This window comes from Aliicoccus persicus (assembly GCF_900110815.1).
Taxonomy (GTDB): Bacteria; Bacillota; Bacilli; order Staphylococcales; family Salinicoccaceae; genus Aliicoccus; species Aliicoccus persicus.
Genome location: NZ_FOIT01000002.1, coordinates 41,825 through 99,495 on the forward strand (window position 1 = coordinate 41,825; position 57,671 = coordinate 99,495).

Annotated in this window: 51 protein-coding genes and 2 tRNA genes (1 of these 53 cut by a window edge); 27 read left to right on the plus strand and 26 right to left on the minus strand. The window is 40.9% G+C overall.

Annotated elements, in window-relative coordinates; all coding sequences use genetic code 11:
• From BMW30_RS10535 to BMW30_RS10540, 6 genes are all read right to left on the minus strand, one after another.
• On the minus strand, window positions 1-3,506 hold a 3,506-nt coding region (locus BMW30_RS10535; RefSeq protein ID WP_180366202.1), incomplete at its 3' end, for a CAP domain-containing protein.
• A gap of 942 nt (window positions 3,507-4,448) precedes the next feature.
• The gene (locus BMW30_RS03870; RefSeq protein WP_143248984.1) at window positions 4,449-5,270 is read right to left on the minus strand and encodes a hypothetical protein; all 822 of its coding nucleotides are present in this window, start codon (window positions 5,268-5,270) and stop codon (window positions 4,449-4,451) included.
• A gap of 96 nt (window positions 5,271-5,366) precedes the next feature.
• The gene (locus BMW30_RS03875) at window positions 5,367-6,362 is read right to left on the minus strand and encodes an acyl-CoA thioester hydrolase/BAAT C-terminal domain-containing protein (RefSeq protein ID WP_091474120.1); all 996 of its coding nucleotides are present in this window, start codon (window positions 6,360-6,362) and stop codon (window positions 5,367-5,369) included.
• A 236-nt stretch (window positions 6,363-6,598) separates the two neighbouring features.
• On the minus strand, window positions 6,599-7,792 hold the full coding sequence (locus tag BMW30_RS03880; protein ID WP_091474121.1) for an MFS transporter: 1,194 nt from the start codon (window positions 7,790-7,792) through the stop codon (window positions 6,599-6,601).
• Window positions 7,793-7,800: 8 nt separating this feature from the next.
• On the minus strand, window positions 7,801-8,925 hold the full coding sequence (locus BMW30_RS03885; protein ID WP_180366203.1) for an MGDG synthase family glycosyltransferase: 1,125 nt from the start codon (window positions 8,923-8,925) through the stop codon (window positions 7,801-7,803).
• A complete protein-coding gene (locus BMW30_RS10540) occupies window positions 8,882-9,049 on the minus strand; it encodes a hypothetical protein (RefSeq protein ID WP_219314692.1) in 168 nt (55 codons plus the stop codon). Before BMW30_RS10540 ends, BMW30_RS03885 begins: the two co-directional genes overlap by 44 nt.
• A 104-nt stretch (window positions 9,050-9,153) precedes the next feature.
• Between BMW30_RS10540 and BMW30_RS03890 the strand changes: the two genes are divergently transcribed.
• On the plus strand, window positions 9,154-9,399 hold the full coding sequence (locus BMW30_RS03890; protein WP_091474125.1) for a hypothetical protein: 246 nt from the start codon (window positions 9,154-9,156) through the stop codon (window positions 9,397-9,399).
• Window positions 9,400-9,444: 45 nt separating this feature from the next.
• Window positions 9,445-9,726, plus strand: coding sequence for a 4a-hydroxytetrahydrobiopterin dehydratase (locus tag BMW30_RS03895; RefSeq protein ID WP_091474127.1), 282 nt, complete (start codon window positions 9,445-9,447; stop codon window positions 9,724-9,726).
• Window positions 9,727-9,944: 218 nt separating this feature from the next.
• Here BMW30_RS03895 and ssb read toward each other — a convergent pair whose 3' ends face one another.
• The 18 genes from ssb to rpmH form a co-directional block, all read right to left on the minus strand.
• On the minus strand, window positions 9,945-10,475 hold the full coding sequence (gene ssb / locus BMW30_RS03900) for a single-stranded DNA-binding protein (RefSeq protein WP_091474129.1): 531 nt from the start codon (window positions 10,473-10,475) through the stop codon (window positions 9,945-9,947).
• A gap of 21 nt (window positions 10,476-10,496) precedes the next feature.
• A complete protein-coding gene (gene rpsF / locus BMW30_RS03905) occupies window positions 10,497-10,802 on the minus strand; it encodes a 30S ribosomal protein S6 (RefSeq protein WP_281242143.1) in 306 nt (101 codons plus the stop codon).
• 155 nt (window positions 10,803-10,957) lie between these two features.
• Window positions 10,958-12,028, minus strand: coding sequence for a serine hydrolase domain-containing protein (locus BMW30_RS03910; protein WP_091474132.1), 1,071 nt, complete (start codon window positions 12,026-12,028; stop codon window positions 10,958-10,960).
• A 30-nt stretch (window positions 12,029-12,058) separates the two neighbouring features.
• Window positions 12,059-14,077 (minus strand): M13-type metalloendopeptidase, encoded by a 2,019-nt coding sequence (locus BMW30_RS03915; RefSeq protein WP_180366205.1) that lies wholly within the window; start codon window positions 14,075-14,077, stop codon window positions 12,059-12,061.
• A gap of 221 nt (window positions 14,078-14,298) precedes the next feature.
• Complete coding sequence (locus tag BMW30_RS10390) at window positions 14,299-14,709, minus strand: hypothetical protein (RefSeq protein ID WP_143248985.1); 411 nt, start codon at window positions 14,707-14,709, stop codon at window positions 14,299-14,301.
• 298 nt (window positions 14,710-15,007) lie between these two features.
• A complete protein-coding gene (locus tag BMW30_RS03920; RefSeq protein WP_091474136.1) occupies window positions 15,008-15,220 on the minus strand; it encodes a hypothetical protein in 213 nt (70 codons plus the stop codon).
• Between the two features lie 92 nt (window positions 15,221-15,312).
• Window positions 15,313-16,413: a redox-regulated ATPase YchF gene (gene ychF / locus BMW30_RS03925; protein ID WP_091474138.1), complete on the minus strand. Its 1,101-nt coding sequence runs from the start codon at window positions 16,411-16,413 to the stop codon at window positions 15,313-15,315.
• 3 nt (window positions 16,414-16,416) lie between these two features.
• Complete coding sequence (locus BMW30_RS03930; protein ID WP_091474140.1) at window positions 16,417-16,617, minus strand: DUF951 domain-containing protein; 201 nt, start codon at window positions 16,615-16,617, stop codon at window positions 16,417-16,419.
• On the minus strand, window positions 16,617-17,543 hold the full coding sequence (locus tag BMW30_RS03935) for a mechanosensitive ion channel family protein (protein ID WP_091474142.1): 927 nt from the start codon (window positions 17,541-17,543) through the stop codon (window positions 16,617-16,619). The genes BMW30_RS03930 and BMW30_RS03935 overlap by 1 nt, the downstream gene beginning before the upstream one ends.
• A 4-nt stretch (window positions 17,544-17,547) precedes the next feature.
• The gene (locus BMW30_RS03940; protein ID WP_091474144.1) at window positions 17,548-18,351 is read right to left on the minus strand and encodes a ParB/RepB/Spo0J family partition protein; all 804 of its coding nucleotides are present in this window, start codon (window positions 18,349-18,351) and stop codon (window positions 17,548-17,550) included.
• Between the two features lie 431 nt (window positions 18,352-18,782).
• Window positions 18,783-19,151: a nuclear transport factor 2 family protein gene (locus BMW30_RS03945; RefSeq protein ID WP_091474146.1), complete on the minus strand. Its 369-nt coding sequence runs from the start codon at window positions 19,149-19,151 to the stop codon at window positions 18,783-18,785.
• Between the two features lie 113 nt (window positions 19,152-19,264).
• Complete coding sequence (locus BMW30_RS03950) at window positions 19,265-20,077, minus strand: ParB/RepB/Spo0J family partition protein (protein WP_091474148.1); 813 nt, start codon at window positions 20,075-20,077, stop codon at window positions 19,265-19,267.
• A 10-nt stretch (window positions 20,078-20,087) separates the two neighbouring features.
• Complete coding sequence (gene rsmG / locus BMW30_RS03955) at window positions 20,088-20,801, minus strand: 16S rRNA (guanine(527)-N(7))-methyltransferase RsmG (protein WP_091474150.1); 714 nt, start codon at window positions 20,799-20,801, stop codon at window positions 20,088-20,090.
• Window positions 20,798-22,681, minus strand: coding sequence for a tRNA uridine-5-carboxymethylaminomethyl(34) synthesis enzyme MnmG (gene mnmG / locus BMW30_RS03960; protein WP_091474152.1), 1,884 nt, complete (start codon window positions 22,679-22,681; stop codon window positions 20,798-20,800). Before mnmG ends, rsmG begins: the two co-directional genes overlap by 4 nt.
• 14 nt (window positions 22,682-22,695) lie before the next feature.
• Window positions 22,696-24,075, minus strand: coding sequence for a tRNA uridine-5-carboxymethylaminomethyl(34) synthesis GTPase MnmE (gene mnmE / locus BMW30_RS03965; protein WP_091474154.1), 1,380 nt, complete (start codon window positions 24,073-24,075; stop codon window positions 22,696-22,698).
• A 33-nt stretch (window positions 24,076-24,108) separates the two neighbouring features.
• Window positions 24,109-25,059, minus strand: coding sequence for an RNA-binding cell elongation regulator Jag/EloR (jag, locus tag BMW30_RS03970; RefSeq protein WP_091474156.1), 951 nt, complete (start codon window positions 25,057-25,059; stop codon window positions 24,109-24,111).
• Between the two features lie 5 nt (window positions 25,060-25,064).
• On the minus strand, window positions 25,065-25,409 hold the full coding sequence (gene rnpA / locus BMW30_RS03975) for a ribonuclease P protein component (protein ID WP_091474157.1): 345 nt from the start codon (window positions 25,407-25,409) through the stop codon (window positions 25,065-25,067).
• A 113-nt stretch (window positions 25,410-25,522) separates the two neighbouring features.
• On the minus strand, window positions 25,523-25,660 hold the full coding sequence (gene rpmH, locus BMW30_RS03980) for a 50S ribosomal protein L34 (RefSeq protein WP_091474158.1): 138 nt from the start codon (window positions 25,658-25,660) through the stop codon (window positions 25,523-25,525).
• 427 nt (window positions 25,661-26,087) lie between these two features.
• On the opposite strand from rpmH, the gene dnaA reads away from it, so the two are divergent.
• The 6 genes from dnaA to gyrA all read left to right on the plus strand — a co-directional run bounded on the left by dnaA (window position 26,088) and on the right by gyrA (window position 34,857).
• Window positions 26,088-27,434: a chromosomal replication initiator protein DnaA gene (dnaA, locus tag BMW30_RS03985; RefSeq protein ID WP_091474159.1), complete on the plus strand. Its 1,347-nt coding sequence runs from the start codon at window positions 26,088-26,090 to the stop codon at window positions 27,432-27,434.
• Window positions 27,435-27,607: 173 nt separating this feature from the next.
• Window positions 27,608-28,747: a DNA polymerase III subunit beta gene (dnaN, locus tag BMW30_RS03990; RefSeq protein WP_245705625.1), complete on the plus strand. Its 1,140-nt coding sequence runs from the start codon at window positions 27,608-27,610 to the stop codon at window positions 28,745-28,747.
• 196 nt (window positions 28,748-28,943) lie between these two features.
• On the plus strand, window positions 28,944-29,165 hold the full coding sequence (locus BMW30_RS03995; RefSeq protein WP_377910497.1) for an RNA-binding S4 domain-containing protein: 222 nt from the start codon (window positions 28,944-28,946) through the stop codon (window positions 29,163-29,165).
• A complete protein-coding gene (gene recF / locus BMW30_RS04000; protein WP_091474161.1) occupies window positions 29,162-30,259 on the plus strand; it encodes a DNA replication/repair protein RecF in 1,098 nt (365 codons plus the stop codon). Before BMW30_RS03995 ends, recF begins: the two co-directional genes overlap by 4 nt.
• Window positions 30,260-30,264: 5 nt before the next feature.
• Window positions 30,265-32,187, plus strand: a complete 1,923-nt coding sequence (gene gyrB / locus BMW30_RS04005) for a DNA topoisomerase (ATP-hydrolyzing) subunit B (protein WP_091474162.1) — start codon at window positions 30,265-30,267, stop codon at window positions 32,185-32,187.
• Between the two features lie 30 nt (window positions 32,188-32,217).
• A complete protein-coding gene (gyrA, locus tag BMW30_RS04010; RefSeq protein WP_091474613.1) occupies window positions 32,218-34,857 on the plus strand; it encodes a DNA gyrase subunit A in 2,640 nt (879 codons plus the stop codon).
• Between the two features lie 511 nt (window positions 34,858-35,368).
• Here gyrA and BMW30_RS04015 read toward each other — a convergent pair.
• Both BMW30_RS04015 and nrdD read right to left on the minus strand, forming a co-directional pair.
• Window positions 35,369-35,956 (minus strand): 4Fe-4S cluster-binding domain-containing protein, encoded by a 588-nt coding sequence (locus BMW30_RS04015; protein WP_245705626.1) that lies wholly within the window; start codon window positions 35,954-35,956, stop codon window positions 35,369-35,371.
• A 58-nt stretch (window positions 35,957-36,014) separates the two neighbouring features.
• Window positions 36,015-37,967 (minus strand): anaerobic ribonucleoside-triphosphate reductase, encoded by a 1,953-nt coding sequence (nrdD, locus tag BMW30_RS04020; RefSeq protein WP_091474164.1) that lies wholly within the window; start codon window positions 37,965-37,967, stop codon window positions 36,015-36,017.
• A gap of 171 nt (window positions 37,968-38,138) precedes the next feature.
• Here nrdD and hutP point away from each other — a divergent pair, with 171 nt between their 5' ends.
• The 19 genes from hutP to BMW30_RS04115 form a co-directional block, all read left to right on the plus strand.
• The gene (gene hutP, locus BMW30_RS04025; protein ID WP_281242137.1) at window positions 38,139-38,615 is read left to right on the plus strand and encodes a histidine utilization transcription antiterminator HutP; all 477 of its coding nucleotides are present in this window, start codon (window positions 38,139-38,141) and stop codon (window positions 38,613-38,615) included.
• 169 nt (window positions 38,616-38,784) lie between these two features.
• Entirely contained in the window at window positions 38,785-40,272 is a 1,488-nt protein-coding gene (hutH, locus tag BMW30_RS04030) for a histidine ammonia-lyase (protein WP_091474166.1), read from the plus strand.
• Between the two features lie 30 nt (window positions 40,273-40,302).
• Window positions 40,303-41,961 carry a urocanate hydratase gene (hutU, locus tag BMW30_RS04035; RefSeq protein ID WP_091474167.1) on the plus strand — a complete coding sequence of 553 codons (1,659 nt, stop codon included), beginning with the start codon at window positions 40,303-40,305 and terminating at the stop codon, window positions 41,959-41,961.
• Window positions 41,961-43,193: an imidazolonepropionase gene (gene hutI / locus BMW30_RS04040; protein WP_091474168.1), complete on the plus strand. Its 1,233-nt coding sequence runs from the start codon at window positions 41,961-41,963 to the stop codon at window positions 43,191-43,193. The genes hutU and hutI overlap by 1 nt, the downstream gene beginning before the upstream one ends.
• A 305-nt stretch (window positions 43,194-43,498) precedes the next feature.
• A complete protein-coding gene (gene serS, locus BMW30_RS04045; RefSeq protein ID WP_091474169.1) occupies window positions 43,499-44,776 on the plus strand; it encodes a serine--tRNA ligase in 1,278 nt (425 codons plus the stop codon).
• Between the two features lie 63 nt (window positions 44,777-44,839).
• Complete coding sequence (locus BMW30_RS04050; protein ID WP_091474170.1) at window positions 44,840-45,763, plus strand: DUF2232 domain-containing protein; 924 nt, start codon at window positions 44,840-44,842, stop codon at window positions 45,761-45,763.
• Between the two features lie 4 nt (window positions 45,764-45,767).
• The gene (locus BMW30_RS04055; protein ID WP_091474171.1) at window positions 45,768-47,744 is read left to right on the plus strand and encodes a DHH family phosphoesterase; all 1,977 of its coding nucleotides are present in this window, start codon (window positions 45,768-45,770) and stop codon (window positions 47,742-47,744) included.
• Window positions 47,741-48,187 (plus strand): 50S ribosomal protein L9, encoded by a 447-nt coding sequence (gene rplI, locus BMW30_RS04060; RefSeq protein ID WP_091474172.1) that lies wholly within the window; start codon window positions 47,741-47,743, stop codon window positions 48,185-48,187. The genes BMW30_RS04055 and rplI overlap by 4 nt, the downstream gene beginning before the upstream one ends.
• Window positions 48,188-48,200: 13 nt before the next feature.
• A complete protein-coding gene (gene dnaB, locus BMW30_RS04065) occupies window positions 48,201-49,568 on the plus strand; it encodes a replicative DNA helicase (RefSeq protein WP_091474173.1) in 1,368 nt (455 codons plus the stop codon).
• Window positions 49,569-49,678: 110 nt separating this feature from the next.
• Window positions 49,679-50,962, plus strand: coding sequence for an adenylosuccinate synthase (locus BMW30_RS04070; protein WP_091474174.1), 1,284 nt, complete (start codon window positions 49,679-49,681; stop codon window positions 50,960-50,962).
• Window positions 50,963-51,090: 128 nt separating this feature from the next.
• Window positions 51,091-51,162: transfer RNA gene (locus tag BMW30_RS04075), tRNA-Glu, on the plus strand.
• A gap of 30 nt (window positions 51,163-51,192) precedes the next feature.
• Window positions 51,193-51,265 (plus strand) — tRNA-Asp (locus BMW30_RS04080).
• A 166-nt stretch (window positions 51,266-51,431) separates the two neighbouring features.
• Window positions 51,432-52,130, plus strand: a complete 699-nt coding sequence (gene yycF, locus BMW30_RS04085) for a response regulator YycF (RefSeq protein ID WP_091474175.1) — start codon at window positions 51,432-51,434, stop codon at window positions 52,128-52,130.
• A 17-nt stretch (window positions 52,131-52,147) separates the two neighbouring features.
• The gene (gene walK, locus BMW30_RS04090; RefSeq protein WP_091474176.1) at window positions 52,148-53,992 is read left to right on the plus strand and encodes a cell wall metabolism sensor histidine kinase WalK; all 1,845 of its coding nucleotides are present in this window, start codon (window positions 52,148-52,150) and stop codon (window positions 53,990-53,992) included.
• Complete coding sequence (locus BMW30_RS04095) at window positions 53,985-55,301, plus strand: YycH family regulatory protein (protein WP_180366206.1); 1,317 nt, start codon at window positions 53,985-53,987, stop codon at window positions 55,299-55,301. Before walK ends, BMW30_RS04095 begins: the two co-directional genes overlap by 8 nt.
• The gene (gene yycI, locus BMW30_RS04100; RefSeq protein WP_091474178.1) at window positions 55,301-56,074 is read left to right on the plus strand and encodes a two-component system regulatory protein YycI; all 774 of its coding nucleotides are present in this window, start codon (window positions 55,301-55,303) and stop codon (window positions 56,072-56,074) included. Before BMW30_RS04095 ends, yycI begins: the two co-directional genes overlap by 1 nt.
• A gap of 5 nt (window positions 56,075-56,079) precedes the next feature.
• Window positions 56,080-56,868 carry an MBL fold metallo-hydrolase gene (locus BMW30_RS04105; protein WP_377910507.1) on the plus strand — a complete coding sequence of 263 codons (789 nt, stop codon included), beginning with the start codon at window positions 56,080-56,082 and terminating at the stop codon, window positions 56,866-56,868.
• A gap of 121 nt (window positions 56,869-56,989) precedes the next feature.
• Entirely contained in the window at window positions 56,990-57,667 is a 678-nt protein-coding gene (locus tag BMW30_RS04110; protein WP_091474179.1) for a response regulator transcription factor, read from the plus strand.
• On the plus strand, window positions 57,660-57,671 hold the beginning of the coding sequence (locus BMW30_RS04115; protein ID WP_180366207.1) for a sensor histidine kinase. The gene runs 1,350 nt beyond the window's last position; only the first 12 of its 1,362 coding nucleotides appear in the window; it begins with the start codon at window positions 57,660-57,662; the stop codon falls past the right edge of the window. Before BMW30_RS04110 ends, BMW30_RS04115 begins: the two co-directional genes overlap by 8 nt.

Consider the following 57,671-nt stretch of genomic DNA (forward strand, 5'->3'; position numbering starts at 1 on the left):
ACTGTTTCTTTAGCAGCGTCTTTTTCATCTTGAAGTGGATCCGGCGTTTGATCTTCATTCACAGATTGTGCTTCGGATACAACTGAGTTAATGCCCTCAGCTGAGTCTGCATTGTCAATCTGGTTGTTGAAATCCGTTACTTGTTCTTCATCTAGATACTCAAGTCCTGCGACTGTTTCTTTTGCCGCATCTTTCTCATCTTGTAATGGATCTGGTGCTTGTTCGTCGTTTACAGATTGCGCTTCTGACACAACTGAGTTAATGCCTTCAGCCGAGTCCGCGTTGTCAATCTGGTTGTTGAATTCTGTGACTTGTTCCTCATCCAGATATTCAAGCGCTCCTACTGTTTCTTTTGCTGCATCTTTCTCGTCTTGTAATGGATCTGGCGTTTGATCTTCGTTTACAGATTGTGCTTCTGAAACTGTAGAATTGATTACTTCTTCAGTTTCTGCATTTTCAATCATAGTGGTAAACTCAGTCACCTGTTCTTCTTCTAGATACTCAAGTCCAATTACGGTTTCTTCTGCTGCATCTTTCTCATCCTGTAGTGGATCCGGTGCCTGGTCTTCGTTCACAGAACGCGCATCTGAGACAACCGTATTGATTGCATCTTCAGTTTCTGCACTGTCAATTTGATTATTAAATTCTGAGACTTGTTCTTCATTTAAGTACTCTAATTTTGCGACTTGCTCACGCGCACTCTCTCTTATAGAAGCGAACTGATCAATTTCTTCACCTAGAATCAGTAATCGAGACATTGAATCGATTGTTACTTCTAACACTTGACCATCTTCTGAATCAACCACTTCAAACGGAATCGGATTCGCGTTGTCTACGTTTACGATATCTGTCACTTCAAATTCATCGAAGCGAATCGTGAATGTATACGTATCTTCTACATCGGTCGCATCAAATGGATTCACTGGTTCTTCATCGACTGTAGGTACTAATTCAATCGTCTGATATTCTCTATTCTCATATTGGTTAAATGTTAAGTCCAGATACTGGTATCTTAGCGTTATATCGGCATACTCAAAGCTGCTATCATTTTCACTGTTCAATGTTTCAGCTTCTGATACAACCGTATTGATTGCATCCGCTGTCTCTGCTGATTCTATTTGTTCATTGAACTGTGATTTTTCTTCATCCGATAAAAATTCCAACGCATTCACTGTTTCAGTCGCCACTGTTTTTTCATCGGCTAATGGATCTGGTGTTTGCTCTTCATTTGCAGCTTCCGCTTCTGATACAACTGCGTTAATCGCATCTACTGATTCTGCATCGTCGATTTGTGTATTGAACGCAGATACTTGTTCTTCATTTAAGTGTTCAAGTGCACCAACTGTTTCTTTTGCTGCATTTTTATCGTCTGCTAATGGGTCTGGTGTTTGTTCTTCATTAAGAGAACGTGCATCTGAGACAACTGCGTTGATCGCATCTTCTGTCTCTGCCTCGTCAATTTGGGTATTGAACTCTGCGACTTGTTCTTCATTTAAGTTTACGAGTTCTGCCACTTGAGAACGGGCACTTTCTCTTATCGAAGCGAACTGATCGATTTCATCACCAAGAAGTAGTAGACGTGACATTGAGTTGATCGTCACTTCTAATACTTGGCCGTCATCTGAATCAACGACTTCAAACGGAATCGGGTTCGCATTATCTACATTTAGAATATCCGTTACAGGGAACTCATCAAAACGAATATTGAATGTGTACGTGTCATCAACATCTGACGCATCAAATGGATTCACCGCTTCTTCATCCACTGTTGGTACGAGTTCAATCGTTTGATATTCTCTGTCATCGTATTGGTTAAATGTTAAATCAAGGAATTGATATCTAAGATTAATATCTGCGTACTCAAAGCTACTGTCATTTTCACTGTTTGCAGCTTGTGCTTCTGATACAATCGAATTGATTGCCTCTTCTGATTCAGCTGTCTCGATTTGAGTTAGAAATTCTTGTGTTTGTTCATCCGATAAAAATTCCAAACCATTTACTGTTTCAACTGCTGCCGTTTTAACATCAGCTAAAGGATCCGGTGCCGCGCTGTCATCCGCAGCTTGTGCTTCGGATACAATCGTATTGATTGCCTCTTCCGATTCAGCGGATTCTATCTGAGATATGAACTGTTGTCTCTGTTCATCCGAAAGGTTTTCCAACCCATTCACTGTTTCCGTTGCTGCTGTTATCGCATCTGCGAGCGGATTCTCAGTTGCAGTCTGAACTAAGAAAATATAATCTTCATTGTCTAAATCCGGTGTTCTAATTTGAATAACCTGGTTACCTGCATCATCCGTTGTCGTTTCGAACGTTATATCATGACCCAAGCGCTCATGATACACTCTGTCTACTTCAAATCCATCAAACGGTAAAGAGAAGTTTAACGTGTCACTAACATCTGACGCATTGAAAATATCTACCGGTTCACCGTTTAATGATGTGAACAACTGAATCCCTTGAACATTCTCTTGATCCTGGAATTCTAACGTTCTCTCTACGTGACTATAGTTGATCACCGCATCCGCACGTGTGAAGTCTTGACCATCTTCTGGTGTATCTTCTCCGTTGTCTTCAGTGTCTTCGCCATCTTCTGGTGTGTCGTCACCGTTGTCTTCAATGTCTTCTCCATCTTCCGGTGTGTCGTCACCGTTGTCATCTGTTTCTTCGCCGTCTTCCGGTACGTCTTCACCGTTGTCATCTGTTTCTTCGCCGTCTTCTGGCGTGTCTTCACCGTTGTCATCTGTTTCTTCGCCGTCTTCTGGCACGTCTTCACCGTTGTCCGGTGCGTCCTCATCTTCTACCGGATCAGTGTGGAAAAGTTGCACACCAAAATAGATGTCATTTTCTTCATCATGATAAAAAGCGACACCGAAACTATTGTAAAAATCTGATGTAATAGAGTTACTTAATCCATTATCATCCGTTAACAAATCATAAATTTCTTCCTGAACCGCATCCGGATCATTGGAATCCGAACTAAACATTGCGATGCTTACCGAAAAGTTTTCTGGGTTTTTATCTCCAGGTTCAGTTAAGAAATACGAGTACTGCTGACCAATTGAACCTGTGCCAGGTCTGTCATGATCAAAATATTGGTTTTCTGCCATATCAGCTGCCTTAATTTGTGCAAGCTTGATAAGCTCTTCATCTAGCTGAAGTGGTTCAAGACCACGTTCCTCACGAACAGAGTTAATCGTATTTAGGTGATTTTCCATATATGTTTGTTCTTCACCTAGGTTCGATATATAACTAGATGCTGTGTCTTCCCGAACATCCTCATCTCCTGTAAAGAATGGGTTGTCTGTTAGATCGACACTTTCCTCATCAACACCTTCTTCAAATTCCCAAGGGACAGTAATCTCTATTTCCTGCCCACCCATCGTTTGATAGATGATGCTGTTTTGGTCTTGAGCAGACGCATCCGTGTATACAGATACTCCAATAGCACAAGCTACGAGCACACCTGCAATTTTTCTAAAACCGAATATGCGTTTGTTTTCCATTGAAAAACACCTCATTTGATATATTCACGTAAAGGCGGACTTGGCTGTATGTATATTAAATTGGTCTATTCTTAAATGTGACTATATTATAAATGAATTTATATGATAAACCAATAGATACCCTTTAATGGAAGGAGTTGGAAGTAAGATAGTATAAGGATTTTAGGTGGTTTGGAGGGGTGAAAATGGTGGCTTGGTTTGGGTGGATGGAGTGGGACTCCCGAGGTGAAAAAGGCATGCTGAGTCCCACTAAGAGGGGCACAGTGGGATTCCTGAGGTCAGAATCGGGTCACGAGGAACACTATTGACCATTACTGTTCTTCCCAAGGTGAAATCAGGGTCACGAGGAACACTTAGGTCCTCGAGCTGTGCGACAGCTTAAGATTTTAACTTCTGCCGCACATTTTTGCTCTCTAGCTGTGCGACAGCTCAGGATTTTAACTTCTCCCGCACACTTTTGCCCTCTAGCTGTGCGGCAGCTCAAGATTTTAACTTCTCCCACACACTTTTGCCCTCGAGCTGTGCGACAGCTCAAGATTTTAACTTCTGCCGCACATTTTTGCCCTCTAGCTGTGCGACAGCATAAGATTTTAACTTCTACCGCACATTTTTGATCTCTAGCTGTGCGACAGCTTAAGATTTTAACTTCTCCCGCACACTTTTGCCCTCTAGCTGTGCGGCAGCTCAGGATTTTAACTTCTGCCGCACACTTTTGCCCTCTAGCTGTGCGGCAGCTCAGGATTTTAACTTCTGCCGCACATTTTTGCCCTCTAGCTGTGCGGCAGCTCAAGATTTCTCAATCTCCCGCACACTTCCGCTCTTCAACTGTGCGAGAGTTCCAGATTCACAGCCCATCCCGCACACTTTTGAAAAAATCCAAACAAAAACCCACACAGGGGGCTCTCATCATACCGTGCTTCCCGTGTGGGTTTCTTATAATTTTTAATATAGTGGTTCTGGTAGTGTTTCTAACTCTTCATCTTTGTATAATACTGAGACGATCGGTGCTTCTAATGCCACTTCTTCACCTTCTGCATTTCTATGCACACTGATTACTTCTGCGTAAACCGCGTAATCATTATCACGTGTACCATCGAAGATCATGTAAGCAGTCTGACCTTCTTCTGGCATGAACTGATCATACTGTAATGTTGGTGGTCCGTAGCTATTCGTTAAGTCATTCACAGGAACACCTGCATAGATGTATACATTCTCAACAGTATTTTCTGCAGCACTTTCAACATCCACCGCTTCGTTACCTTCGAAGTATGCTGAACCGCCTGAGTATTCAACTGCTAAGTTGCCGTACACTGCAAGCTCTGTTCCGTTCGAATCAAAAAGAAGTTCATGTGTACCATACATTTCTTCAACATCTTCCTGCGTTGATCCTTCAGGAATTGAGTTGTACTGATACGCTTCAGGTCCGCCGAAAAATACATCGATGAATTCTGAAGATAAAACATCGATTTCATTGCCATCGACTGCTTCTTCTGTTTCAATTTCTTCTGTTTCACTATCTGAAGATTCTTCATCTGTCGATTCTTCTGAATCACTTTCTTCACTGTCTGAATCCGAATCCGATTCTGCATCTGAATCTGAGTCAGCGTCTGAATCTGCATCGCTATCTTCTTCGCTGTCTGCATCTTCATCTGTTGATTCTTCATCCGTTGTTTCAGTGTCTTCGCTTTCTTCTGTCTCATCATCAGTTTCTTCATCGTCGCCGCCAGCACAAGCAACTAAGACAACACTGATAGTTATCATCATAAGTAATAGTAAAAATTTTCTCACTGCACACACCTCTTTTTATGAAATATATAACTCCATTATAACGGGTAATCGCTTGATTACCAATGATAATATCTAGCCTTCTTCTAAGAATTCCATCAAAATAGTAAAACTTTGCTCTTTTGCTTGTGCATTACTTTCTTCTGTACCACCGACATGTATGTCATTGAAGTGTTCTGTACGGAAAAACGCATGGCCTGCTTCTTCCATGACGTGTACTTCTGCACTATCTAAACTTAACCCCAGTTCTCGTGCAAAAACATCACTCGGATAGTTCGGATCTTCACCACCAGCAAAGATCAGCGCTCGACCTGTAAAATTCGAAGTCGGTATGCGTGCGCGTTCTGGGTTCTCTGTATTTTCCAGTGCGGATTCAAACACATGACGGAAGTTCGATGGTGCAAGCACACCTTCATACAACAACGCGCGTCCTAAACTCATCAAGTTCGAATCTCTCAAATCGATATACGTGATCATCTCATCGTTATATGTCCACGGCGATACGCTTTCAAACGACATTGTCAGTCCACCGAATACATGTGTGAGTGGATCATACAGTACCAGCTCATTGATGTTATCGTGGAAGTTGGTCAAGATGAGCGCAAGTTCTGCACCTTTCTCATGTCCGATTACTGTCAGTTCAGTTTCTTCAAGTTCAGCAACCGATAAAAAATCTTGAAAGAATTCGATTGGGACCATTTCTAGCTTATCGGGTTGATTATCATCGCCAAAGTAAAAGAGCGAATACACTTCAATGCCATTCTCTGCAAGCTCACTCGCAAACTCGAAATTTAAACTGCCATCGCTACCGCTAAGCATGACGACTGGGTTAACACCTGTCGCAGGTTCGTCTGGAATGATGTGTATACCATTTGCACGATCCTCAGAAATTCGTTCTACAGAAAAAGGGCCGTCAGCATCTGCATATTGTGAAAATCTCTGGTGATTAATTGCTGCTTGATCTTCTAAACCATGTTCAAATGTATTATAAATTCTAAGTCCGAAAATGGTGCCCACAACAATGATTGCAACAGCCATTAACGATATCATTATTCCGACGAATACTCTCATGTCAAAAACTCCATTTAATCGTTTGATTTATTATATCAGATTTTATTGTAACAATTATTACATAACTATTTCAGTTGACGAATGTATTTTCGTTCTATTATATATAAAATTCATATGCTAAAAAACTAAAGGAGTGGAAAAATGAAAAATGATACTGTAAAAAAGTTACATACTTTACTGAACGCAGCATTAAAAAAATAAGAACAACAACTAAAAAGAAGCAATTTAGGATTGCCCTAAACCGCTTCTTTTTTAATATGCTTTTGTCGATTCATTAAAAAGTATATGAGATAGAAACATGCGAGACTGAAGAATATCGCACCTGCCACATAAAATGTCGTTGATATTTGTCCTGTTAGATCGACGAGCAATCCACCGATTAACGGTCCAACCATCGTACCCACACCTTGAGCGAAGTTGAAAAATCCCCACGTTTCACCTTTAAGATCTGGATGAATATTGTTGGCAATAAACTTGTTCCAGCTCGGCAACAGAATACCGTAAACTAGACCAAGGCTGATTGCAATGATCATAATTACAACAAAGCTTTCTGCACCAACAATGGACAGAATGGCTGCACCGAAAATCGTAAAGCCGATGACGATGATTAACTTCGTCACGAAAAATTGAAATGTATCTAAAATCTTACCAATACTCACGATCGCAATGCTACAAACAGCACCTGCAACCCCGAGGATAATTGTATAGTGATTGAGTTCAAGCGATGCCTCTCGCACGATGAAACTCGGCAGTACGGGTATCAACATACCGATGGCAAGTGCTTGCAATAATACCCCCGGCATCACCGGTACGTGGCTTTTTATCACCCGAAGCATATTGGCTAACTGCTCTTTAACGCCGATTTCTTTACGATTGACGACATGAACTTTCGTAAATATTAGTACGATTAAGTTCACGAGAAAAAACAATGGAAACAACACAATGAAACGGCGCGGTTCTATCGTCAGTAAGAAATTCATGACGACCATGCCGGATAGTAATCCACTCAACCAGACAAAGTATACAATCCCCATCTGTTTACCACGCACTTCTTCACGGATTGAAGCTAACGTGATGATCCATATTGGACATGCAGCGATTCCTAAAATAATGGCTGCAATAATATATAGGATGTTATTATCCTGAATGGTCACAAGCGAAAATCCGATCAGACCCAGCATGAAGCTCACGAGCAACACTTTCTTTTCACCGAAGCGTTTCATTACACCACCGATGAAAATATTCGATGCCGCATCCGTCACGAAATGCAGCGTGACTGCAAGCGATGCGATTGTCAGTGTCATCTGAGTACTAATTGCTGGCAAGCCGGGCAAGAAACTCAAGATAAACATCCCACGTGCAAACTCAGTTAAAGCCAGCATAATTAGCAACTGAATAAATGAATTTTCTTTATAGGCGATTGATGACATAGTGCCTCCTACGATTTTATACGCATGACCGAACTTTCAATTTCCAAAGTATTCACAACATGTTTGACGATTGTCTCTGTTGCGTTTGGTTTCTGATATTCTTTTAATTTACGCACCATGCGTTTTCTAAAGAAGAGATTGCTAATCAATGAGTCGATAATCATCAGCAGTTCTTCTTTGTTATGTGCGATTCGAGCTAAGTCTTTGCTTTCAAAGAGTAGAGCATTCTCTTTCTCTTGTCCAGGCGCAGGGTTATATAATACCATAGGAATGTTACGTGTCAAAGCTTCTGTAATCGTAATTCCACCAGGCTTCGTCACGAGTACATCTGAAACAGCCATCCACTGGCTCATCTCACTCGTGTAACCAATGACACATACATTGGATTGTTTAGAAAATGCAATCTCTAGTTTAGATTTGAGCAATACGTTATTCCCACATATAATAACGACTTGCGTCTCGTCCTTTTTTATTAGGCTTGAGATAATGCTCTCAAAGCCTTTCATCACGCCGAAAGCACCCGTTGCAATCATCACCGTATTCTTGCGCGGATCTAATTGATAACGCGATAAAAATTCGGCACGATTCACGTTTTTACTAAATTTTTTCTCGACTGGAATACCTGTAACGTCAATCTTTTCCGCATCCATACCATGCAGAAGTAATTCATTCTTTAGGATTTCAGAACCGACATAATAGTAGTCCGAGTCTTTTATCCACCAATTTTTATGGAAACGGTAATCCGTCACCACAGTATGAATCCTTATATCTTTGTTAATAAATCGTTTAATTTTGCGCAACACAGGTGTTGGAAACGTCGATAAAATCATATCCGGCTGGTGTTTATCGATTAAATAGAGTAGGCGTTTTAAGCCATACTTATTATAAAAACAACGTTCAACTTTTTCTGGATGATTGTAATAAAACATACGATATGCTGTACGGAAATAAGTGAAACTGTTGATATACCATGCTTGAGCAATTTTTGTTAGCTTTGGATGTGCCTCTAAAAATAAGTCATGTACCAGTATATCTGCATCGTAATGAGATAACGCATCGACTAAGTTCTCCGTCACTTTTAAATGGCCATTACCAAATGATCCAGTGATAATAAGTATTTTCTTCTTGTTCATCACCATGCTCCTTCGTGTTAAATACTGTGCTGACTGGTAATTTTGAAATTACATTTTCATCATATACCGATTTGATGAAATATTCTTTAAAATTAACGAACATTTTACAATCTTTAAGTGACATTATTGTCACTTCCATTGTGTCCAATTATTTACAAAGCCTGACGTCTATTGTTGTGTGAAGGCTTTCATGATACGCTTTTATTAACATATCTGAGGAGTTCTAAGATGAAGAAACGAATCAAGCTATTTACAATTATTACAGTACTCACCCTATTAACAGGTGCAGTTTTTGGTGTATTATTTGGTTTTGCATTAAATATAATATATGGAGACATGGCACGCGCATTTACTCACGGAATGATCGCTGGCATCGTTTCTGCAATCGCCATTGCAGTATATGCGTATGTTTCGGGTATAGTGAAGAAGATGCTCTACAAGTATATGGGAATTAAAGATTTGCATGATTTGTAGAGAATTTTAGTTTTGACAATCCAATTTCAGTTAGGAGGCTCTTTTATGTCAGTGATGGAACAAGTAAAGAAACTTGAGGATAAAGACTGGGTACTGAAGAATGATGACCTAATTGTTAAGAAGTTTACATTTGAAAACCATTTGGATGGTGCAAACTTTGCTAAAAAGGTGAGCGTGTATGCTGAGGCTGTCATTCATCACCCAGAAATTCGCATCGGTTATAAAGAAGTAACCGTCGGATGGCGCACGTATTCAGAAGATGGACTAACAGAGAAAGATGTTGCTGGTGCAAAAGCGACCGATCGTTTGTTTAAAGTGATGTTTTAATTTTATGGGAGTCTAAATTCAAAAAGCACATTTGCTTTCCTGGGGCGTTGCGCGAGCCTGTAGTCTCGCTGCATACGCTATTCCCCTAGGAGTCAAATGTGCTTTTTTCTGAACTTTGTAAATAAAAAACACCACCGCGTTCACACATACGCGGTGGTGTTGCACATATAATTTCACACATTGCTTACACATTTACTGATTGATACTGAGTTTTAAAATTAAAATGGTAGATCATCATCTGAAATATCTACTGGACCATTGTCAGCATCTGAGAACGGATTCTCTTCTTTCTGACGGTTGTTCGAATTCGCATATGATGAATTGTAATTGTTGCGCTCCGGTTGACGTGAACCAGTTTGTTGGCCACCACCGTAAGCATTCGCGTAACCATCAGCGATACTAGAATTCGTATCTTGACGGTTGTTGCTGTTTTTCGGCTCTAGGAATTGAACGCTATCGCACACGACTTCAGTAACATATACTTTTTGGCCTTCTTTGTTTTCATAGCTACGTGATTGTAATCTTCCATCCACACCCACTAAGCTACCTTTACTCAAATATTGGCTTACATTTTCAGCTTGTTTTCTGAACACAACACAGTTAATGAAATCTGCGCCACGCTCACCTTGCTGATTTGTAAAAGGACGGTTAACTGCTAAGTTAAACGTACCTACAGGTATATTACTTTGACTGACTCTTAGTTCAGGATCTCGTGTTAAACGGCCAACGAGTACGACACGGTTTAGCATGTAATCAACTCCTGTTGTTCATTATTTTTTTGCTTCAGCTTGCTCATCACGAACGATGATATGACGAATGATGTCATCGTTGATCTTAGCAAGACGATCGAATTCACTAGTAGCAGTTTCATCAGCATTAACTTTGATGATTTGGTAGAATCCATCTGTGAAATCATTGATTTCATAAGCAAGACGACGTTTACCCCACTCTTTAGATTCGACGATTTCTCCGCCGTTATCAGATAAGATCGTATCAAAACGTTCAACTAACGCTTTTTTCGCATCTTCCTCGATATCAGGACGGATCACATATAAAATTTCATATGCACGCATAATCTACACCTCCTTATGGTCTTTGCGGCTAACTGATGACAGCTAGCAAGGAATAATTTTCATTACTCACAATCAAACATTATATCAGTTCTTACACGTATTCGCAATATTTAATACCGTTTTATTCTGTTATAAATTTTACAATATTCGCTAGGTTTTTATCGTCTGCGCCGATCGTTCATGTTATCAATATCTAGCAGGTCATGCATGATATCCACACCGATTAATACTGGTAGAGAAGGCGTTCTTGCTGGTGGTGTATTGACGAGTACGACGACACCCACTTCTTCCTCTTTGTTGAATGCGAGGTAACTACCATAATCCGATGTCTGACCCGAGTGATAATAAATCTCGTTCTCTTCATCTATGCGCCAATGATAACCGATGCCATCGAGGCGGATTTCTAGATCACGAATACGCTGCGGATTTCGATCGAGTGATTCGAGCATCATATGAGAGCGTTCTACACCGTCCAGCTCACTGTCAATGTTGACCTGCATATAATTCATCATATCTTCAACGTCTGAAATAATTGATCCAACTGGAATATAGGCATCGTCCTCATTCCACTCCCAATCTTCTTCAATTACCAATATTTCTGTTTCAGAGTAGACGATTGAGTTGTCCATAGCGAATTCATCGAATAGCTCTTCAATCATTACATCGTATGATTCATCTTCAACTTCTTCTAAAACGAGCCCAAGCACTGCCGCACCGAAGTTTGAATACTGATACGCATCTCTCCGCGACACAAATTCCTCGGCCTGACGCAAGACTTCAGTTTTAGAGATACCTGCGAATGGATTATTTCTATCGTTGCTCTCTTCACTGTAGTAAATGCTCGCATAGCCAGACGTGTGCGTCAGCAATTCTTCCACCGTTGGAAAGTTTCGGTTACGCTCAAAATCAAGTATGTCGTCAATCGTGTCGTCGAGTGATAGTTTATCATCTTCGATTGCACGTGCTGTTAAAATACCATTAAACGTCTTAGTAATCGAACCAATTTCATACTGATAAACTTCATCGTTCTCCTCGGTACCGTCTTCTGTGTAGACATAATATGAACGATCAGAGCCATCGATCACACTGATTGTAATGACCGCATCGTCATATCGTGAGAGCGTCATTTCGACATATCGATTTTCATAATCATCGACATCAGCTGAAATATCCGTCGTCAAAACCAATGCCAAAATCATGCTCAGTATTACGCTGATTCTAATTTTCATATGGGAACATGCCCCCAATTTTTTATCAGTCTACCAAATTTCTACACGTTCTTCTTCAGGTATAAACATCGGTGAATCCTCATCTATATCATAGACTTCATAAAATTCATCCATGTTCGGTAACTGAACATTAACGCGTAATGGGCTTGGCGAATGTACAGCTGAAAGCGCATTGTACGCTGCGAACTCATCTGTCACTTTCTCACGCCATACGCGTGCCCATGATTCGAAAAACTCTTCATAATCCGCATCTTCATTTTGCTTCAATGCATCAAATGCCACACGTAAACCGGCTTGGTCTGCTATATTTTCGTTTAAAGTCATCGTCGGGTTCACTGTCACAACACCGTAAGACTCACCTTCAAATAGTTCAACCATATCTTCTGAATGTGCAGCGAATGCTTCATAATCTTCATCTGTCCACCAATTCGATAAACTACCGTATTGATCAAACTGAGCCCCACGCGTGTCAAATGCGTGTGAAATTTCATGTCCAATAACAGCACCTATACCGCCGTACTGCGCACTCACCGGCATTTCATCCGAGTAAAATGGCGGTTGAAGAATCGCTGCTGGGAAGAAGATGCCGTTCGTATCGTCGCTATAAAATGCGTTGACCATATCTGCTGTGATCGTATCCCAAGCGTCTTTACGGTCAACTGGCGTACCCAGTTTAGAAAACATATCTGCCGTGTACTCCTCATTGAACTGGACAATAAACTCAATTAAGTTATGGTCCGGATTTACAGTGACAAAATCGTAGTAATCCGGCATGGAATCTGGGTAACCAATATAGAGTTCCATCGCCTCAAGCTTAGTTATCGCTTGTTCAATCGTTTCATCAGATAGCCATGAATTGTTGTTGAGGCGGTCTATATACACATCGATAATATTTTCAGCGATTTCCGTTACTTGATCACGATCTTCTTCAGAGAAATAAGTTTCCCCGTAATACTTTCCAATCGCACCGCCAAAGATATTTCGTGTAAATGTAAATGCATACCAACCATCGATGTACTGCGTCGATTCAACACCATACATCGCATCTTCAAACATCACTTCAAGTTCAATATGCTCTTGTGTTAAATATACTGCACTCGAAATCGCAAGTTCAACGAGCATCTTCGCTTTCAGCTGCTCTAAGTTGTCATCGTTGAACATCTCGTCGAAGTTCTCGAAATACTCAGGTGTCGTGACGATAATCTCATCAATTTCCTGCCCATCCGATAGAGTGGTGAACGCTTGATCGAAATCGATAATCTCTGACATTTCTGTCCATTCCTCATAGTCATAAGGATTGTACATCCCGATAGTGTCACTCATCTCTTCGGCCGACTTCATGTACGGTGCCATAATCTCATCCATCTCGATTGCGAGATCAACAAGCTCAGCCGCTTCAGCTTCTTCGAAACCGTAACGCTCAAGTAATTCCGTACGCGTGTCTCGGAAAACTTCTAACATCACGTCCCCTTCATCCGTGCCGTATAGATTTTTATCCGGTAAAAAAAAATAGAACGTATCAAGGTAAACCGTGTATTCCGTCGAGTCGAGCATGTCTTCGTAGACGCTGAATCTAAATGGTGTATGGTAACCCTCGATATACCAGTCCGGGAGCACCTCGTTTAAATCCTCAACCGATTGTAAGTTTTGAATATTTTCAAAGTAAGGTAGAATCGGGTCGTTGTTTTGCTCATTGCGTCTGTTCCAATCATTTGCGATGTTGAACAGTCCGATGAATTGCTCCATCTCAGGCGATTCAACAGGAATCTGACCATTGACCATGTCCACAACGTCGTAGTACAACATCGTGTTGATGTTCGTACCGAGTTCATACACATCATCGATAATCGGCGTGTATGATGGAATCGTCGTTGAGTCCAACCACTCGTGGTTCACGTAATGGTAATAGTCGTCAGCTGGGTTGGGTTCGTCAGTTGATTGGTTTTGTGCTTGAATATTTTCTTGGTTCATTATAGAAATCGTCGTCACTGCTAGCGCTGCCGTGGTTGCTTTGGCGAGCATCATAATATGCCTCTTCCTATTCGTCATAAGTGTGATTGCCTCCAAAATTGATAGTTCCATTATAGTTAATGAGACGAGATGTGTCTTTCATTAGGATTATGCACCCTTGTAAAAATATGCATAAAAAAGGTGCCCCATTGTGTGATGGGCACGTTGTGTGTTGATGATTATGTGGTGGATCTGTGGTGGATCGGGTTGTTTTATGGTGGATCGGGTTGTTTTATGGTGGATCGGGTTGGTTGGCAGAGCTAGGTGTGCGGCAGATGTGCTAAGTCGTGGCTGACGCACAGTTCGAGTCGCAAAGTGTGCGGCGGCTCCGGAAATCTTGAGCTGACGCACAGTTCGAGGGCCAAAGTGTGCGGCAACTCTGGAAAATCAGGGCTGACGCACAGTTCAAAAGCCAAAGTGTGCGGCAACTCCAAAAATCTTGAGCTGACGCACAGTTCAAGGGCAAAAGTGTGCGGCAACTCTGGAAAATCGTGGCTGACGCACAGTTCAAAAGCCAAAGTGTGCGGCAACTCCAAAAATCTTGAGCTGACGCACAGTTCAAGGGCAAAAGTGTGCGGCAACTCTGGAAAATCGTGGCTGACGCACAGTTCAAAGGCCAAAGTGTGCGGCAACTCTGGAAAATCGTGGCTGACGCACAGTTCGAGTTCCAAAGTGTGTGGCAACTCCAAAAATCTTGAGCTGACACACAGTTCAAGGGCAAAAGTGTGCGGCAACTCTGGAAAATCGTGGCTGACGCACAGCTAGAGCTCCAAAGTGTGCGGCGGCTCACTTAAAGTGTTCCACAGCACCATGATTTGACCTCGTGAGGAACACTAGATACCACCATAGTCTTGGTAGAGGGTTCATTGTGCCAATAAGCGCTGCTCACGGACTCGCAGATTGATTTGCGTTCCAATGAAACTTGCTCACGGACTCGCAGATTGATTTTCACGACAATCAACCAACCAATTATCCTTCTGGATACTTCTTTTTGTTGATAAAGAACATGATCAAACCATAAAATGCTCCAAAAATGACGATTGGCAACCATGTTTCTAGGCTAACTAGTGCTTCTAACAATGGAACGTCTCTCATTCCGACTGAAAAGACGATGCGGACGATGAAAAATAGTATCATAAATGTAATCATCGATGTAATCGTCAGTCTTAAAGCTGTACTCATCTATTTTCTCCTCTGTCTTTCAAAGTTTACTTCCAAAAATTTTATAAAGTTTACTTTCAAAATATCTTTAAATAAATCTAAAAACAAATAATCTACACATTAAACCTAAAATGAACGACGTCTCCATCTTTCATCAAGTACTCTTTACCTTCTAAACGCACTTTACCTGCTTCTCGCGCTTTTACCATATTCCCAGCATTCATCAGGTCTTCATATGCAACTGTCTCTGCTCGGATAAAGCCCTTCTGGAAGTCTGTATGGATGATGCCCGCACATTCTGGTGCGGTCATGCCTTTTTTGAATGTCCACGCACGGACTTCTTGTTCGCCTGCTGTGAAGTATGTTGCTAACCCAAGCATGTCGTATGATGCACGGACTAACTTATCCAGCCCGCTCTCAGCCAAGCCGAGCTCTTCTAGGAACATCTCTTTTTCATCGTCTTCAAGCGTCGCAATTTCTTCTTCAACACGCGCTGAAATAACGATGACTTCTGCGCCATCCTTCGCCGCATACTCATTGATTGCTGCTAAATATTCATTATTGTCCAAATCAGCAAGATCGTCCTCAGCGACGTTGGCCACATACAATTTCGGCTTGAACGTCAACAAGTGTAAACCTTTCACAGCTTTCTTCTCATCGTCTGTAAAATCAATCGCACTTGCTGGCATGTCGTTTTCAAGGCCTTCTTTAATTTTCGTCAGTAACGCCGCTTCGGCCATAGCGTCTTTATCTTTTTGCTTCGCCATTTTTTCTAATCGTGGTAAACGACGATCGATGCTTTCTAAGTCAGCAAAAATCAATTCCATGTTGATGACTTCAATGTCGTCAATCGGGTCTATTTTTCCTGAAACGTGTGTAATATTGTCATCATCAAATGCACGCACGACTTGACATATCGCATCGACTTCACGGATGTGTGCGAGGAATTTGTTTCCGAGTCCTTCTCCTTTAGATGCACCTTTTACGATCCCTGCAATATCAGTAAATTCGAATCCTGTTGGGACGGTTTTCTTCGGTGTCACCATCTCCGTTAATTTTTGTAGGCGTTCATCTGGCACTTCTACAATTCCGACGTTCGGGTCGATCGTTGCGAATGGGTAGTTTGCAGCCAGTGCACCTGCTTTTGTTATTGCATTAAATAATGTTGATTTACCGACGTTTGGTAAACCGACGATTCCTGCTGTCAATGACATATCTTATTCCTCACCTTTATGTTTCTTTACAATTTTTTTAATCCGTTTTACAAAGTCACGGCGTGGCATCATAATGACGCGTTCACACTGCTCACATTTAATCTTAATATCTGCACCCACGCGTGTAATCTTAAAAATCGAATTTCCACACGGGTGCTGTTTTTTCATCTCTACTATATCATTTAATCCAAACTCACTATTCATTATTTCTTCCCCCGATTCGCAGGAAGTTGTGATAGATCCATCTTCGGTACAGCCATCTCAATGCCATGCTCTCTCAAGACGCGCTTGACGACTTCACGTGTGCGGCGTGTTGCACCCCACTGTGCCATCGGCTCTACTTCAAGCATTAAGCGAATTTGCGACATCCCATGTTCCACACTATTTAAACCAAGCACCATCGGTGGTGCAATGAATGTTTCTTCTTCTTCCCAGTGATCTTTGAAATAATCATTGATGATTTGCTCAACGTGACTCTCATCTTCTTCACTACTCACCGCAATATCTAAGAAGCTATATGCATTTTCTCTTGAGAAGTTTATCACTTCATTGATTGTTCCATTCGGTATAAAATATAGCTCACCTTCGAATCCACGGAGTTTCGTGCTACGCAGTCCCATCGAAATGACCTCACCCGTTGCAACTGTCGTTCCGGATGTATTTACCGTTATGAAATCACCTTGATCAAACTGATTCTCTAACAGGATAAAAAACCCGGTGATGATATCTTTCACAAGTGTCTGCGCACCAAAACCGATGGCAAGACCGATGACCCCAGCCCCGGCAAGCAGTGTTCTCACTGGCAAGTCGAATGCTTCAAAAATCATCATGATGACGACAAACCAAATGAATACAACGATGACATTTCTAAGCACAGACACCAGTGTATCCTGTCGCTTAACATTACCTTGTAAGCGTGATTTTGTTCTTAATTTGATTGATTTTTCTATAATCATCGTCAGCACTTTGATAATTATGTATCCGATGATGACGAGTACTAATGAATAGACGAGTCGAGATGCAAGCGACACCCACATCTCTGGATTCGTAATCGTCGCGATCACCTCTTCTACAAAAGAGAGATCCAGTGGTTCTTCTAGATTATCTAAGTTAACAGTATTTCCAAGCATTGTGTCACTCCTTATTACTCAATTCATCAATCAATCGTTTAAACTCTTCTTCGCTCGTAAATTCAAATGTGATGCGACCGGTCTTTTTGACAACTGCAATGTCCACCGTTGCACCATATAAATCTTTTAACTGCGCTTCATACTGTCGTATCAATTTTGGCTTTTGTGTCACCGACTCTTTCCTCGGTGCTCGAAAGACAAAATCATTGACGTATTTTTCAAGCGTACGCACACTCCAATTTTCACGCATACTTTTCTGGGCAACCGTCATCATCACATCTTCTTCTTTAAGCGGCAACAATGTGCGGCCATGCGCACTAGAGAGTTTTCCTGATGTGATTAACTTTTGAATGCGTGACGGCAACGCGAGCAATCGTAACATGTTGGCGACATAAGGCCTGCTTTTTCCGAGTTTTTCTGCAACTTCTACTTGAGTTAACTCGAGATGTGTCATCAGTTGCTGATAGCTCTCCGCTTCTTCTATGGCTGTCAAATTCTCACGTTGTAAGTTCTCAATAATCGATAAAACCATCATCTCTTCATCAGTTATCTGCTTAATAATAGCAGGTATCGTCGTTTTCTTTGCCATGCGACTGGCTTTTAAACGACGTTCACCTGCGACAAGTGTATAACCTTTAATTGATTTTCTAACAACGATTGGCTGCATGACACCATGCTGCACAATGGACTGTGCAAGATCTTCGAGTGCATGTTCGTTAAAATGCTTACGTGGTTGATACGGGTTTGGACGGATTTCATTAATCGGGATATGTTCGATTTTATTGTCATCAAATACTTCTTGATCCATGAACATCCGCCTCCTTTGATGACACCGATTATATCATATTTCGTGTATATAATAATGGATTTCCGGCTATGTGATTTTTGCGCGACTATGAGCAACTTTCATTGGCGTGCAAATCTGTTTACGCGACTATGAGCAACTCTCATTGGCCGTCAAATCCATTTGCGAGCCCGTGAGCTACTCTCATAGTCCGTCAAATCCATTTGCAAGACCGTGAGCTACTCTCATAGTCCGTCAAATCCATTTGCAAGTCAGTGAGCGAGTCACATAGTCCGTCAAATCCGTTTGCAAGTCCGTGAGCAACTCTCATTGTCCGCCAAATCCATCTGCAAGACCGTGAGCGCATTTCATAGTCCGTCATATCCATCTGCAAGCCCGTGAGCGCATTTCATAGTCCGTCAAATCCATTTAAACCCAAACAGAATCCAAAATCTTTAAAACATTCCGTTTTCATTTACCATATTCTCTGGAATCTCTTGGCCATAGTCCCACATTTCCACAATTTTGTCGTCACGGAAACGGAAGATGTGTGTAGACGCCATACCGATGTGATCCTCATTCAATCTAAAGTGTGAATGCGTTGAAACGTAGTCGCCATCTTCTAAAGCGAGCTTTACTTCAAAAATAACGTCGGGCTGTTCTTTCGCAGCGTCTTCCATCGCCAACATCAATGTTTCTCTATCCCCTTTGAACCATGGATTATGATGAAAAAAATCATCCGCAACATATGATTCATAAACGCGACGTACATCTCCCTTAGCTGTGCTGACTAAAAAATCCTCTGCAATGTCTTTTTTGTTCATAATTAAAACTCCCTTATTTGAATGCCGTGCATCACTTTCATCCACATTATACACCACAATAAAAACGACTTAAAAATCTTCATCTAAAGATTCTTAAGCCGTTTATCTATTCACTAATTTTTCTTTACACGCACGATGACTTCAATCAAATCATCCGTCTCTTTCGTCTGACTTTCAACATCTAATCCTTTATGTTTTAACTGTTCGATTTCATGATTCAAATCGTTCATCATAAAGACGACATCATCAGAAAAATCTAAAGTACCCGGCATCTCTTTATGCTTTTTCACCAATTCTTCAGTTTCACGCACATTCAACTTTTCTTTTTTCACACGTCTGACGATTGTTTTTTGTGAATCATCACTCATTGGCAGTAGCGCACGTGCATGTCGCTCAGATATTTCGAAATTCAACAACGCTTCTTTCACATCATCAGACAACTTCAACAAGCGCAGTTTATTCGCAATAAAACTCGGTGATTTACCGATACTTTCTGCTAGATCCTTTTGCGTAATGCCCTGAATTGCCAACAATTTTTCGTAAGCAATTGCTTCTTCAATCGGCGACAAATCTTCGCGTTGAATATTTTCTATCAAGGCAATTGCTGCGGTTTCATCATCTGACATATATCTGACGATGACTTCTGTTTCAATAAATCCTAACTTACACAACGCTCTAAAGCGACGTTCACCTGCGATGATTTCATAGAATCCTTCTTGAATCGGCCGTACTGTAATTGGCTGCAACAAGCCATGTTGTGAAATTGATGTTGCGAGTTCTTCGATGCGCGTTTCGTTAAATTGTGTGCGTGGCTGGTATTTATTCGGAACGATGTGATCGACGCGTACGCGTACGAGTTCATCTTTATTTGGTTGCGTCGTTTTTTTCTCTATTAATTCGAATAAACGCGAAAATGGCTTACTCATGTATTCCACCTCATTGGAGTGGTGATTTGTTCGGTGTTCCTGGCTTTCTTGGATATTTTTTCGGCGTTTTATGTTTCTTTCTGATTTCAAAGATAAAGCGCTCGGAATCGTCATTTGGTAACTGGAAATCATGTGTTGCTTCGACCACACCACCAAGTAAATCGAGGGCGAACGTTGATGCTTCAAGCTCTTCGATCCCTTTTTTACCTTTCAACACGATAAACTTCCCGCCGGTCTTTATCAGTGGTAAACACAGCTCAAGCAGCACTTGCATGTTTGCGACCGCGCGTGCGGTCACATAGTTAAACATGTGTCGTCCTTGGTGTTGACCGAATGTTTCTGCACGGTCATGCACGAGATGAATCTTGTCCATGCCGAGCTCTGCAGTCAGTTCGTTTAAAAAGACGAGTCGCTTATTCAAAGAATCGACGATTGTAATCGTCAAATCTGGGCGTAAGATTTTCATCGGAATCGATGGGAACCCTGCGCCAGAACCGACGTCACACAATCGACCGCCTTCTTCGATATCGACATAGAAGAGCGGCGTGAGAGAATCATAGAAGTGTTTTAAATACACTTCGTCATGATCTGTCACCGCCGTTAAATTAATCTTCTCATTCCATTCAACGAGCATTTCAAAATATTTTTTGAATTGCCACTGTTGATGTTCAGTTAGTTCGAACCCTTGCGCTCTTAACGCACTGAGGAAGTCTTGTTCGTTCATGCTTCCACCCGCTTCACATTCCCTTGCTCAATGTAGATGAGTAAGATTGAAATATCTGCTGGGTTCACCCCTGATATGCGTGATGCTTGTGCTAAATCTAATGGTTTCACTGTTTTTAATTTGTCACGTGCTTCTGTTGCTAACGAATGGATCGCATCGTAATCAATGTTATGTGGAATCTTTTTATCTTCCATGCGCTTCATCTTATCGACTTGGCGCAATGATTTCTCGATGTAGCCTTCGTATTTTGTTTGAATTTCAATCTGCTCATACACTTCAGTGCTCACTTGAATATCTTCTTCTAAGATTTCCATAATTGATTTGTAATCCATCTCAGGACGGCGCAGTAAATCGAGTGACATAATGCCATCTTTTAACTCTGTACCACCACGAGAACGGATAACGCTTTGCGTATGTGCATTTGGCTTAATACGAATTTCACCAAGTCTCGCCTTCTCAGCCTCAATCTGTTCTTTTTTCGTCAAGAACATATCGTAGCGTGCGTCAGTTATTAAGCCGTATTTGCGACCGATTTCTGTCAGACGCATATCTGCATTGTCATGACGCAGTAACAGACGGTGTTCGGCACGTGACGTGAGCAAACGATACGGCTCGTTCGTTCCTTTTGTCACGAGGTCATCGATCAACACGCCAATATAAGCATCTGTACGACTTAAAATTAGCGGTTCTTCACCTAAAATTTTTGCTGCTGCGTTAATTCCAGCAATGATTCCCTGTCCTGCCGCTTCTTCATAACCGCTCGTACCGTTGATTTGACCTGCAGTAAATAATCCATCGATCTTCTTCGTTTCAAGCGTTGGCCACAGTTGCGTCGGTACGAGTGCATCGTACTCAATCGCATAGCCGGCGCGCATCATGCGTGCGTTCTCTAGTCCTGGAATCGATGCGAGCATCTGGCGTTGAACGTCCTCTGGCATGCTTGTCGAAAGCCCTTGTACATACACTTCTTTCGTTTCACGACCTTCGGGTTCTAAGAAGATTTGGTGACGTGGTTTATCGTTGAAACGGACGATTTTATCTTCAATTGATGGGCAGTAACGCGGACCAGTGCCGACGATATTGCCTGAATACATCGCGGATAGATGTAAATTGTCGTTGATGATTTGGTGTGTCGATTCACCCGTATACGTTAGCCAGCATGGCAGCTGATCCATGATGAATTCTGTCGTTTCAAAACTAAATGCACGCGGCACATCATCACCCGGCTGAATTTCAGTTTTACTATAATCGACTGAATCTGCATTGACTCGCGGTGGCGTACCCGTTTTAAAACGCACGATGTCAAATCCTAAATCTTTTAACTGATCGGCTAAAGTTACCGAAGGCATCTGGTGATTCGGCCCACTTGAGTATTTTAAGTCACCTAAAATAATTTCACCGCGTAAAAACGTTCCTGTCGTAATGATAACCGTGCTGCTGTGATACACAGAACCGATATTTGTACGCACGCCTTTCACGACGTCATCTTCGATGATGATTTCATCCACCATACCTTGTAAAATATCTAAGTTTTCTTGGTTTTCTAACACGCGTTTCATCTCTTGCTGATAAAGAACCTTATCGCTCTGTGCACGGAGCGCACGAACAGCTGGACCTTTGCCTGTATTGAGCATGCGCATTTGAATGTGTGTTTTATCTGTGACTTTTGCCATCTCACCACCGAGTGCATCGACCTCGCGTACGACGATACCTTTTGCCGGTCCACCTACAGAAGGGTTACATGGCATAAAAGCGATATTGTCTAAGTTAATCGTTAACATCAACGTCTTCATGCCTTTGCGGCTAGCAGCAAGTCCTGCTTCAACACCCGCATGACCAGCACCGATGACGATGACATCATATTGACTGTAATTTTCCATTGTTTCCTCCTTCTTTACTTACCGAGGCAGAACTGGCTAAAGAGTTGGTCGATCAGCTGTTCACTGACATCTTCACCAATCACTTCACCAAGTAATTCCCAAGTTTTCACTAAATCGATTTGCACAATGTCAATGGGTACATCCATCTCTGCACTTCTGATAGCATCCCCAATTGCACTGCGACTTTGTTCGAGTAAATGAATGTGGCGATTGTTCGACACATACGTTGAATCTGCATTTTCCACGGTACCACTGAAAAATAATTGTGCAATTTCATCCTCTAACTGCTTTAGGCCCGCTTCATGCAAAATACTCGTTTCAACGATTGGCATACCGTAAGACTGCAGCGCTTCAAGATCCATATTCTGCTCTAAATCCGTCTTGTTCAACACAATGATGACTTGTCGATCGTCACGCGCTAATGATTCTAAAATTTCTATATCATCAGTTGATAACGTGTCGTTATAATTCATCACATAAAGAATTAATGCCGCGCTACCAATTGCTGCGCGACTTCTCTCAACACCTATTTTTTCGACGATATCATCCGTATCACGTATACCTGCCGTATCGATGAGTTTCAGCGGAATCCCACCAACATTGACGTATTCTTCTAATATATCTCGCGTCGTTCCAGCAATTTCTGTCACGATTGCTTTGTTATCTTGGACTAAATAGTTCAGCAATGAACTTTTACCGACGTTTGGCTTCCCAACGATCGCAGTCGGTAAACCTTCTCGTAAAATACGGCCCTGGGACGCATCTTTTAACAAGTCGTCAATATCCACAAGTACCTTCTTCGCTTCATCCAATAAAAATGCTGTTGTGGCTTCTTCGACATCGTCGTATTCTGGATAATCGATATTGACTTCGACTTGCGCCAATATATTTAATATACGTTGCCTTAAATCTTCAATATAGGATTTTAAACGCCCTTGCATTTGACCTGCAGCGACTTTTGAAGCCTGCGTTGTCTTCGCACGGATAAAGTCCATGACACTTTCTGCCTGAGATAAATCGATACGGCCATTTAAAAATGCACGCTTCGTAAATTCACCGGGCTCAGCAAGTCGTGCGCCATGATTTAATGTCAGTTGCAACACACGATTGATCGTATGAATACCACCGTGACAGTTGATCTCAACGATATCTTCACGCGTATATGTTCTCGGAGCACGCATCACTGCAACCATAACTTCTTCAATCACTTCATCAGTAGTAGGATCAACGATGTGTCCGTAGTTTATCGTGTGTGAATCGACTTCAGCTAACTGCTTTTTCCCACGGTATAACACGTCTGCAATTGCTAGTGCATCGATGCCAGATAATCGAACGATACCGATGGCACCTTCACCATTTGGTGTTGAAATACTTGTAATAGTCTCGAGCTGCATGTGCGCACCCCCTTTCTATTTATAAAATTTAAATTAACTTTTCGTAATGACGATATAACGGTTTGGGTCTTGACCTTCAGAATATGTCTCGATGTTGTGAATGTCTGTTAAAACGTTATGCATAATCTTTCTTTCGAAAGAAGGCATTGGCTCTAACTTCACAGGCTGATTCGTACAAATCGCTTTTTTCGACATATTGATCGCTAAGTTTTCTAAAATTTCTTTGCGCTTGGCACGATAATTCTCAACATCTAAAAAGACGAGACCGAAATGTTTGTAGTGGCCATTAAAGTACGTATGTGCAAGCTCTTGTAACGCGTTCAATGTTGAACCGCGCTTACCGATAATTTTTGCACTCTTCTCTGCTTCAAACGTAATCGTCACTTCATTGCGATCAATTGAAATTTCCGTCGTGTTAGGAATATCCATCTTAGCAACAACATTAGAAATATATTGCTCTGTTAATTTTGCTGCGTGCATGATGTCGTCACCTGCATCGCTTTCGCTAACAACTTCTTCAGCTTGATACGCTTCATCTGCTTCTTGAACGTGATTGACTGCATCTTCAGTTTTAGTATCTTCGTCTTTTGATTCTTCATGCATCACTTTGGCTTCTTCATGTGCTAAAGTTTCTGCTTCAACCGGTGAAACTTCATCTTCGATATGTTTATCGGTCGATGTGTGAACACTTTCCTCAGGTTCTACTTCTTCTGTCTCTTCTTTAACTGGTACTTCAGCTGCTGGTTCTTTACTCGCTTTCTTCACATGTTCACCATTTAGCAATGCATCGATTGAACCGTACGCTTTCAACTCTGGATTAATGACTGTGAGTTGAACTTCCGCATATTTTTTACCGAATCCTAAAAATCCACTACTTCCACTTTCAAGCACATCGATTTTGACATCATCTTCAGTCACATTTAACGATGATAAACCATTGTTAATCGCTTCATCAACAGAACTGCCCACAAACACTTTATACATTTGAACTACCTCCTGTTATTCATACACTTTGCAATTTTTAATACATGGATTAAAGACTTTTCAATTTCATGGTAGTCCATATCGCTGACAGGATGTCTGGCGATCACAATGTACTCACGTGGTTTAAGTTCGTCCTGATATTTTTGAAAAAAAGCGCGAATGCGGCGTTTTATCTTGTTACGCTTTACTGCATTTCCAAGTTTTTTCGATACACTGATACCGAGTCTCAAATGTCCTGTATCTGGGTTATCTTTGAAATATACGACGAATTGACGATTGGCAAAAGATTTTCCACGTTTGAACACCATTGTAAAATCATAGTCTCTTTTAATACGATACTTCTTTTTCATGTAGGTTCTTACTCACCTTTATTATGATAGTCTATATTATACAAAACTCTGATGTTTATTGAAAATAAGAGCGCACAAAAAAAGACCATCTGTGATTAGATGATCTTCATGTACTATGCTGATAATACTTTTCTGCCTCTTCTTCTGCGGCGTGCTAATACGTGACGGCCATTTTTTGTGCTCATTCTTTTACGGAAGCCGTGCACTTTAGAATGTTTACGTTTATTTGGTTGATATGTGCGTTTTACCATGATTCCACCTCCATTATTATTTGCCCGATTGGCATCATCTAAAATTGTAACTATTAAAGTCTACCAAAATGATAAACACTTTTCAACTAAAATTTTGGAGAATATAAGTTTTGTTGTGGATAAGTAGTTATTCGTGATAAAATGTGGATAACTTTTTAGAAATTTAAAAGAAATTCACAGTTTTTTATGAAGTTATTCACATATTCACAGCTGTTGACTAAGAAATTGTGGATAACTATAATAATTACATATGATATTTGAAAAACACGTGATTATCGGATTTTATTTCAATTTCTTATCCACAATCACCCGTTTATAATCATAAAATATCCACGATTAAATTCACAGCATGTGGATAATAAAATAAATGTTATTAAGACATGTGCATAACATAAATATGACCTGTGGGAAGTGAGGATACTTTCATATGGAAGGTATAGAACAAATTTGGGAACAAGTTTTAAAATCAATTGAACAAGAAGTCGGCAGCGCTTCATTTATGTGGTTTGAAGGTAGTTCACTACTCGATTTTAATAAAGATAAAGCGATCATCAAAGCAGAATATGAATTCAAACGTAAATGGTTGGAAGATAACTATTCCGATGTTGTAGAAGATGCGTTTTACTCAACATTTGGTGAGCGACCATCGATTCAGTTCGTCGGAAATAATGGTGATGTAAACGCTGCTGTCAAACAAGCCGATCAAGCGCGTAAAGAGGAACTCGAAGATATCGATCGCTTTATCAACACAAGTAACTTAAATGATGAGAATAATTTCGAATCGTTCGTCATCGGTAGCGGCAACAGATTTTCGCATGCAGCGTCACTCGCTGTCGCTGAACAGCCTGGAAAAGCGTATAACCCGCTCTTTATCTATGGTGGTGTTGGTCTTGGGAAGACCCATTTGATGCACTCGATCGGAAACTATGTGCTGGAAAAGCGACCGAATGCAAAAGTTGTCTACATTACGAGTGAAAAATTTACGAATGACTTCATCAGTTCAATTCGCGATAACAAACCAGAAGAATTTAGAGAGAAATATCGCAATGTCGATGTATTGCTCATTGATGATATTCAATTCCTAACAAATAAAGAGCAAACACAAGAAGAATTTTTCAACACGTTCAATGAGCTGCACCAAAATAATAAGCAGATTGTTATTTCTAGCGACCGTACGCCAAAGCAAATCGAAGGGTTACAAGACCGTTTAGAAAGTCGCTTTAACTGGGGATTAATCACAGATATTACACCACCGGATTTGGAAACACGCCTCGCGATATTAAAGAAAAAATGTGAGACTGAAAATGTTGATATTCCAAATGACACGATGATTTATATCGCAAACCATATCCAGACCAATATTCGTGAACTGGAAGGTGCGCTGACACGCGTTGCAGCATACTCGAAACTAAACAATGAAGTATTGACACCTGACATGGTATCAAACGTGTTAAAAGATTTGGTGAATCAAGAGAAGAAGACAGCGATTACTGTCAATGATATTAAGAAAGTTGTCGCGGATCAGTATGGCATTCGCATGGAAGACTTCAATTCAAAAAAACGCACAAAATCCATTGCATTTCCACGCCAGATTGCGATGTATTTAACGCGTTATCATACGGATAAATCGCTTCCTAAAATCGGAGAGGAATTCGGTGGTCGCGATCATTCAACAGTGCTGCATGCGTCAGCAAAGATCAGTGACTTGATTGAAAATGATGCAGCATTCGCTGAAGATATTAAAGCAATCGAGAAAAAATTGAACATCGAATAGCTATAATGATACTGTGAATAATGTGGATAAATGGTACACTGTTATTAACAAGATATACACAGCCTACGCATCAACTGTAACCAAGCGTTAATGCTGTTATCCACAGGTTACACAGGCCCTAATACTATTACTACGATTTTTTATTTATTAATTTATATATATAAGGAGAAGAAATGATGAAAATTAGCATCAATCGACAGTATTTTATCGACCAGTTAAATCATTCTTTAAAAGCAATCTCACCGACAACAACAACACCGATTTTGCATGGTATCAAACTCGAAGTAACAGAAGATGAATTAATTCTTGTCAGTAGCAATTCTGAAATTTCTATTGAGATTACAATACCAACAGAAATTGATAATGAAGAAATTTTAGAAATTCACCAGACAGGTGCAGTTGTTATTCTCGGTAGATTCTTCGTAGAGATTATTAAAAAATTAGATGGAGATTTCGTTCACATTGAAAGTACAAGTGGCAATACAACGACGATCTCATCAGGAAAATCTAAATATGATTTACAAACATATGATGCCAATCAATATCCTTTACTCCCAGATGTAAATAATGAAAATGCCGTAACTTTCCCTGCATCGATATTAAAAAATATTATCAATCATACTGTTTTTGCAGTATCGACTTCAGAAACACGTCCTGTGCTTACAGGTGTGCATTTAGAATCTCATGAAGATGGATTAAACTTTACTGCAACAGATTCTCACAGATTATCTTTCCGTAAATTAGAAGATAGCAGTTATTCACTCGGTGAATTAACAGCAGTTATTCCTGGGAAATCATTGATTGAGTTAAACAAAATTATTGCGGATAGCGATGAGACTGTTGAAGTGTACTTCTCACAAAACCAAGTGTTGTTCACGTATCGTAACATTCGCCTGATCTCACGTTTGATCGAAGGTAAGTATCCAGATACTTCACGTTTCATTCCAACGAATTTTGAAACATCATTCACAGTTTCAAAACAGGAGTTTTATCATGCGATTGACCGTGTCTCTTTACTAGCAAGAGAATCACGCTCGAACCAAGCGGTTAAATTGATTGTGCAAGACGGCCAAGTTCGCGTGTCATCACAATCTGCTGAGATCGGTTTTGCAGATGAGGATGTCAATGTGAACAACTTAGAAGGTAACGATTTCAAAATTGCATTCCATGCGAAATACATGCTGGATGCGCTGAAATCTATTCAAGATGATGAAGTATCTGTTCAATTCTCTGGTGAAATTCGTCCATTCATCATCACGCCGATTGAATCTGATGAAATTACACAATTGATCGTTCCGATTCGCACATACTAATTCAAAATTTCAAACGATAAAAAGCGATTGAGTCTAAATTATTTAAAATTTAGCGTTCTCAGTCGCTTTTTTATTTTCATGTGGATTCACCTTTTTTATCGTATATGTTCAAAATAAGCTGTATATATCGCTTTCTCGTGAATTTTACCCCATTTTATAGTATAATAAGGGAGTAAGTTTTTAAGGAGGTAAGAAAATGAGTATGAAAACGATTCGTTTTAATAGTCAAATTACACTCGGACAATTTCTAAAGCATGAAGGAATTATCGGCAGCGGTGGTGAGGCAAAAATTTTCTTAAGAGAAATGCCTGTTCTATTAAATAATGAACCAGAAAATCGTCGGGGTAAAAAGCTCTTTCACGGAGATGAACTCGACCTCGGTGAACATGGTTTATATAAAATTGAGTATGATGCATGATCTTAGAATCACTGAATGTGCATCAATTTAGAAATTATGAGTCGTTAAACATTCATTTTCATCCAAAGTTAAACATCTTTCTTGGCAACAATGCACAAGGTAAGACGAATCTGCTTGAAGCAATATACGTATTGGCACTCGCAAAGAGTCATCGAACATCGAAGGATCGCGAATTGATGATGTTTGATACGGACGAGAGCTATATCAATGGTATCGTTCGTACTTCAAATCAATCGTTCCCATTATCGATCAGTATTTCGAAACAAGGAAAACGTGCGAAAGTAAACCACCTTGAGGTGGCAAAGCTCAGCGAATTTATTGGGCATTTAAACGTCGTATTATTTGCGCCAGAAGATTTAAGCATTGTAAAGGGATCTCCACAGGTGAGACGAAAATTTTTAAATGTAGAATGTGGACAAATTTCAAAAGTATATTTGAATGCACTTAGTCAATATCAGAAACTGCTCATTCAAAAAAACCACTATCTTAAAGAACGTCAAGTGGACCCAGTAATGATTGATGTATTGAACAGTCAACTCAGCGAGCATGCAAGCGTAATTATGGCAAAACGATCGTCTTTTATCAGAATGATTGAAACATTTGCAGCTGAAATTCACCGTGATATTTCAAATCATAAAGAGATGCTTTCAATTGCTTACAACGCGAATATTAAAATCGATGACAATGAAGATTTAAAAACGACGATTAAATCAGTTTTTGATGACTACATCGATAAGGAAATCGAACGGATGCAAACGCTCGTTGGTCCGCATCGTGATGATGTGATATTTTTTATCAATGGAAAAAATGTTGGGACTTATGGATCACAAGGTCAACAGAGAACGACTGCGCTTTCAGTGAAACTCGCAGAGATTGAGCTCATCTATCAAGAAACGGGTGAATATCCGATACTACTTTTAGATGATGTGTTAAGTGAACTTGATGAATCGCGTCAGACGATGCTTTTGTCAACCATAAAAAATCGAGTTCAAACGTTCGTAACAACACCGTCCATCAGTGATATATCGCATGACATATTAGAAGATATGGAAACCTTTACGATAATCGATGGAACAGTGAATGATGAAAGGTGATAATTATGGGTCAAAATCAAGAAATACAATATGGTGCTGAACAGATACAAGTATTAGAAGGTCTTGAAGCCGTTCGTAAGCGTCCGGGGATGTATATCGGTTCGACAGGTTCTCGTGGATTACACCATTTGGTATGGGAAATTGTCGATAATAGTGTAGACGAAGCACTTGCCGGTCATGCGAGCCGCATCGATATTACGATTGAAAAAGATAACTGGATCAAAGTGACGGATAACGGTCGTGGTATTCCAGTAGATAACCACGAAAAGATGGGACGTCCTGCAGTTGAAGTTATTTTAACTGTACTGCATGCCGGTGGTAAATTCGGTGGTGGTGGATACAAAGTATCAGGAGGTCTACACGGTGTTGGTTCATCTGTTGTTAACGCACTGAGTGAACATCTTGAAGTGTACGTGCATAAAAATGGCAAAATATACCATCAGGCTTATTCACGCGGAATTCCAGAATTTGATCTAAAAGTCATCGGTGACACAGATAAAAACGGGACGGAGATTCGTTTTAAAGCCGATGACCAAATATTTACTGACACGACGGAATATGAAACTGAAATTTTACAAAAACGCATCAAAGAGATGGCATTTTTAAACAAGGCTTTAGCACTAAATTTAATCGACGAACGCGGTGAAGAAAACGTTGAATTTAACTACTACTTCGAGGGTGGTATTAAGTCATACGTTGAGCAAATCAATGAAAACAAAGATGTGCTTCACGAAGAAGTCATCTATATGCATGATGAACGCGATGAAATCGAAGTTGAAATCGCACTGCAATACAACCGAGGATATAACGAAACATTGCTATCTTATGCCAACAATATCAATACAATCGAAGGCGGTACGCACGAGGATGGATTCAAGCGTGCGCTGACAAAAGTGATTAACAACTATGCCGTTTCTAACAAAATAATTAAAAATACTGAAGATCGTTTAATTGGTGAAGATATACGTGAAGGAATTACGGTCGTTTTATCGATTAAACATACGAACCCTCAGTTCGAAGGCCAGACAAAGTCAAAACTTGGTAATACGGAAGTACGCTTGATTACGGATCATCTTTTCACCGAGCACTTTGAGCGTTTCTTACTCGAGAACCCGAGCGTGGCACGCATCATCGTTGAAAAAGGGATTACAGCGCAACGCGCGCGACTCGCAGCGAAGAAAGCACGTGAAGTAACGCGTCGTAAATCCGGCTTAGAAATTTCTAATTTGCCTGGTAAACTTGCGGATTGTTCGAGTAAAAATCCTGAGGAAAGCGAACTGTTCATCGTTGAGGGTGACTCAGCCGGTGGTTCAGCTAAATCAGGTCGAGATTCTACACGTCAAGCGATATTACCGCTGCGTGGTAAAATCTTAAACGTTGAAAAATCACGTCTCGATAAAATTCTATCGAACAATGAAATTCGCTCGATGATCACGGCGCTTGGCACGGGTATCGGTGAAGAGTTTAACTTAGAGAAAGCGCGCTATCATAAGATTATTATTATGACGGATGCGGATGTCGACGGTGCGCATATTCGTACACTGTTGTTAACATTCTTCTACCGTTTTATGAAGCCGTTGCTTGAAGCGGGCTATGTGTATGTTGCGCAACCACCTTTGTACAAGGTCGTTCAAGGTAAAAAAGAATACTATTTGTATAATGACGAAGCGTTTGAAAATTTAAAGCGTACAGAATTAAACATGAATCAGAAATTCGAACTCTCACGCTATAAAGGTTTGGGTGAGATGAACGACCATCAGCTTTGGGAGACGACAATGGATCCTGAAAATCGTACGCTTCTCCAAGTATCGTTAATCGATGCAGTAGAAGCGGACCAAACATTTGAAATGTTGATGGGTGATGTCGTTGAGCCACGTAAGAACTTTATCGAAGAAAATGCAAAATACGTACAAAACTTAGACGTTTAGAACAGGAGGGTAATAACAGTGAGTGAAAATATGGAAAATTATCCACAGATAAACATTTCTAAGGAAATGCGAACATCGTTTTTAGATTATGCGATGAGTGTTATCGTATCACGTGCATTACCTGACGTTCGTGACGGTATGAAACCCGTTCACCGTCGTATTTTGTACGGTATGCACGACAATGGTATGACATCGGATAAGCCATTTAAAAAATCTGCACGTATCGTCGGAGATGTCATGGGTAAATATCACCCGCACGGTGACTCTTCAATCTATGATGCGATGGTACGTATGGCTCAACCATTCAGCTATCGCTACCCGCTCGTTGAAGGCCAAGGTAACTTTGGTTCAATGGATGGCGACGGTGCTGCAGCGATGCGTTACACCGAAGCAAAAATGAGTAAAATCTCAATGGAATTAATGCGTGATATTAACAAAGATACGATTGATTTTACGGATAACTATGATGGAAATGAGCGCGAGCCTGTCGTTTTACCGGCGCGTTTCCCGAACTTACTCGTCAATGGTTCAAGTGGTATTGCAGTCGGTATGGCGACAAATATTCCACCGCATAACTTAACAGAAGTCATCAATGCAGTGCTCGATTTTTCTAAAAATCCTGAAATTACGACTGCTGAATTAATGGAACATGTAAAAGGACCAGACTTCCCGACTGCTGGTTTAATTGTCGGAAAATCTGGAATCAGAAAAGCATATGAAACAGGACGCGGCGCAATTTTGATGCGTGCGCGTTGTGAAATTGAAGACATGGGCAAAGGAAAGGAACGCATCAAAATTACTGAAATTCCTTACCAGGTGAACAAAGCGAAGCTCGTTGAGAAAATTTATGAGCTCGCACGCGATAAGAAAATCGAAGGTATTACGGATCTTCGAGACGAAACATCACTTAAAGAAGGCGTTAAGATCATCATCGAGCTTCGTGCCGATAAAAATGCAAACGTCATTTTAAATAACTTATATAAATTAACACCATTGCAAACATCCTTTGGTGTAAACATGTTGGCACTTGTTGATGGCCAACCGCGTGTGCTTGGATTAAGAGATACGCTATATCATTACTTAGAACATCAGAAAGTCGTGTTGCGTCGTCGTACAGCGTTTGAGTTAAAACGTGCACAAGATCGCGCACATATTTTAGAAGGATTAATGATCGCACTCGATAATATCGATGAGATCATTGCGTTGATTCGTGCGAGTGCGAACGACCAAGAAGCAAAAGAAGGCTTGATGGAAAAGTTCGACTTATCAGAACGCCAAGCACAAGCAATCTTGGATATGCGTCTGCGTCGATTAACAGGTTTAGAACGCGATAAAATTCAAGAAGAATATAATGAGCTTATGAAGTTGATTGAAGAACTAAAAGCAATTTTAGCGGATGAAGAGAGATTACTTGAAGTCATCCGTGAAGAATTGATTGATATTCGCGATAAGTATGGCGATGAGCGTCGTACCGAAATCGTTATGGGGTCTGTGATGGATATTGAAGATGAGGATTTAATTCCTGAAGAAGCAATCGTTGTTACGCTGTCGCATAACAACTACATCAAACGCTTGCCATCCGATACGTACCGTGCGCAAAATCGCGGTGGACGTGGTGTTCAAGGAATGAATACAGTTGAAGATGACTTCGTTTCACAGATTGTCTCAATGTCGACGCATGATTTTATCTTGTTCTTTACGAATAAAGGACGCGTTTATCGACTTAAAGGTTATGAGATTCCAGAACTCAGCCGCCAATCTAAAGGTATTCCAATTGTTAATATGCTTGAAATTGATAAGGATGAAAAAATCTCAACGATGATCTCTGTGAAGGATAATACGATTGAAGACCAAACATTATTCTTTGCGACGAAAAACGGTGTCGTCAAACGCACACGATTAAAAGAATTCGAACGCATCAATAAAAATGGTAAAATCGCGATTAATTTCAGAGATGATGATGAGCTACTTGCTGTTAGACTGACGGACGGCACGAAAGATGTGATTCTCGGTACGAATAACGGGTTATTAACGCGATTCAACGAAAATGAGATCCGTATAATGGGCCGTACAGCTGCAGGTATTCGTGGTATCAGATTACGAGAAGGAGATGAAGTTGTCGGTCTTGATGTGTTGACAGAAGAAAAAGATATTTTAGTCATCACAGACAAAGGTTACGGTAAAATTACACCAGAAGAACAGTACCGCATTTCACGCCGTGGTGGCCGCGGAGTGAAAACTGCTACATTAACAGAACGCAACGGTAAGTTAGTGTACATCGGTGCCGTTTTAGGTGATGAAGACTTGATGATCGTGACGGATCACGGCGTCATCATTCGCTTATTGGTCGAAGACATTTCCGTGACAGGCCGTGCAACACAAGGTGTACGTTTGATCCGTTTACTAGATGATCAACACGTCGCAACAGTCACGACAGTTAAAGATGTTGAAGAAGAATTAAAAGAAGTAGAAAAAGAAACAGAATCAGATGATGCCGCAGGCAGTGGTGCTGATGGCACTGGCGACATTGTCGGCCATGGTGGATTGGAAGACTCAGATGTCGCACTAGAAACAGAAATCGACGAAGTCGAAGAAGACTTAGAATCCGATGGAACGGATGAACTGGATGAACCAGGGGATTTAGATGAATCTGGGGATTCTGACGAATAATAACCGAATTTAGATTTTGAAAGCACACGCTTCATTGTGAAGCGTGTGCTTTTGTTTGTTTGCAGGACGTCGTTCGATCCGCGAATAGATGGGAATGTGGTTCTCTTCTATTCGTCAGATCCGCGAATAGATGGGAAGGTGGTTCTCTTCTATTCGTCAAATCCGCGAATAGATGGGAAGGCGGTTCTCTTCTATTCGTCAAACCCGCGAATAGATGGGAATGCCGCTCTCTTCTATTCGTCAAACTCACGAATAGATGGGAATGCGGTTCTCTTCTATTCGTTAGACTCACGAATAGATGGGAATGCCCCTCTCTTCTATTCGTCAAACCCGCGAATAGATGGGAATGCGGTTCTCTTCTATTCGTCAAACTCACGAATAGATGGGAATGTGGTTCTCTTCTATTCGTCAGATCCGCGAATAGATGGGAATGCCCCTCTCTTCTATTCGTCAAACCCGCGAATAGATGGTAAGGCCACCCTCCGCCCGCTCCCACACTCTACCTACCCTCTCAAGCCGCAGGTGCAATAAAGTTATTCAGGAAGTATGGCACGGCGCTGTCAAAATACAACTTCTGCGCCTCGACATATTTTTGTATTTCTTCAAAGAATGCGTCATCGAGCAGTGGGTACAGCACGGTGCGTACTTGATCCAGTACAGAATTGTGGGCAATGACTGCATCTACGCTATTGAGCAATTGTTCAACTATTTTTTCATTGGGCGTAATCCCCATAATGTCTTTATAAATTTGTGCATCTTCTTTAATATCCAACATGTGGTATGGCAATTTCATGTCGATATGGATGCCATCGACAAGTTGTTCATCGTATAATGTCTGAAGTTTATCGTAGTAGATGCCGCTTGTCGTCACTATAATGACGCCTTCAAAACGTTTTCGCACTTGCAAAAGTAATTCTCGAACATCGTCCATCGGGTTGATCAAAAATTCTCCACCGCTAAACATCACTGCATCAAATAAAAATCCACTGCGCTCTAAGTAGTCGTACAGATCTTCATGTGTTTTATACTCCTTAGGGGTGTTCGCAATAATCTCATCGTAATTGTGGCAGCCAAAACACTTGAGTGGGCAACCTGACAACGAATGGATGAGCAATGTCGTATGATTCGGTAAATCTGTAAATGTGCGGATAAAATTATTATAGAGTTTGATGGCGAACGACCTCCTCGAGTACGTCTTTCTCTAAACGTTTACGTCCTGTCCAATCATGACGTCGCGCTTTTGACCAGAAGTTATATTTGCCTTCGTAATATCCATCTTCATCCACTGTTATATTGTTTCTAGAAATCATCTTTAAATATCCAATGACGCGGCTAAACGTGGCGATATCGACAGATTGACAGACTGGGCAGTGTTCAATATCTTTCGCATCTTTCGCAACAATTTTTTGTCCACAACTCATACATGATGTAATTGTCGGCGTCAGTGTAATGTAGTTGATTGGTTTTTCAAAAATCTTATCTAAATATTTCGCGAGTGCGGCAGGTTCTACTTTTGATTCTAAAAAGTGGTGCAACACACTTCCTGATGTTGCGTATCCTTGGAACTCTGCACTATTTTCAAGTTGTGCAAGAAAGTCTTCTTCAGAAAACGGCGTCATGCAACCACTTGTTAAGTATGGGTTCTCACCTTCACCTTGGACGATAATATCTCGATTATTTTCAGCAGCCCATTTTACATCATGTCGTGCAAGTTTAATCGCTGCGTTTTCAGCAGGTGCATACTCAATGCCACATGCAACGTTGTCACGCACAATAAATTCATTGACGACTTCAGTCATATACTGCATAATCTCGTGAGCAACGAACTTGCCTTGTTCATCTTTAATACCATCCGGATATCCCGCATTCATCAACCCTTCATGCATTCCAGTTAGGGCAAACACGTTGAAGTAGTTTTTTAAATCATTATTATAAGCAAAAAACGTCGGATAAAGTTCCTTGTTACTCAAAATCCATTCACGCTTGGCCATATGTGCGTCTTGCATGACTTCTAAATATTCTCGAATTTTATCTTTGAGCAAGTCCATATCATGACCAAATTCCATTAGCACGCGGTTCATGTTTAAGTTCAAGACTTGCACGGCACCGGTTGAACCTGTTGATGAACCAAACACCCCACCGCCAGCACGTGACAATGTTTCTAAGTTAATTTGTAACCGGCAGCAAAGACTGCGACTCACTTCAGGATCTTTCGCTTGGATGTATGGATTGAGTGTTGTGTAATATTCATCTTCGAATGGACGTGTTTTAAAGTTCTCAAAGTACACGCCTCCCCAGTGATACATCTTATCTAGCAGCTCAACAAAAAGTGGGTTCTCATAGTTGAAGTCATCGTCAATTTGTACGGTAAGCAATGGGAATGTAAACGGAATACCACCCTCACCCGTCCCTTCTTTCATCACATCGATAATGGCTTGGTTAATATGGTCAAAATATTCAGATGGAATTTCGTTATATGTGAAACTGCGACCTTCCCCACCAATTACGACATATTCTTCTTTAATTTCCTCAGAAGGTTTTCCAAATTCTAGCGTGATGTTGGAAAAACTACTTTGCGAGCCGGATCTAAGTGGCATATTTAATTCCCAAATCAAACTTTGGAATAATTCAACTAAGTCATGATGTGTATATCGCGTGCCACGAATCTCTTCGTCATATAAATATGAAGCTGTGATTGTAGATAGTTGAGCGAGCATAACTGCACCTGAAACTTGTTGTGAGACGAGTGTAACGACGTTGCTAAAATGACGTAACAAAGTTGATAAACGGCTTGTCGGACGAGATGAAATCATATTTTTTGCAAGCGATGGGATACCTTTCGTTGCGATGTCCATACAGCTGATGGATACACAATAGGGTGCGAGCTGTTTATCGTGTACGTAAATCGTGCCATCGTCGTAAAGTTCTTTTATGCGAGCTGGTAAAATGTGTGTAAATAAAAATTCCTCTTCCGCATGATTCGTCAAGTTATGTCTGAGCAGCGGTAATGAATAGACATAGTTGCTGTTCTCATGCTTAAGAAAGTCGGTCTGTTTCGTTGACTCGTTTGACGTAAATTTGCGAATGATGTCTGTTGTATTTGTGAACATAGTTGTATTCCCCTTTTTGTTTTGATGAATTCTGCTTCACCTTAACACAATATATAGTGGTCATCTGTGATTAAAATCACTACATATTGATATTTCCTAAAAATTTAGATAATATTTTTCTAATTAACAGAACCCGCATAGCCTCATCAACACACGCATCAAGATGCTATAATGACATTAAGATTACTCAGTAAGGGAGATACGTATCAGATGACGAATCAGCAATCTTTCGGAAAATACGCAACAATTATTGCACTGCTTGGTGAAGAACAGGCTGCTCAACTATTACCTGACTTCAAAAATTATAAAGTTGTGTCTGGAAAAGTGGGGACGATGGATCTTAAAAAGGTCATCTCATCAGTTGAAACAGCAGCAAAGCGCAACAATGTCATCGATGAGTCGGTTTATAGAGAAACGCATGCACTGTATCATGCAATAATTGAAGCAGCTGAAGGCGTGACGCGCGGAAAATTAAGCGTTGGTGATATTATGCGTACAGTTGGGTTAAGTTTTTCAGTCGTTCGTGGACGTCCTTATCAAGAACAAACAGAAGGTGAGTGGATTGCCGTCTGCTTTTACGGAACGATTGGGGCACCGATTAGAGGTAAGGAACATGAGACGCTCGGCCTTGGAATCAATCATATTTAATTCTCATTGAACAGATAAAACACTATGCTATAATTGACCTAGTGATTAGCCATTAGAGAACGACTAGAGACAATTGAATACGTCTATTTAGATATTAGTGATTAGAGACAATATTTTGCCTACCAACGGGTGGAGTATGTCTTTTTTTATATTTATAGGAGGATTGGTCATGATTTTGAAGCTAACAGGTAATGATTTAACAATCGAAAAAATGCGTGAATTTTATGCCTCACCAAATGCACAAGTTGAAATAACAGAAGATGCATACGCACGTGTCGATGCAGCGAAGCGCATCGTACAGACAATCATTGATAATGAGCGTGTTATCTACGGTATTACAACAGGGTTTGGTTTGTTCTGTGATGTCTTTATTTCAAAAGATAAAACTGCCGAGTTGCAAGTGAACTTGATTCGCTCACATGCAGTCGGTGTGGGTAAACCATTTGCGCAAAATACAGTACTCGGGATGATGATCATGCGTCTTAACACGATGCTAAAAGGTCATTCGGGTGTATCTCGCGCCCTTGTAAATCAGCTCAAAACATTTATTAATCATAGAATTATTCCACACATACCAGAACAAGGTTCACTCGGTGCATCCGGTGACCTCGCGCCCCTATCGCACTTAGCCATTGCACTTATTGGTGAAGGCAAAGTATATTACGAAGATAAACTACGTCCGACCGCTGAAGTACTGGCGTCACTCAACATCGAGCCGCATGTGCTCGAAGCGAAAGAAGGTCTCGCACTCATCAACGGGACACAGCCGATGACATCACAAGGGGTAATCAACTACATCGAAGCAGAACAGCTGATGCATGACAGCATGTGGATCGCATCACTCACACATCAAGCGTTGAATGGGATTACTGATGCATACAATGCGAAAATTCATACATCTCGCGGCTACAAAGAATCCATTCATGTTGCAGAGACGATGCTCGATTGGCTAGAAGGTTCTGAACTGACGACGCGTCAAGGTGAAATGCGTGTACAAGATGCGTATTCTCTAAGATGTATTCCGCAAGTGCATGGTGCATCGCTTCAAACATTGGCATACGTCAAGGATAAGCTAGAAATTGAAATGAATGCAGCGAACGACAACCCATTGATTTTCAGTGAAGAAGAAGTGTTCTCTGGTGGTAACTTCCACGGCCAACCGATTGCGATTGCCATGGACTTACTTAAAATTGGTATCGCAGAGATTTCAAATATTTCAGAACGACGTATCGAACGTCTCGTGAACCCACAGTTAAACAATGATTTACCTGCATTCCTATCACCTGAAGAAGGATTCCAGTCGGGAGCAATGATTTTACAGTATATGGCAGCATCCCTTGTGTCTGAAAATAAAACACTCGCACATCCTGCAAGTGTAGATTCTATCCCGTCATCAGCGAACCAGGAAGATCACGTGTCAATGGGTACAATTGGTGCACGTCATTGCAAAGACATCGTGGACAACGTGCGCAATGTCCTCGCCACTGAGCTCTTTATCGCGTTGACTGCTGTGGAAATTAAAGGTGCTGATAAACTATCACCGAAGACGAAAGCAAAGTTTGACGAATATCGTGAGATTGTAGAATTTATGCATAAAGATCGTGTGTTCTCTGAAGATATCAATGCGGTAAGCGAGCAATTACGAATTATTAAATAATGTATACTAATCATTAAAGGAGTGACTGAAATGTCGAGAGTAATTAGAGCAAAAAAAGGTTTAGAGATTGAATGTAAAGGTTGGGAACAAGAAGCTGCACTGCGTATGTTGTATAACAACTTGGATCCTGAAGTTGCGGAGCGTCCGGAAGACCTCGTCGTCTATGGTGGTATCGGTAAAGCAGCGCGTAACTGGGAATCTTTTGAAGCGATTGAAAATACGCTGCGTAACTTAGAAAAAGACGAAACAATGCTCGTGCAGTCAGGTAAGCCGGTTGCAGTATTCAAAACACATGAAGAAGCGCCGCGTGTTCTTTTATCGAACTCGGTACTCGTACCTAAATGGGCAAACTGGGAGCACTTCAATGAACTCGATAAGAAAGGCTTGATGATGTACGGTCAGATGACTGCGGGTTCATGGATTTACATCGGTTCTCAAGGGATTGTTCAAGGGACGTACGAAACATTTGCTGAACTCGCAAACCAAAACTTTGGCGGTTCTCTAAAAGGGACGATTTCACTCACCGCTGGACTCGGTGGTATGGGTGGTGCACAGCCGCTCGCTGTGACGATGAACGAAGGTGTTGTCATCTGTGTAGAAGTCGATGAAACACGAATCGATAAACGTCTCGAAACACGTTACTTAGACACGAAGACGGATTCATTGGATGAAGCAATCAAGATGGCAGAAGAAGCACGCGACAAAGGGGAAGCATTATCAATCGGATTGCTCGGAAACGCAGCAGAGATTTTGCCAGAGATATTAAATCGCGATGTGAAAATTGATGTCGTGACGGACCAGACGTCTGCGCATGACCCACTAAATGGTTACTTACCTGAAGGATTTACGCTTGCAGAAGGTGAAGCGATGCGTCAGTCAGACCCGAAAGAATTTGTGAAATTAGCTTCAGCATCTATGGCGAAGCATGTTCAAGCAATGCTTGATTTCAAAGATAAAGGCGCAATCGTATTCGATTATGGAAACAACATCCGACAAGTGGCATTTGATGAAGGTGTGACAAATGCATTTGATTTTCCTGGATTTGTCCCAGCATACATTCGCCCACTCTTCTGCGAAGGTAAAGGACCATTTAGATTTGCAGCACTTAGTGGGGATCCGAAAGATATCGAAGTAGCGGATGCTAAGATGCGTGAACTATTCCCAGAAGATGAAAAACTGATGCGTTGGTTAGATATGGCACAGGAAAAAATTGCTTTCCAAGGCTTGCCTTCACGCATCGCTTGGCTCGGTTATGGAGACCGTGCGAAGATGGGTCTTGCCCTCAATGAACTCGTTCGAACTGGAGAAATTTCTGCACCGATCGTTATCGGGCGTGACCATTTAGATTCTGGTTCTGTTGCAAGTCCGAACAGAGAGACAGAAGCGATGAAAGACGGCAGTGATGCAGTTGGTGACTGGGCAATTTTAAATGCGCTTGTGAATACAGCTGCCGGCGGCTCTTGGATTTCAGTTCACCACGGCGGTGGTGTCGGCATGGGTTATTCTCTACATGCTGGTCTCGTTGTTGTCGCAGATGGTACAGACAATGCAGAGCGTCGTTTAGGACGTGTACTGACAAGTGACCCGGGTATGGGTGTTGCGCGTCACGTCGATGCAGGTTATGACATAGCGATAGAAACAGCAAAGGAAAAAGGCGTCCACATTCCAATGATGAAGGAGCAAGAGTAATGAATGATGTAATCATTAAAAATATAGGCAGCTTATTATTGCCAAAGAAAACTGATAAAGCACTAAAAGGTGCTGAGATGGATGAACTGACGATTGTTGAAGATGCGATCGTTGTCGTAAAAGATGGGAAGGTCGTTTACGCTGGTGCGAAGACGGATGACTACGAAGCAAAATCGACAATTGACGCAGAAGGCATGGTCGTATCCCCTGCCCTCGTTGATCCACACACACATGTTGTGCACGGTGGTTCACGTGAGCATGAAGCGGCATTGAAACGCCAAGGCGTCGATTACCTTGAGATTTTACGACAAGGTGGCGGTATTTTAAAAACGGTTGAGCAGACACGTGCAGCATCAGAGCAAGAGTTGTTCGACAAAGCGTCTAAAAATATTACACGCATGATTCAACATGGTGTTTTATCGGTTGAAAGTAAGTCTGGTTACGGGTTAGATAAAGAGAATGAATTGAAGCAGCTAAAAGTATCGAAAGTGTTAGAAGAATCATTTCCGATTGAAATGAAACATACGTTTTTAGGGCCACACGCAATTCCTAAAGGCCGTGAGTCTGAAGAATTTTTAGATGAGATGATTGCGCTTTTAGATGATGTTAAAGACTACGCGGACTTTGCAGATATCTTTACTGAAACGGCAGTATTTTCAGTTGAACAGTCGAGAAGATACATGGAAGCGGCGAACGAAAAAGGTTTCAAAGTAAAAATTCATGCAGACGAAATCGATCCGCTGGGTGGACTTGAATTAGCGATTGAACAAAACGCCATTTCAGCAGATCACTTAGTTGCTGCAAGTGACGAAGGTAAATCACAGCTGAAAGATTCGGATATCGTGGCGGTGTTACTGCCTGGTACGACGTTCTATCTCGGTAAAAATGAATTTGCGGATGCACGTGGTATGATTGATGGTGGTGGTGCTGTTTCAATCGCGACGGACTACAACCCAGGCTCTTGTGTCACAGATAACCTACAGATGATCATGGCAATCGCAGGGCTTAAGCTGAAGATGACGCCGAATGAGATTTGGAATGCAGTCACGGTGAATGCAGCGAAAGCGATTGGTTCTGACCGTGGTACACTCGATGCTGGTGACGATGCAAACCTCGTCATTTGGGATGCACCAAACCATGAGTACATTCCATATCATTATGGTGTGAATCATGCGCACACGGTGATGGCGAACGGCAACGTCGTCTACACACGTCCTGGTTTAATTTGGTAGCAAAATCACATCAACAGTTGATTTTATCTTGTGGACGACTTATAATGGCCTCAAGTTAATAGATTCACTTACAGATAAAGTAATACATGAGTATGCATATAGAGAGGTTGCGGTTGGTGGAAGCAACACGTGAAAATGTATGAAGTTCTGTCTATAACAGTTAAGTGACGGCATGACGCCGATATGATGAATGAAGATAATATGCGACTGGGCATATTAAATAAGGGTGGCAACACGTAGACCACGTCCCTCACACAGGGACGTGGTCTATTTTTATATATAAAAACAATTAAGGAGTGAGTCTGATGTTGGACATCAAACGTATTAGACAAGAAACAGAAGATGTAAAAGCACGAGTGGCAAAGCGTGGTGACGATGCATCAGTCATCGATGAGATTATCAATCTGGATGAAAAACGCCGTGAATTGATTCAGCAGACTGAGGCGTTAAAGAGTAAGCGTAACAAAGCTTCTGAAGAAATTGCACAGAAAAAACGCAACAAAGAGAATGCAGATGATGCCATCCAGGCGATGCGTGATGTCGGTGAGGAAATCTCTGCAATTGATCAACAGTTAAACGAAACAGAAGCAGCTTTCAAAGATAAAATGAGTCGCGTAGCGAACTTGATTCATGACGATGTACCAGTTGGCAAAGATGACACGGAAAACGTTGAAGTTCGTAAAACAGGTACGCCACGTGAATTCGATTTTGATGTGAAAGCACACTGGGACATTTTAGATGATTTAGAAATGGCGGATTTTGAGCGTGCAGCTCGCGTGTCAGGTGCGCGCTTCGTGTTTTTAACGGGTGAAGGTGCTCGACTTGAGCGCGCACTGATGAACTTCATGTTAGATGTACACGGAAAAAATGGTTATCGCGAGATGATGACACCGCAAATCGTCAAGAGTGAAGCGATGTTTGGAACGGGTCAATTACCGAAATTTGAAGAAGATTTATTTAAAATCGACGGTGAAGCGATGTACACAATTCCGACTTCAGAAGTGACATTGACGAACTTCCACCGTGAAGAAACACTATCTGGCGATGCCCTACCGAAAAAATTCACAGCGCAGACGGCGTGCTTTAGAAGTGAAGCGGGATCAGCGGGTCGTGACACGAGAGGTCTCATTCGCCTGCATCAGTTCAACAAAGTTGAGATGGTAAGAATCGAACATCCAGATCATTCTTGGGGTGCGCTTGAAGAGATGACAGAACATGCAGAGAACATTTTAAATCTGCTTGAAATTCCACATCGTACAGTGCTGTTATGTACGGGTGATATCGGCTTTGGCTCAGCGAAAACGTATGATGTTGAAGTGTGGTTGCCAAGCTATAATGATTACAAAGAAATCAGTTCAATATCAAACATGACAGATTTCCAAGCGAGACGTGCGAACATTAAATTTAAACAAGATAAAGATGCGAAACCAAAATTTGTTCACACATTAAATGGTAGTGGACTTGCCGTCGGCCGTACGATGGCAGCAATCATAGAAAACTATCAAAATGAAGATGGCACGGTGACTGTACCAGAGGTGCTCGTACCATATTTAGGTGGCACAAAGGTATTAAAAAAGTTATAATATAGTAAGTACAAGCTCCTAGCGATATTAGGAGCTTTATTTAGTATATAGGAGTGTTGCTTTTTGCGACCGAAAGTTCCATTGTGGTATTTACTCGTTGTTATCGCCATTGGATTTCTATTTTTATTTGTCACTGAAATCACATTGGTTCTCGGCATGTTGATTTTGCCATTCTCACTTTATTATTTAGTCAGTCTTAAACATAAATCAGCCTATCACTTTTGGCTGACATTCATTAGCTTTTTGCTGCCTGTATTCTTTTTTATGTCGCCGTTCTCTTGGATTTCACTCGTGTTAATGTATGCGCTCGCGTATGTTCTAGAATTTACGCTCAGAAGTAAATATACACAAGAATATACGATATTTATAGCAACAGCGGTCATGACGATTATCGTGATTGGTGGATTGAATTTACTTCAAGTATTCAATGTGATTCCGCCGCTCGGACAGATTTGGGCATCGCTCGTTTCTTGGTATAATGAACAGATGGAATTAACAGGTATGTCTTCATTAGTTGATGTAGAAATGATCAACACAAGTCTGCAAGTTTTTTACATGAACTTACAAGGACAAATCACGATTTATTCGATGATTATTGTCACTGTTAGTGTTCTCATTCTGAGATGGTTGCTTGGCCAAAACGATGAGATTAAACTTTGGCCAGCTAAGTCGTTTAAAGATTGGGCATTTCCAAGACCGATTATGTACTTATTCTTTGTGTTTTTCTTGATTTCATTCTTCATGAGCCCATCGCGTGACGACGTCTTTTACGGTATAGTTTCAAACATTGTCTTCGTTCTGGAATGGTTGTTATTCGTACACGGACTTGCATTCGTCTACTTCGTATTAAGAGAAAAGAAAGTGCATGTTGCAATATCGATTTTACTCCTCATTCCACTCATTGTGTTAAGACCAATTACAATGTTGATCGGGTTGTTTGAAATGGTATTTAGAATTAGAATGTGGATAATTATGAAAAGGAAGTGATGAAATGTTTAAAGTAATGAACAAGCGTAAGATTTATATTCCCGTTGGCATTCTTGTCACACATTTAATATTAAATGCCATCATGATATATGCATATAACATCACTGTAGCCGTTGTTTTTTCTATCGTTACGGCAATCATAATTATACTCGTATTTTATTATTTACATCGAACAATTCTTGATATGGAGTCACGACTTCAGTACACCGTCGATCAGATTGTCGGGGGCAAGCAACTGACTGTCGATACGATGCCTGTCGGTTTGATTGTGTTAAATGACAACGATGAAATCGAATGGATGAACAACTATATCGGTTCAATTTTGTCTGAAGATGCACTCGGGCAGCATATCAATTTGATTTTCCCAAATATATTAACGTCTTTCCGTTTAAATAACTTAACTGTTGTCGATAGTACATACCAAAATCACAGTTTCCGTGTGTATCATGATTCAGACTTCAACACGTTACAAATGGTCAATATTACAGGCTATAAAAATAAGCAACAAGAGCTTGAAGATAAACGACCAACCATTGGTATTTTATTTTTAGATAACTATGACGAAGTGACTCAAAATATGGCGGAGTCTTTAAAAAGTGAATTAAACAACTTGATCACTGGATTGATTCATGAATGGGCAGCGACACACAACGTCTACTTACGTCGTTTCTCACAAGACAGATTTCTCCTGTTACTCAATGCAGAAAGCTTGGCTGCTATAGAAGAAACTCGCTTTAGCCTACTCGACAAAGTGCGTATGGAAACGTCAGAAATCGGTGCGCAGATTACACTGAGTATCGGTTTTGGTGAGGGCAGTGACTCGTATATTGATGTTGGCGATCTTGCGCAGAGAAGCTTAGATCTCGCACTTGGGCGCGGTGGTGACCAAGTTGCAATCAAGCGTTATAACGGAGATGCACGCTTTTATGGTGGTAAGACAGACCCGATGGAGAAGCGTACGCGCGTGCGTGCACGAGTTGTCTCCCATGCACTCCGTGACATTCTACTTGAAGGTAGCAACGTCATTATTATGGGGCATAAGCGTCCGGACATGGACTCTATTGGGGCAGCACTCGGTGTTGCGAGACTTGCTGAGATGAATGGTCTTGATGCGCGAATTATATTAAACGAAGATGATCTGGATGAGACGATTTCGCGTGTGATGAAAGAAGTTGAAAAACATGAAGACATTTACTCGCGCTTTGTGTCGAGTGATGATGCTTGGGATCATTTACACACGGATACGACGGTCGTTGTCGTGGATACGCATCGACCAGTCATGGTACAAGATGAGCTTATTTTAAATAAAGCAAACCGTAAAGTCGTGATTGATCACCACAGACGTAGCGACGACTTTTTATCGAATCCATTGCTTGTATACCTTGAACCGTATGCATCGAGTGCGAGTGAGTTAGTGGCTGAGTTGCTTGAATACCAGGCATCAGAAGGTAAACTCAAGCGCATCGAGTCATCGGTCATGCTTGCAGGTATTATTGTAGACACACGTAACTTTACGTTGCGCACAGGGTCTCGAACGTTTGATGCGGCGAGTTTCTTACGCTCAAATTCAGCAGATCCTGTGTTGGCACATGGATTCTTAAAAGACGATATCGATACGTATATTGCACGTGTTGATTTAATCAAGGCTGCCTCAATATGGGACAGTGGTGTCGCGGTCGTTAAAGCAGATCCGACAGATACGTATCACCCAGTCACTGTTGCGCAAGCAGCTGATGAACTGTTAAAAATCGAAGGTGTTCAAGCATCGTTTGTCATGGCAGTACGTGAAGATGATTCAATCGGTGTATCCGCGCGTTCATTAGGAGAAATGAATGTCCAAATCATCATGGAATCATTAAATGGTGGGGGTCATTTAACAAATGCTGCAACGCGTTTTGTTGGTGTCTCGCTTGATGAAGCGTATGATCTATTAGTAGAGGCAATAAAGAAGAGTATTGAAGAAAGAGGGTCAGAAACATGAAAGTAATTTTTCTACAAGATGTTAAAAACCAAGGTAAAAAAGGTGAAGTAAAAGAAGTATCGACAGGTTATGCGCAAAACTTCTTAATTAAAAAGGGATTGGCTGAAGAAGCAAATGCTAAAAACTTAGCGCGTCTTGAGCGTGAAAATCTCGACAAACAACAACAAGCAGAACAAGATTTAGTGGATGCAAAATTGTTTAAAGAAGAACTTGAGCAAATTGAAGTTGAAATTAAAACGAAAAGCGGCGAAGGTGGTCGCCTATTTGGTTCCATCAGTTCAAAGCAAGTCATCGAAGCGTTTAAATCACAGCATGATATTAAGCTGGATAAGCGCAAACTCGATATGTCAGAACCTTTAAAATCTCTCGGGTATCACAAGATAAATATTAAACTACACCCAGAGGTCAACGCGACAGTCAAAGTTCACGTTAAAGAACAGTAAAGGATGTGTGTCCATGCAACCGAATCAGCAATTGCCACATGATTTGCAAGCTGAAATGTCTGTCCTTGGCGCACTGCTCATGAATGAACAGTTACTGTATAGCGATGTCGTGCCACTTGAACCGGATGATTTCTTTGATCAGCGTTTCAAGGAGATTTATGGTGCGATTTTAAGGTTGAATGAGAACAATAAACCAGTTGATGCAACAACGGTTGTGGACCAGTTGCAAGAAGATCAAAAATTACAATTTGTTGATCCGGGTTTACTTATTGAAATCATGGATGCGACACCGACAATTCGAAACTATCCAGATTACGTCGCAATCGTTAAAGAGCACAGCACACGTCGTACACTGATCGATACGGCAGAGATGATTATTGAAAATAGTAAAAATGCATCAGTTGAACTGGAAGATGTGCTAACGGATGCAGAGTCATCCGTCATGCGTGTGTCTCAAGCGACGAGCAAAAATGATTTCAGAAGGATGGATACCATTCTTCCTGAACTGTATCAGCATGCGGAAGAGATTAACAAAACCAAGGGCGAAGTAACAGGTATTCCGAGTGGATACCGCGCAATTGACAGCATGACGAGTGGTTTTGGTCGCAATGACTTAATTATTTTAGCGGCCCGTCCATCGATGGGTAAAACAGCATTTGCACTGAATATTGCAGAGCATGTCGGATCGAGTGACCAAAATTATAACGTCGCTGTCTTCTCGCTTGAGATGGGTGCTGAGCAGCTTGTCTCACGAATGATTGCATCAAAAGGAAATATCGATGCATCGAAATTGCGTGCAGGTGGATTCGACCGCGATGATTGGGCGAAGTTCCAGATGGCAATTCGTGAATTATCGCGCTCGAGAATTTTTATCGATGATACGCCGGGTATTCGAATCAATGAAATTCGCTCGAAATGTGTGCGCTTGAAACAGCAGGAAAAGCATTTGGATATGATTATCATTGACTACTTGCAGCTCATCCAAGGTTCTTCGACACGTCGCAATGAAAACCGTCAGCAAGAAGTTTCTGAAATTTCACGTATGTTAAAGGGGCTTGCACGTGAAATTGGTGCGCCTGTTATCGCATTATCACAGCTCTCACGTGGTGTTGAGTCCAGACAAGATAAACGTCCGATGATGAGTGACTTGCGTGAATCAGGTTCGATTGAGCAAGATGCGGATATCGTGTCGTTCCTATACCGCGATGATTATTATAACCGTGGCGAAGGTGAAGAAGGCGATGCGTCACAACTGGATACGAGTGAAGTCGAACTGCTGATTGCAAAGCATCGTAACGGTCCGACAGGCACAGCAAAATTAATATTTAACAAAAAATATAGTAAATTCTTAGACCAAGAAAACTTTGATCGAGAAATTTAACGAACATTTTTTGAGCGATTCTCTGAAAATGTTCGTCTTTTAATTGATTTTTACATTTGAAACTGGTAGAATAATTAGCGGTAAAAAAAGTAAAGTTATGGAGGATTTATATGACAGGCATAGTTGTAGTCGGTACCCAATGGGGCGATGAAGGTAAAGGTAAAATTACGGATTTCTTGAGTAAGAACGCGCATGTCATTGCTCGTTTTTCAGGCGGTAATAATGCGGGACATACGATTCAATTTGATGGAGAAACGTATAAGCTACACCTCATTCCATCTGGTATCTTTTACAAAGACAAATTATCGGTCATCGGTAATGGTGTCGTATTAGATCCACTCTCTTTAATCAAAGAATTAGACGGTTTAATTGCGCGCGGTATTCCGGTCGATAACTTACGAATTTCAAACCGTGCACAGGTGATTTTGCCCTACCACATCCTTTTAGATGAACTGGAAGAAGAAGCGCGTGGAGACGATAAAATCGGTACGACGAAGCGCGGTATCGGTCCATGTTATGTCGATAAGGCAGCGCGTTCAGGTATTCGTGTCGGAGATTTTATTGATAACGAAACATTTAAAGAAAAATTAAAGCAAAACTTAGATGCAAAGAACAAGTTGTTCAAAGCGTTGTATGACCATGGTGGTTTATCATTTGATGAAATTTATGATGATTATATAGCTGCTGCAGACCGTTTGCGTCCATACGTAACGGATACTGCTAAAGTGCTAGACGATGCACTCGTCAATAATGAATCGGTATTGTTTGAAGGTGCACAAGGGGTAATGCTCGATATCGATCATGGTACATATCCATTTGTTACAAGTTCAAACCCTGTCGCTGGTAACGTTACAGTCGGCTGTGGTGTTGGCCCGACATTCGTTAAACATGTCGTCGGTGTATCTAAGGCATATACATCACGCGTTGGTGATGGTCCATTCCCAACAGAATTATTTGACGAGAATGGCGATCACATCCGTGAGATCGGTCGCGAATATGGAACGACCACAGGTCGTCCACGCCGCATCGGTTGGTTCGATAGTGTTGTTGTGCGTCACGCGCGTCGTGTCAGCGGGATTACGGACTTATCATTAAACAGTATCGATGTATTGAGCGGATTAAAAACGGTCAAGATTTGTACATCATACAAAATCGATGGTAAAGAAGTGACTGAATACCCTGCGACGCTTGCAGAACTTAAGCGCGCAGAGCCGGTGTTCGTTGAATTACCGGGTTGGGACGAAGACATTACAAATGTAAAAACATTAGATGAATTACCAGACAATGCTCGCAATTATTTAGAAGAGATCGAACGATTATGCGGCGTACCAATCTCAATTTTCTCAGTTGGTCCAGATCGTAACCAAACAAACTTATTAAAATCATTTGATTAATTCATTTGTATTCCGTTTCATGTTGAAAAATATGTGAAGCGGAATATTTTTTTGTAAAATAATATTGCATTCTGTGTTGTGTTAATGTTATAATTATTTTTGTTCTGATAAAAATCAATTGAAGATATGGCCCCTTGGTCAAGCGGTTAAGACACCGCCCTTTCACGGCGGTAACACGGGTTCGAATCCCGTAGGGGTCACTTTTTTAAAATTTTATAATCTAACATAATGGTCCCGTGGTGTAGCGGTTAACATGCCTGCCTGTCACGCAGGAGATCGCGGGTTCGATTCCCGTCGGGACCGCTTTATAACATGAGCTTGGAAACCTTAGCAAAAGGATTCCAAGCTTTTTTATGTGTGCGTCTATCCACACAAATCCCATCACAATGGCACTTGATGGAAGTAAACCGCTAAAAATGTTACATTTATAGTGATCCTAAAAAAAGAATTGTTGGAATGGAGGTCTATCATGGCCAAGAAAATTGTCGTTGTTGACGATGAAAAACCAATTGCAGATATTATAGAATACAACTTGCAAAAAGAAGGTTTTGAAGTTCATGTTGCCTATAGTGGAAATGAGGCGTTAGATCTTATATTAGAAATCGTACCGGATTTAGTGTTACTTGATATTATGTTACCAGGTATGGACGGTATGGAAGTATGTCGTGAAGTACGTAAAAAACATGATATGCCAATCATTATGTTAACTGCAAAAGATTCCGAAATCGATAAAGTGCTCGGTCTCGAACTCGGTGCGGATGATTACGTGACAAAGCCGTTTTCTACACGTGAACTGATCGCACGTGTGAAAGCGAATGTTCGACGTACACATGCGACGAAAGATGTTGAGGAAACGAAATCTAAAAATATCGAAATTAATGAGATCACAATCATGCCTGAACAATACATCATTAAGAAAAATAATGAAGTAGTAGACTTAACACATCGTGAATTTGAATTGTTCTATTATTTAGCGCAAAACTTATCACAAGTGTTAACACGTGAACATTTATTAGAAGTAGTTTGGGGTTATGATTACTTCGGTGATGTGCGTACGGTCGACGTAACGATTCGTCGTTTACGTGAAAAGATTGAAACGGACCCATCCTCACCCGAGTATATATTAACACGTCGAGGTGTTGGTTATTATGTCCCAGGTGATGCTTAAGTAAGGGGCATTGATAGATGAAACAGTTTTTTAAAAACCTACAATCATTACAGATAAAAATCGTCTTGATCTATGTCCTGCTCATTGTCATTGGTATGCAAATTATCGGCTTATTCTTCACCAATACGCTTGAACGTCAGCTGACGGAGAACTTTAAAGACAATATTTCTGCGCAAGCGACGACAATTCAAAGTCGTATACAAAGTTTGTACGAAGAATACGAGGAAGATGTAGACACGCTCCAAGATGAGCTATCTGTCGTACTCAGAGATTATAGCAACCGGACAGAGATTAACGAGATTCGCTTCGTCAATGTCGACAATATTCTACTCGCGACGAGCTCTTTATCGAATGAATCACTCGTCAACACACGTGTTTCGATGCCGACAACGGCTGAGGCACTGCAGACGGGAACGCAAAATGAAGAGATCTATTTAAATGTGGAGAGCAATAATCAACGCGTATGGATTTTGAATCAACCGGTCTATGTTGACGGGTCTCTTGTCGGTGTTATTTATATCGCTTCTCATATCGAAGCAATATTCATACAGCTTGATCAAATTAATAATATTTTCATCATCGCGACCGGGATCGCTTTAGTTATTACAGTATTGCTCGGTTTCTTTATTGCGCGTACGATTACGAAGCCGATTATGGATATGAGAAACCAAGCACTGCAAATGAGTGAAGGTGACTATACGTCGCGCGTTAAAGTATACAGTAAAGATGAGATTGGTGAACTGGCGGAAGGGTTTAATATACTGAGCAAGCGTGTGCAAGAGGCACAGGCAAACACAGAGAGTGAGAAGAACCGTTTGGACTCAGTCATCACCCACATGTCAGATGGGGTACTAGCGACAGACCGTCGTGGTCGTGTGCGCGTTGTGAACGCCATGGCGATGTACATGCTTGGTAAAACGGAAGAAGAAGTGTATAACCAAGACTTGATGACATTGCTCAACCTAAATGAAGAAATGGATCTTGAAGATATTAAAAAAGAAATATCTGAGCGTACTGTGACGGGATTAGCAGAGGATTCGCGTTTCTCTAGTATCCGGATTTCATTCTCAGCAATCGTTAAAGATACGGGTTTCATCAATGGTTATATCGCTGTGCTGCACGATGTGACGGAGCAGGAAAAAGTGGATAATGAGCGCCGTGAATTCGTTGCGAATGTTTCGCATGAGTTGCGTACACCACTGACGAGTATGAAGAGTTACATTGAAGCGCTGCAAGATGGTGCATATAAGGATGAAGTACTTGCGACGAAGTTTCTCGGTGTGACAAGAGATGAAACGGATCGTATGAGTCGACTCGTTGAAGATTTACTTCAGCTTTCGCGCATGGATAATGATGCGGAGGAAATATCGCGTGAACTTGTTGACTTCAATTCATTCTTAAATCGCATCGTCGATCGATTTGAAATGTCACATAAAGATACCGTAACGTTTATCCGCACTTTTCCAGATGAAGCAATATTCACAGAAATTGCGCTAGATAAAATGATGCAAGTATTGGACAACGTCATTACTAACGCAATTAAGTATTCGAATAATACGGATAAGCGTGTCGAGATTAGACTCAGACAAAATAAGTTATATAACCGTTTAACGCTGCAGATTAAAGATAATGGTCTCGGTATACCTGCGGGTAAAATCAATCGAATCTTTGACCGCTTCTACCGCGTCGACAAAGGTCGAGCACGTAAAATGGGTGGGACAGGTTTAGGTTTAGCAATTTCGAAGGAAATTATTGAGGCACACGAGGGTAAGATTTGGGCAAGTAGTATTGAGACAGAAGGGACAAGCATCTACATTAACTTACCGATTATGAATATTGATGAGGATGATTGGGATGATTAAAAATATTTTAAAAAGCCTCTTCCTTTTCTTACTTGTCATATCGAGTCTTGTGCTAACCGTACTCGTCTGGCGTTATGAGAGAGACTTCTCTGAAGTGGAGACATCGCTTACTGCCTTACCCAATACAGGATATGGAGAGCAAGTCGAATTTTCTCAGATTATTCGACCGTACCAATATGTCTTGATCGACGGAAATGAAGTGAATGGCACGCAGGATATCAGTGCCATGAATACAGCATTAAATACAGAGTTGTCATCATCTGAAGTTGAATCATTACAGATGGACACAGACTTATCGTCTGTCGATCATGTCATCTCCGATATCGATGCCCAGCACTTTTTAATATTAGATTTTATGACAGATATCCCAGTAAAAACATTTCTCGCTGCTTATGGTATCGATTATGAAGGCTTTGACCCGCGTGGTAACTTAAACCGTGCCATCATCGATTTACAGGATAATGAGGCAGAGTTATATCTCATCGATAAAAGTAATCAGAATACAACGTTTGTCAATGTCGAGATAAATTCATCGGCTATCATTGATATTTTATCGTCAGAACAGACCTCGTTTGAAAGATTCTCGAGTATTATTACAAATAGTAGCAACGCATCGAGACTGACATCGATTTATAGTCCGAGTGCACCAGCAAGTATGAATCGTGAAATGTTCATCTCTTCAATGATGAGTGTTGAACAGTTAAACCAAGTCATGTTTTTATACAATGATTATTCGAGCTCAAACCAGAATGGTATCACGGTGTATGAAAATGACCAGGTAGCGACATATTACAATAATGAAACGTTCCGTTACCTGTATCAAAATAAGCATGAAGAAGAATCTTCATCAATGAACGATCATGTAACGATTCGAAAAAACTTTGATTTTCTTAATTCACACCGTTCGATGAACAGCGCATCGATTATATTCGACTATAATTCAGATAACAGCGAACTCGTATTAAGAGAGTCTATCGATGGGAAGCTCGTTTTTAGTGATGAAATTAACAATACGACTGTTGTGCGTGATGGTATCGATGAAATTTATGAGTTTCAACGGATGCAATTGCGTATGAGCACACAGATTCCATCTCAAGATTCAGTTGAATTACCGAATATTGAGACCGTCCGCTATGATATCGCAAATAGTGATGATTTGAGTTTGCAGTTTGTAACGAACTTTGTTTTGGGCTATAATATGCGCTTTTCAGAAGAACAGTCTGAACTGAATCTCGTGACATTTACGCCTTCATGGTTCATCTTGTATGATGGTGAATGGATGCGTTATGAGGAAGGTGGGCTCAACTAATGGATTGGAAACTCACCGTAAATATTTATATCGTCGTGTTCCTTTTGCTCAACATTACTCTGGGTTATATTTTGTACAGCAATTATGATGAAAATTCAGACGTTTTACAATCGACAGAGTCTACACTAGAAGATGCAAATATTGAAATAGAACAAATCGTCATGGCACCTGAAGAAGGTGTACCACAGGCGACCGCTTCAATGTATGAGTTTACTGCGGAAAATACGGCAACACAGACGGACTTTGTCGTGTCGGATGATAATTATACGATTACTTATGATGTGTCTGCAGAAGATATTTCAATGGATTTAGAAATACTTGCTGAGTATAAAGAAGTAAACATTTTCAACGGTACGAGCTACCGTTACAGTGAAGCAGTGAGTGATATGACGCATCAAGTATTTTTACAGTATTACAATGGATTTCCAATATTTGATGCATCATCTGCAAAGCTGACAATGACCGGTGAAAATCGTACGGTTGAAACATATGAACAGTCTTTATTGCATAACTTTGAAGAAGTAGAGACGTTGTTTGTCGATGCGATTATCACACCTCAAGGCATCGTGGAATCGATGTATACGAGAGGTTTTATAGAAGAGAATTCAATCATTGAATTAATACAAATCGGTTATGATACGGTGACAGTTGAAGAAGGTCGTGTGCTGTTACGACCAGCATACGAAGTGATCGTCGTTGATGAAGTCGGTAACGAAAGACAGTTCGTTGTCGATGCAATTAGTTTAACCGGGGCAATTAGAGAAAGAGAGTGAATGGTATGAGGATGAGCGTTCTAGCGAGTGGCTCAACAGGAAATAGTATATATGTCGAATCAGACCAAGGGAAGGTTTTAGTTGACGTCGGTTTGACGTGTAAACGCATGGAGATGTTACTCAATGAAATTGGTGAAAGTCTGTCTAATATCGATGCGATTTTTATCACGCATGAACATATCGACCATATAAAAGGTTTGAAAGTGATTGCGAAGAAATATAAGATTCCTATCTATGCAAATAAAAACACATGGGACATGTTAGATAAAAAAAATCTATTGATTGATCCAGACTTGCGCTTCCATTTTAATCCACTGGAATGTAAATACTTGCTTGGCATGGATGTGTCATCATTTAATGTTTCACATGATGCGATTGACCCGCAGTTCTATACGTTCAGCCAAAATAACAAGAAGATATCAATCATCACAGATACGGGTTATGTGTCAGACCAGATGAAAGGCATCATTAAAGATAGCGATGTATTTGTGTTTGAAAGTAACCATGACGTCGATATGTTACGCATGTGTCGTTATCCGTGGAACACGAAACAGCGTATATTATCCGATGTTGGTCACGTATCAAATGAAGATGCTGCACATGCAATGAGCGATGTCATTACAGGACGCACGAAGCGGATATACTTATCACACCTCTCACAGGAGAATAATATAAAAGAACTTGCACATATGAACGTTGAGCAAGTGTTGAATAGTTATAACATCGATACAAATAACGATATTTTACTATGTGATACCGATAAATCCATTCCGACAGAAATATATCAGCTATAACGTAAAAATTAATAATATTTTAACCACTGTATTTGGCGAAAGTACTGTGGATAACTCGTTAAAACAGTGTATAACTTGGGTAAAATTTACATAAAATTAATAAAAGAGAGGTGAATCTACAATGTCGCAAATTCTACTTGTTGATGATGATCAAAATATATTGACATTTGTCAGTCGACAACTCGAAAAAAATGGTGATGACGTTGTAACGGCGACAGATGGACGTAGAGCGCTTGAAAAACTAAAGACTCATGACATAGATATTGCGATTGTAGATATCATGATGCCTTTCATGGATGGATTATCATTGACGGAAGTGATTAAAAAGAACCACGATATCCCTGTGATTATGCTGACTGCTAAAAGTCAGATTGACGATAAAAGAGAAGCATTCACACGTGGTGCAGATGACTATTTAACAAAGCCGTTTGAGTTTGAAGAATTGCTGTTCCGGATTGAGGCAATTTTGAGACGGACAAATAAGAGTGACAAGGACTTTATCCGGCTGAAAAATATCGTGCTAGATAAGACAGATTATATTGTGAAGATTGATAATAAGACGCTGAAGCTACCTTTGAAAGAGTTCGAACTCCTTTACTACTTTGCGGATCATACAAATCAGGTGTTCAGTCGAGAGCAATTGATTGAAGAGATTTGGGGATTTGATTTCGAAGGTGACAACAGAACGGTGGATGTACATGTAAAACGGCTACGCAGTCGATTTAAAGATAATGATACATTTGAAATTCGGACAATTCGCAATGTCGGCTATAGTTTGGAGATTACGCAAGATGAATAGCCTG

What these genes read in the sequence shown, in the direction of transcription:
- BMW30_RS03870 (WP_143248984.1), bottom strand. Translation starts at nt 5,270, where the DNA reads ATGATGATAACTATCAGTGTTGTCTTAGTTGCTTGTGCTGGCGGCGAC.
- BMW30_RS03875 (WP_091474120.1), bottom strand. Translation starts at nt 6,362, where the DNA reads ATGAGAGTATTCGTCGGAATAATGATATCGTTAATGGCTGTTGCAATC.
- BMW30_RS03880 (WP_091474121.1), bottom strand. Translation starts at nt 7,792, where the DNA reads ATGTCATCAATCGCCTATAAAGAAAATTCATTTATTCAGTTGCTAATT.
- BMW30_RS03885 (WP_180366203.1), bottom strand. Translation starts at nt 8,925, where the DNA reads ATGAACAAGAAGAAAATACTTATTATCACTGGATCATTTGGTAATGGC.
- BMW30_RS10540 (WP_219314692.1), bottom strand. Translation starts at nt 9,049, where the DNA reads ATGTCACTTAAAGATTGTAAAATGTTCGTTAATTTTAAAGAATATTTC.
- BMW30_RS03890 (WP_091474125.1), top strand. Translation starts at nt 9,154, where the DNA reads ATGAAGAAACGAATCAAGCTATTTACAATTATTACAGTACTCACCCTA.
- BMW30_RS03895 (WP_091474127.1), top strand. Translation starts at nt 9,445, where the DNA reads ATGTCAGTGATGGAACAAGTAAAGAAACTTGAGGATAAAGACTGGGTA.
- ssb (WP_091474129.1), bottom strand. Translation starts at nt 10,475, where the DNA reads ATGCTAAACCGTGTCGTACTCGTTGGCCGTTTAACACGAGATCCTGAA.
- BMW30_RS03910 (WP_091474132.1), bottom strand. Translation starts at nt 12,028, where the DNA reads ATGAAAATTAGAATCAGCGTAATACTGAGCATGATTTTGGCATTGGTT.
- BMW30_RS03915 (WP_180366205.1), bottom strand. Translation starts at nt 14,077, where the DNA reads ATGACGAATAGGAAGAGGCATATTATGATGCTCGCCAAAGCAACCACG.
- BMW30_RS03920 (WP_091474136.1), bottom strand. Translation starts at nt 15,220, where the DNA reads ATGAGTACAGCTTTAAGACTGACGATTACATCGATGATTACATTTATG.
- ychF (WP_091474138.1), bottom strand. Translation starts at nt 16,413, where the DNA reads ATGTCATTGACAGCAGGAATCGTCGGTTTACCAAACGTCGGTAAATCA.
- BMW30_RS03930 (WP_091474140.1), bottom strand. Translation starts at nt 16,617, where the DNA reads ATGAATAGTGAGTTTGGATTAAATGATATAGTAGAGATGAAAAAACAG.
- BMW30_RS03935 (WP_091474142.1), bottom strand. Translation starts at nt 17,543, where the DNA reads ATGCTTGGAAATACTGTTAACTTAGATAATCTAGAAGAACCACTGGAT.
- BMW30_RS03940 (WP_091474144.1), bottom strand. Translation starts at nt 18,351, where the DNA reads ATGGATCAAGAAGTATTTGATGACAATAAAATCGAACATATCCCGATT.
- BMW30_RS03945 (WP_091474146.1), bottom strand. Translation starts at nt 19,151, where the DNA reads ATGAACAAAAAAGACATTGCAGAGGATTTTTTAGTCAGCACAGCTAAG.
- BMW30_RS03950 (WP_091474148.1), bottom strand. Translation starts at nt 20,077, where the DNA reads ATGAGTAAGCCATTTTCGCGTTTATTCGAATTAATAGAGAAAAAAACG.
- rsmG (WP_091474150.1), bottom strand. Translation starts at nt 20,801, where the DNA reads ATGAACGAACAAGACTTCCTCAGTGCGTTAAGAGCGCAAGGGTTCGAA.
- mnmG (WP_091474152.1), bottom strand. Translation starts at nt 22,681, where the DNA reads ATGGAAAATTACAGTCAATATGATGTCATCGTCATCGGTGCTGGTCAT.
- mnmE (WP_091474154.1), bottom strand. Translation starts at nt 24,075, where the DNA reads ATGCAGCTCGAGACTATTACAAGTATTTCAACACCAAATGGTGAAGGT.
- jag (WP_091474156.1), bottom strand. Translation starts at nt 25,059, where the DNA reads ATGTATAAAGTGTTTGTGGGCAGTTCTGTTGATGAAGCGATTAACAAT.
- rnpA (WP_091474157.1), bottom strand. Translation starts at nt 25,409, where the DNA reads ATGAAAAAGAAGTATCGTATTAAAAGAGACTATGATTTTACAATGGTG.
- rpmH (WP_091474158.1), bottom strand. Translation starts at nt 25,660, where the DNA reads ATGGTAAAACGCACATATCAACCAAATAAACGTAAACATTCTAAAGTG.
- dnaA (WP_091474159.1), top strand. Translation starts at nt 26,088, where the DNA reads ATGGAAGGTATAGAACAAATTTGGGAACAAGTTTTAAAATCAATTGAA.
- dnaN (WP_245705625.1), top strand. Translation starts at nt 27,608, where the DNA reads ATGATGAAAATTAGCATCAATCGACAGTATTTTATCGACCAGTTAAAT.
- BMW30_RS03995 (WP_377910497.1), top strand. Translation starts at nt 28,944, where the DNA reads ATGAGTATGAAAACGATTCGTTTTAATAGTCAAATTACACTCGGACAA.
- recF (WP_091474161.1), top strand. Translation starts at nt 29,162, where the DNA reads ATGATCTTAGAATCACTGAATGTGCATCAATTTAGAAATTATGAGTCG.
- gyrB (WP_091474162.1), top strand. Translation starts at nt 30,265, where the DNA reads ATGGGTCAAAATCAAGAAATACAATATGGTGCTGAACAGATACAAGTA.
- gyrA (WP_091474613.1), top strand. Translation starts at nt 32,218, where the DNA reads ATGGAAAATTATCCACAGATAAACATTTCTAAGGAAATGCGAACATCG.
- nrdD (WP_091474164.1), bottom strand. Translation starts at nt 37,967, where the DNA reads ATGTTCACAAATACAACAGACATCATTCGCAAATTTACGTCAAACGAG.
- hutP (WP_281242137.1), top strand. Translation starts at nt 38,139, where the DNA reads ATGACATTAAGATTACTCAGTAAGGGAGATACGTATCAGATGACGAAT.
- hutH (WP_091474166.1), top strand. Translation starts at nt 38,785, where the DNA reads ATGATTTTGAAGCTAACAGGTAATGATTTAACAATCGAAAAAATGCGT.
- hutU (WP_091474167.1), top strand. Translation starts at nt 40,303, where the DNA reads ATGTCGAGAGTAATTAGAGCAAAAAAAGGTTTAGAGATTGAATGTAAA.
- hutI (WP_091474168.1), top strand. Translation starts at nt 41,961, where the DNA reads ATGAATGATGTAATCATTAAAAATATAGGCAGCTTATTATTGCCAAAG.
- serS (WP_091474169.1), top strand. Translation starts at nt 43,499, where the DNA reads ATGTTGGACATCAAACGTATTAGACAAGAAACAGAAGATGTAAAAGCA.
- BMW30_RS04055 (WP_091474171.1), top strand. Translation starts at nt 45,768, where the DNA reads ATGTTTAAAGTAATGAACAAGCGTAAGATTTATATTCCCGTTGGCATT.
- rplI (WP_091474172.1), top strand. Translation starts at nt 47,741, where the DNA reads ATGAAAGTAATTTTTCTACAAGATGTTAAAAACCAAGGTAAAAAAGGT.
- dnaB (WP_091474173.1), top strand. Translation starts at nt 48,201, where the DNA reads ATGCAACCGAATCAGCAATTGCCACATGATTTGCAAGCTGAAATGTCT.
- BMW30_RS04070 (WP_091474174.1), top strand. Translation starts at nt 49,679, where the DNA reads ATGACAGGCATAGTTGTAGTCGGTACCCAATGGGGCGATGAAGGTAAA.
- yycF (WP_091474175.1), top strand. Translation starts at nt 51,432, where the DNA reads ATGGCCAAGAAAATTGTCGTTGTTGACGATGAAAAACCAATTGCAGAT.
- walK (WP_091474176.1), top strand. Translation starts at nt 52,148, where the DNA reads ATGAAACAGTTTTTTAAAAACCTACAATCATTACAGATAAAAATCGTC.
- BMW30_RS04095 (WP_180366206.1), top strand. Translation starts at nt 53,985, where the DNA reads ATGATTAAAAATATTTTAAAAAGCCTCTTCCTTTTCTTACTTGTCATA.
- yycI (WP_091474178.1), top strand. Translation starts at nt 55,301, where the DNA reads ATGGATTGGAAACTCACCGTAAATATTTATATCGTCGTGTTCCTTTTG.
- BMW30_RS04105 (WP_377910507.1), top strand. Translation starts at nt 56,080, where the DNA reads ATGAGGATGAGCGTTCTAGCGAGTGGCTCAACAGGAAATAGTATATAT.
- BMW30_RS04110 (WP_091474179.1), top strand. Translation starts at nt 56,990, where the DNA reads ATGTCGCAAATTCTACTTGTTGATGATGATCAAAATATATTGACATTT.